The sequence below is a fragment of the Paenibacillus sp. 1_12 genome, from assembly GCF_900114475.1.
Taxonomy (GTDB): Bacteria; Bacillota; Bacilli; order Paenibacillales; family NBRC-103111; genus Paenibacillus_S.
Genome location: NZ_FOTE01000017.1, coordinates 57,672 through 115,342, shown reverse-complemented (window position 1 = coordinate 115,342; position 57,671 = coordinate 57,672). Strand labels below are relative to the sequence as shown.

Sequence of the window (57,671 nt, the reverse complement as noted above, 5' to 3'; positions counted from 1 at the left end):
GAAATGCCTGCAACGCATGCGTACCAGCTAACTGCCTTACATTTGCGTTTGCATAAAGAATTAGAAAAGCTGACGGCAGCGAATATACCTTCCTTACCCAAAGTGATCGCCGAATGTGATGCCCTGGATTTGGTAAGCACCGGCTACACGCTTCATCATGGATTGGCCTATATCAACCAGCTTGAGCTAACCTTTGCCGCTATCAACGAGCAGGCTTATCCGCTCATTTCCTTATTAACCGAGATCCGTGCCCTTCAGGCGCAGCTTGAGCAGTGGTATGAGGATGAAGAAGAACTGACTCATTAGGACCTGCACCCACACGCCCACACTGCCATATCCTAAACCATCCAGAAAAAGTTAAAGGTTGCTTACACGGGCCTTAATAACTTGCTAACGGCAGGTCGGGAAGGGGGCTGGTTCTTTTGCCACTATGGCTGTGCAATCAATTAATGAAAGCCTATTACAACAAAAACCGCAGACAAATCCGTCTGTTGAACGATTGCTGGTATTTTTACCGGACACGCGTCGAGGAATCGTCTACATCCCAGCTTTAGAAGTGCGGTGAATAAGTGCCGCTGCAGGGCTGAAATGTTCTTCCGATCGCTGTTGTTCAAGGATTTCTTCATTATATAAAGGATTTAGTGGTGGAAATTCTTGAACAAAGGCGTACGCTCCGCTACTACAGAACAATTTCGTCCCCTCCGCTCTTTATTCACCGCATTTTTAGAAGTCCAGTGAATAAGGCTCGCTGCGCAAGTTCTTCACCGGACTCTATGAGCATCCATACCTACTTCAAGTACGCACCAAAACAAATAGAGCACAGACCAGCGAGTCTTCACTCACCGGGCTATGCTCTATTTCAATTCGTCTGTTCAGGTCGTTCAAGAAGGATCTTTCATCGTCAAACTTACGCGCCCTTTTTTCAAGTCAACACTCAGTACCCAAACGGATACGGTATCTCCGACAGATACAACATCCTTTGGATGCTTAACGAACGTGTTGCTCAGCTGTGAAATATGGACCAGCCCATCGTTTTTGATCCCAATATCGACAAAGGCACCAAAATCGATTACATTGCGAACCGTGCCCTGCAGCTCCATACCCGCAGTTAAATCCTCGATCTTCAGTACGTCCGTGCGAAAAATCGGTGCCGGCAGCTCATCACGCGGATCTCGACCAGGACGCTGCAAGCTATCCAATATATCTCGAAGCGTCGGAACACCGACTCCAAGCTTGGTAGCCAGCTCGACAGGCTCAACGGCTTGCAGCAGCTCCTTCAGCTTCTGAGAGCCAACTTCTTTCAGTTCCAGCTTCAATTCACGGAACAGCTTATCTACTGCGTCATAGGATTCTGGATGGATAGGTGTGTTGTCCAGCGGATTTTTGCCTTCGCTAATCCTCATAAAACCGGCACACTGCTCATAAGCCTTGGCACCCAGACGCGGTACCTTTTGCAGCTGGGATCTGTTCGTGAATTTGCCGTTATCCTCACGGTATTTAACAATATTTTTGGCCAGCGTACTATTAATGCCTGAGACATAAGACAATAGCGATGGCGATGCCGTATTCACATCCACCCCGACATGATTTACTGCCGATTCCACGACAAAGGTAAGACTTTCATCTAATCTTTTTTGCGTCACATCATGCTGGTACTGCCCTACTCCGATCGCCTTCGGTTCGATTTTCACCAGCTCGGCGAGCGGGTCCTGTATACGTCTGGCTATAGAGATGGCACTTCGCTCAGCTACATCCAGGTCTGGAAATTCGCCTTGAGCCAGCTTGGAGGCTGAATACACACTCGCTCCAGCTTCATTGACGATCAAATATTGCAAGCTGCGGGTTTTGATCTCTGCGATCAGCTCGGCAACGAACTGCTCCGTCTCCCGTGAAGCCGTACCGTTGCCAATCACAATCAGCTCGACACTGTAAGCTTCAATCAGCTTATGGAACTTGGCCTTGGCCTCCGTAATTTTGTTATTCGGTGGTGTTGGATATGTAACCGCAATCTCCAGCATTTTGCCTGTATCGTCAACCACAGCGAGCTTGCAGCCAGTCCGGAATGCCGGATCGACACCGAGCACTACCTTGCCTTTGACCGGAGCTTGCAGCAGCAAATTACGCAAATTCTCGGCAAATACATCGATCGCCTGTTCTTCTGCTTTTTCCGTCATTTCATTGCGTACTTCCCGATCAACCGATGGTGCCAGCAGCCGTTTGTAAGCATCCTCCACAACAGCAGTCAGTGTATCTCTGACAACCGAAGGACCCTTGACCAACTGCTTAATCATATAGTCGTGAATTCGATCCGTTGGAACCTCAAGCGTTACCCGTAGCACATCCTCGCGTTCCCCGCGATTCACCGCCAAAATCCGATGCGGAGGCAGCTTACGAACCGGCTCCTGATAGCTGTAGTACATCTCGTACACCGACTCTACAGCCGCATCCTTAGCTTCCGTACGCACAATGCCTTGGTCAAAAGTAAAACTCCGCACCCAGGCACGCACCTTGGCATCATCGGCGATCTGCTCAGCAATAATGTCCTTTGCCCCTTGAACGGCCTCCTCGGCTGTCTTGACGTTCTTCTCTTCGTTCACATACTTACCTGCTTCAACCAACAGATCTCCCTGTCGCTGTTGGGACAAGATCCACTCGGCAAGCGGCTCCAAGCCTTTTTCTTTGGCAACGCTGGCTCTTGTTTTCCGCTTCTGACGATAAGGTCGGTACAAATCCTCCAGTTCCTGCAGCTTGACCGACTTCTCTATCGATATCTTCAATTCATCTGTCAGCTTGTCCTGCTCGTCAATAAGCCGGATAACCTCAAGCTTGCGTGCTTCCAAATTACGCAAATAAGCCAAACGCTCTTCAATATCCCGCAGCTGATTCTCATCCAGCTCACCGGTCATCTCTTTACGGTAACGTGCGATAAAAGGAATCGTATTCCCCTCATCCAACAAACCTACTGTCGTCCGAACCTTACCTTCAGGCAGCTGCAGCTCAGCTGCAATCTGCTTCTGGATACGCCCTAGTATCGCAGCCTTCATCGCACTATCCAGCTCTATATTCGTCTTGCCTTCTTCCATTTGGAGCACTTCTTCCTTTGCCATTCGCTTCCTTGCCTCCTTAGCCAATTAAAAAACGAGCGGCCCACAAAGCGGACCCCTCGCCTTCATCCCTGCATGCATTAAAACTCAATTAGTCCCACGCTAATTTGCAGTGAATCGTCCACCTTACGCATCGTCTCTTCGTCCAGATGTGTGATTTTATCTGTAAGACGCTGCTTATCAATCGTACGAATTTGCTCCAACAAAATAACAGAATCCCTGTCAAAGCCATGAGCTTCCGCTTCAATCTCTACATGCGTAGGCAGCTTTGCTTTTTGAATCTGTGCTGTAATCGCCGCCACAATCACGGTAGGACTAAAGCGATTACCAATATCGTTCTGAATAATCAGAACGGGTCGAATTCCGCCTTGCTCCGATCCTACGACCGGAGAAAGATCTGCAAAAAATACATCTCCACGTTTAACAATCAATAGTTACACCCCGCTTACTAAACGGTCCAGTGTGTTATCCGCTTCTTCCTCCGCCTGAAACGCTTCCGAAGCCATGTTCAAATTAATCTTTGCCATCTCCATGTAACCACGCTGCATCGATTCTCTCAGGTGACGTTTCTTTCGCTCCACCAAGTACAGCTTCATCGCTTGACGAATAAACTCGCTTCGATTGGAGTTTTCTTTTTCCACGATACCATCCACTTCCTGAAGCAGATAGTCAGGCAAGCTAATCATGATGCGTTTCGTGTTATGCACATTGGACACCAAGCATACACCCCCAAAAACATACAAACGTTAGTACCATTATGGCGAATATACAGACAATTTATTCAAATCAGTATATGCGCTTCGTATAGCTAATATGTTATACCGCTATAACTCCAAAAAATGTGTAAGCAGCATTCCCAGAAGTATGTGTTATACATATTCGCGATACTTCGGCAAAATCCTTTCCAGCACCTACAAAAAATTCATTGGAAAAGATAGCCATAATTTTCAGATCCAAGTGTTTTATCCTTGCCGCATCAACGGATTAACCGTAGAAACCACAACTCCATTTCGAATGTAAACACGGGGCACCCGATGGGAAATCATACAAGTTATCTCATAATTATTGGTACCCAGCCATCCTGCATGCTCTTCCGCCGTAATTCGCTGATCACCCTGTTTACCAAGGATCACAACTTCCTCATCATTAAGAATATTATCCATTCCTGTCACATTTACCATACATTGATCCATACATATTCTGCCGACAATAGACACTCTCTGACCTCTCACTAAAGCTTCGGCCTTTCCCGTCATCATCCTTGAGAATCCATCTGCATACCCGATCGGAAGCGTTGCTATCGTTTCCTCACCCTTTGTCCGATAGATCGTTCCATAACTGACTCCTGAATCGTGAGGTAAATTTTTGACCATGACTACACCCGTTTTAATGCTGAGCACAGGCTCCAAATCAATAATCTGATGGTTTACCTCCTCGGAAGGATATAAGCCGTACATTGCAATCCCCAGTCTGACCATATTGTACGATAAATCTGGACAATCAATGGCTGCTGCACTGTTACTGGCATGAACATACGTAAACTCAATTCCACGATCACGAAAACCTTTCACAATTCGATCAAATCGACGATACTGCTCCATCGTATACGTTTTATCTGCATCATCAGCTGAAGCGTAATGGGTAAAAATCCCCTCAACCAAAAGTCCAGGGATACGGAGTGCTCGCTCTATTAGCTCAACAGCCTCTTGTTCAGTAGCCAAGCCCAGTCGGTTCATACCCGAATCTACCTTAATATGAATAGACAATGGCTTCTCTCTTGGCTCCAGGCGTTCAAAAGCATCCAATACCTCATGGCTGTATACATTTACCGTAATATCGTGCTTCCAGGCCCATTCCAGACCCTCTGGAGGCGTATATCCGAGTACAAGTATCGGAGCTGTAATCCCAGCCTGCCTTAACTCCAAGCCTTCATCTAAGAAAGCTACTGCAATATACGTCGCTCCACAACGGAGCGCTTCCTTACTCACTTCCACAGCGCCATGCCCATAAGCATCGGCTTTCACCACAGCCATCATATTGACGTGCTCAGGCAAAACCCGTCGAAATCCCTGCAAATTAGCCCGCAGCGCATCCAAAGATATTTCCACCCGTGTCGGACGAAAATACGAATCCATACATCCACCTTCTCCGTGACAATCAAGAGAAGTTCCTTAAATTAAGGAACCTCCCCCGCATTGCAGCTATTCAAAATAATCAATGTAACTAATGGTAATCCGTTCTTCAACGGGTGTCAATGACAATATGATGAACAGCAAGGCGTTGGTAAACATTGGTTCCAATCTGTAATTTCATGACGAAGCGGTTCCTATTTCCCCATCTCACCCTGTACAGCCTGAGCCACTTTAATCATCTCATTCATCGGAAGGTCTGCTGTAGAGAGCCTGAACTCGACACCGTCGTAAGTCCATGTCAGCATCTTCTTTTCTCCACCTGTAATCACCGCCAACGTATAGCCAAGATCAACAATATCTCCTGGAAGTGCCGATACCGTCTGAGACTGTGGACGCGACTCCACCAGCGTGTAGTTAAACTTGCCTGAGTAGCGCAGCATCATCGCCTTCTCTTCACCGAGCTTAATCTCGTTCATATCCTGTCGCTTTACGCCACTTGGTGTATAGTAAGGTTCAATCACGCCAAATTGAGCTTGGGCCGCTTGCTGCTTCGCTGCATCAGTTTTGCTTCCCGCACCCGCGGCGGTACTTGTGCTGCTTCCTACACCCGTAGGATTAGTGCTGGTGCTGGCTGCTGCGCCTGCTGGCTGATTGTTATTTCCTGTACTATTGGTATTTGTACTGTTGCTCTTGCTTTGGGTTCCTGCACTAACAGCTGCTGATGTGCCTTGCTCTTGGGCTTTCGCACTGCCTGTCGCCGCGACTGTCGGCAGCGACTTCAGGTTCCAGCTTGTCATATTCCGCTGCATATCAAAGGAGTCCTTTTCAAACTTCTTGCCGAACTCGAATTGGTTGAAATCTACAATGACCATCACATTTGCATTCGCATCGGATACCTCAACATGCTTCGGTGAAAGATTCTTTTTGTCCAGCCAAATCTTTTGCCTCGCCAACGAGCCATTCTGGTAATTAGCCATCACATCGAAAACATACGCGTTTGGATCTGTTATAAACTGACGTTCCTTATCCATCAGAATGCTTTGCACCAATGACTGGTACAAATACACCTGACCCTGATTCTCCGGCCAATCGCTTTGGAAGCGGAAGCTCTTGTTCAAATGCGGTGTCAGTACAAATACTCCATCATCATTACGCAGCACGATTTGTGTGATATCCTTCTTATCGTTCTTTAGCGATATCCGGTAATAGTGCGGGTTCTTATACCACACCTCCACCTGATACTCCTGCGGCTCCTGCCCTGTATGCAGCACCATCCGTCCAATGCCCTGATAGCTGTCCAGCTTATTGATTACACCGTCCAAATCCTTCACAACTGCCCCTGCATCCTTCTTGCCGCATCCTGCCAGCACCAAGCTTAAAGACACCACCAAGGCAATCACCCACGTGAACCGCCGCATTCCAATCCCCTCCAGACAAAAGTAAAAGCAACTGATAACATGTCTATGTGGGGACTTGGACGATTATGCAGACAAGGATGACGAGCTGTGAACTTTTGAGCTGGTTGGCGAAGGGCAGCACCCAGCAGAGCTGTCTCGGAGGTGGACTCTGTACACGGGAACCTGGCTAACCGTGATATCTATTGAAAATGATTGCGAGATGGCTTGGCAAACAAGCTTACTAACAGAGAACTGCTGAAAGTGGTTGCAATGCTAGGCGAGTACAAATGAGCGTTTGTAGCCTCAAGCCGTGTGGACTACACGACGACAACGTTTGCCTACAGTCCCCACTACTTGGACGGTATATCTTTTTTTGCAGGTTACGATTTCAAGCAACCCAGTCTTTGGGTTTACCTGTAGTGTATAACGTTGAGGGACAACAAGGCGTGGGAAAGGAAAGCCTTCCAGTGTATCGGAAATGTATCTTGAAGAAGTGTCAAGCTTCCGGCACTCAAAGATCAAGCGTATGATGTCTGACTCACAAAAAGGGAGAAGCGCTCAGCCTCTCCCTTTTGTCTTTCCATTATATAACCGCTTGTACGCTCCGCAAGGCTTGTCCTCAGTAAAATTTCCTAGAAAAATGTCTTGAACTCAGCTTAACACATAACCACCATCAGGGAAGAGCGTGCTTCCCGTCGTATATCGATTCGTCATTAAGTAAATAACGGAATGTGCAATCTCCTCAACATTCCCTACTCGCTTTAGCAAGCACATGCCTTTATAGGCTTCATAAGCTTCTGTCCGTTCTTTTTCAGTTCTGATTGTACCAGGAGAAACCACGTTGACCCGAACAGGAGCAAGCTCAACAGCCAACGCTTTTCCCAGACTCTCGATAGCTCCATTACAAGCCGCATAAGATGCTGCACCAGGGATTGGTCTTTGACTCGCCGCGCCCGACATTAGCACAATAGAGCCATTCTGTGAAATATGTTGAACCGCATATTTGGCAGCAAAATATTGCGGCCAAAATTTTGCTTGAAAACAGCTTTCGGCAATATCCGTAGTCGCTGTTATTGGACCAAGCACGTATGAGGCACCAGGCGTAAACAAATGATCAAAATGTCCAACATCGTAAAAAATGCCTTAATTGAATCTTCATTCTTGTTATCCAACTGCTGGATCTCAAGTAATTCGCTATCTAGCGCAGCTTTGGCACTCTCCAGTTTCTCTAATGAACGCCCAGCAATTACGACACGGGCTCCCTGTAGAATTGCCTCTTTAGCTGTGGCTAAGCCAATACCCGAACTCCCGCCTATGATTACTACGCGTTGATTTTTAAGATTCATCCCAGCATCTCCTTCTTTTCCCATCATCTAATTGCTATGGACATAACAAAAACAAATTATTCGGGAATATATAAATTAAAATACAGGAGGACCTTGCCGAAGCAATTTCCTCCTTGTGACAGACATGACTATTCGCTTGTTGGCTGCACAACATCATTCTTGCGACACGGACCCATATTTAGTATATAGAGAATGTGCATCCCCAGGATACGAAAAGCCAGGAAGTACTCCTACTCCTGTGAACTGAACGTATGCAAGTGTCAAATTTTGCAAGGCAATGTGGGTGATTGGTCACAGCTTAAATTTATCCACCAAAGTCTGCAATTGTGCTGCCATATGCGTAAGCTCCCTGGAAGAAGAGGTAACCTCCTGCATGGAAGCCAGTTGCTCCTGAGCGGCAGCCGACACATTCCGAGTGCCTTCTGCAGCTGTCTGCGCTACGGCTGCAATTTCTGTGATGGATCGCACAATCTGCTCCGTTCCCGCGGAAATTTGTCCAGTAGCCTCCGAAACATCGCGTACCTTACCGTTAGCTTCATGAACAAAACGTTCAATTTCGGAGAACAAGCTGCCCGCGGTACCGACTACCTCCAACCCAATATTCACTTCCCCGGTTGCCGACTGCATGGATTGCTGCGCCTTACTGATCTCATCGCGAATGTAATCGATCAGACCAGCAATTTGCTGGGAGGCTCGGGAGGACTGCTCAGCAAGCTTCTTGACTTCCCCTGCCACTACGGCAAATCCACGACCATGCTCGCCTGCTCTCGCCGCTTCGATCGCGGCATTTAACGACAGCAGATTTGTCTGCTGCGATAAATCCGTGATTACTCTAGTGATTTGGCTAATTTCCTGTGACTTGCCAGCTAATTCGGTGATCACATGAGCAAGGCCTTCTACGGATATACTGATTGTCTTCATTTGCCTGGTGGCGGTCTGAACCGTACTCCCGCCCACCGACGAGCTCTCGTAAGCTGCTATTGTTGTCTCGGCTGCCGAACGCGCATTTGCAGCAATCTGGTAGATTTGCGCCGATACGCTATCGATCGTCTGTGCGCTTCCCTCCACGGTATAGGCTTGCTGGTCGGCACCAACCGCTAGCTGCTCGGCGATTTCAGCGATATGCTCAGTCGCCTGGGAGGTTTGTTTGGCGTTTATTGACATCTGCTCCGCCGAGGCAGCCAATTGACCAGAGGCTTCGCTTACCTCAATCAGGACACCTCGGAACGATTCACCGATATGGTTGAAGCTGTCCGCAACGACCTGTAGCTCGTCCTTCGTTCTGACGTGAAGACGTGCCGCCAAGTCGCCTGCGGCCAGTCGGGCCGCAGCCAGCTTCAAATCGGCTACCACTGATGCGATAGAACGATATAGCGCCAAAAACAAATAAACAACCATCACAACAGCTACAACAGATAACAGCTGAATCAGAAGAATATTTTTCCTTGCATTAATCGCATTTTCCTTCAGCTTCACATCGATCCAGTCATTCCGCTTGCTCCATAGCTTGTAAAAGCCTTCTGAAGTGGCATTAGCCTGCTTACTCCACTCCTCTTGCTCCATAATAATTTTGATCGGCCATACAATCTTCGTCTGAAACTCCTCAATCAATTGCACGACCGTTTGCTGTACCTGTGCGTCATCCGCTTTTAATCCCTGGTACAAGACTGCATGGTCGGAGTCCGAGGAAACTTTGTAAATAATTTCCCAGCTGTTGCTGACCGCCTCCGCTTCCGAGGCAATTTTGTTTTTATCGTTTGCAGAAATCGTTTTCAGAGTAGACGCATTGGTATAAGCATCCAGCGTTTCAATCTGCAAAAACATCATTTGCGAGATGAGGACAGGAAATTTGCGGACGGCCTCATCCTTGATTTGAAACAATTCAGGCTGCAGATCGAAGAGAATGCCGGATTCCAGCCCGATCTGCTCAATCAGCTGTGTAAGCTCCCTATTCAGACCCATATGTAGTTTCTCGCGTTCAAGCCGCCTCAGCTCCACGCCTTTTCCACTTAATTGTTCCCATTGCTTGATGATTGAGCTCCAGCTCGCCTGAATCGATTTATTATGTCCCTCCTTCGCAGCATACGATCCAAGCGTTCGAACGGCCTGTGCCAGCTCGGCCTCAACAGGCTTTAGCTGCTCCGTTCCCACAGAGCCTGTTTGGACGTTCTCCCACAAACGCCAGTGCCCCTCCAGCGTATACATCAGCTTACCGGACGTCTTAATCGCCGCCAGACCATCGATTTGCCGTTGGATTGCGGACACCGAAGCACTGGAATCCCGAATGGAAAGTCCGGCCAACAGTAGCAGCGGAGCGAGCACCACGATACCGATTAACGCAAACTTCCCCATAAACTGCAGCCTGTTCAACAACGTAATTCCAGGTTTTAAAACAACATCCCAGACCTTCCGCCACCACCGTACCCATAAATTGAATTGCCCCATTTCTCCACTCCCTCTATATAATGAGATGATGCAGGCCACAGCAGCCAACAAACTTGTGTTACTCTGAGATATGGTGGATAGAGACAATCAATCAATACGGTCACCTTCTTTCAAAAAAAATGGATACAATAATTACTATAGGTTTACTTGGTTTTGTGAATTGTAGCATGGCTCCCGATTACGAGTCAACCATTTGAAATTTAGAAATTGATAAATATTCTTGAAGCAGATTAAAGAACCAAAACATGAAATGTAAACGGGCGAACACTGGCACTGAACGATATATCAGGAAGACCGCAATCCTGAATCAGGATGGCAGTCTTCCCAGTATTAGGGGCGCTAGCAATTTTTGGCCGTGAGCAGACGGTTCATCGTCTGCTCACTGACTTTCGGTTCCACCGATCCGGGACCGGTGGCCGGTTGTGCCGCGGCAGCGAAGTATAACGAGATATTTTACGGAGGACAAGTCTAGCAGTATACACATGTAGGTAATCATATAATAGCAGCAAACCAAAGGGTAGAATCTTCATTTTCGTTGTGGCAGCGCTTTAGGTCTGAATAGAAAATCGACGGCCTTGAGTTTGGACATATTGACTGATGTGGTATCCTTAAAAAGTAAGGACTCAGAATATAACTGCGCGTGGTAGCAAACTGTTGAAGTAAAATAAATATAAAAATATCAAAGGGCTTTATGTTTTGTAAACGTTAAATAGTACATACCTTGTCATCAAGACGAAGGCTCATTAAAGCTGTCATCCAGATTTGAACATGCTGCAAGTTCGTCATAGTGACCAAGGCATAGACCGGCAAGTATTTTTGAATCTTTTGAATTGGGAAGCTGCAGGAACTGCTCGAACAGGTACATCAAGCACTTGAACGGGTTCAATTGTTCCTTCATTCTCTGATGCGTACTATGTTCTTATAAGTTTAATACTACAATTTAATTGAAATAATGGGGGATCTACTTGCTGTTAGAGAAAGAAAGAAGACTCGAGTTTTTAGATATGTTAAGAGGAATAGCAGCTTTAGCTGTAATGGTTGAACATATGGGAGAGAGATTATTTCCTGGATTTGTTTATTTTATCAGCAATTATTTTCAAATGGGGCAATTCGGAGTAACTCTCTTTTTCTTAAGTAGTGGTTTTATCATTCCGCATTCACTAGAGCGATCAAATAGATTGAAAACCTTTTGGATAAGACGTTTCTTTCGGTTATATCCTTTGTATTGGGTTAATTTGGGCATGGCTGTTTTGCTATATTATTTTTATATTCATTCAGTGGAGAAACCTTCCATTCCAACGATTTTGGCAAATGTAACAATGGTTCAAAAGTTTCTTGGAAAGCCTGACATCATTGGGCTGTATTGGACATTAGGTATAGAAATGCTCTTTTATTTTATTTGTTCTCTTTTATTCATTGTAGGCTTGTTTAGGCGTTCTATTACAATAGTATTTGTCTTTTTTGTGCTTGCCCTTGTTACTTCTGCTTCTCCTATTTTGGGTATAAAGATTCCAGGGTGGGGCATGTTTTTCAGCTTGTATACAATGTTTGTGGGAGCTGTCATGTACCGTTACTATCAGAAACAAATCAGCGGCAAGGTTTTTTCCATCGTATACGGCTGTTCATTCTTACTAATTTTAGTTATTTGTAATAATGTTTTTTGGGAAGATAATGATCCTATGTATTTGGGTACCCATTCATTTGTGCCAATGCTGAGTGCTTGGACATTTGCGTATCTTCTGTTTTTGTTGAGTTTTAAAACTGAAAATTTGAAGAGTCCCAAAATCCTACTATTTCTCGGAGTGATCAGCTATTCTATATATTTAATGCACGCTCTGGTTATTGAAGCTCTGCCCAGATTAGAAAGTGGAATATGGACGTTTATTTTGTGGGTGGTTATCACCATTTGCGTTGCAACACTGACTTATTTGGTAATAGAAAAACCATTTATAGCTATAGGAAGAAAATTATCATCCAACAATAAAAAGGCATATAATCAAACCCGTCCTGCAACCACCCGGTTATAGGAGTTTTTATTTCCTCCCCAAACCTTATCTGCATAGCTGCTAAATGTATGGATCAGCATATACATTACTGGACTTCGGCAGTTACAATAAAGCCCCCAATTATAGTCATATAGAAAAAGGAGAGGCGCCGAGCCTCTCCCTTTTGTCTTTCTGCTATTTAAAACTATCATTTTTCTACTTCAAGTCTACCCTTAGTGAATATTAATTAATGAATTCTACATGTTGCAGCAAGCGTTTCAACATGACGGCCGCTTCCGCCCGAGTTGCATTGGCGTTGGGAACAAACGTCTTATCAGTAATTCCATTGATGATACCTGCGTTATAGGACTGTGTAACAGCGTCCTTGGCCCATGTGCTGATTGATGCGCTATCAGTGAAGGTTGCAGTTCCTTTCACATCAGCCGCCGCTTTCTTGCCTGAGATGGTGATTGCACGACTGATCATTACCGCCATTTGCTCACGAGTAATGGTTGCTCCGGGTTTGAAAGTAACTTCGTCAAAGCCATCAACTAAACCAGCCTTCGAAGCTGCCCCAACCGCACCAGCATACCACTCTGACGCCAACACATCGGTGAATTTAGCCGAACTCGCTTCATTAAGCCCGATTGAACGTACTAGAAGTGCTGCGAATTCCGCACGTGTGATCTGGTTCTGTGGAGCAAAGCTCGTATCCGTTGCCCCTTTTACTACCAGCTTCGATGCAAGGAGCTCGACATCCGACTTGGCCCAATGTCCATTCAAATCGGCAAACGACTTCGTTGATTGAACAACTGTGTAAATGCTGTTGCCCGGTCGCTTGATTGTCACTTGGGTAATACCATCCACTACTTGGAATGTTGCTGGAACAAAGCTCATTTCACCCAGTTCCGGGTTATAGAGCAAAGCAGTTGTTGTGTTAAAATCTATCGTTTGTGCAATTGCTAACGTCCTTTGCACATACGTTTGCCCAAAATCATGGACCGAAACGATTTTTCCATTCGCTTCCGCTGTTACATTGAAGTCCACGGCTGCAGTTAGTAGCTTCAGTTCGGATTGCTTAGCTTTCGCTTCTACCGCTCCTGTGGTTTCTTTATTCACCTTTTCAATTGTGATGTTAATCTTTAAATCCTTAACTTCTGCTCCGAGCGCTTTGGATAAAGCCGCCACGTCAAGAGCTTGGATGGGTAATCCGTAAGTCATGTTGTCAAATTGTACAAATAATAAGGTTGCAGGTACATTCGTCTGTGCTTTTGCAATAATATCCAGCGGGAGTTGAATTTTTGCCTGCGCCCCGCTGCCCTTCACATTGATAATAATTTGGGGTTCAATTGAACCATTGGATGCTTTTAGGTCGTCAAATGCTTTTTGTAACGATGCTGCATCCACATTTACTTTTAATGTTATTTTCCCATCTGCAGACTGCTCTTTAATTGGCTCCACATTAGGAAGCGTTACTCCCCTTTTGTCAGTGGAGGCCGCTGCCGCTTGGCTGCCCGTGGAAGAAGCGCCGCCAGAATTGCTGCCGCTAGTATTTGCAGTGGTACTCGTGCTGTTTGGAATAAATGATCTTGCGCTAATTTCAGTCGAGTCCATCCCTTCTAAACTTTCAATGACAGCAGATACTACATAGTAGTATGTTACATAATTGGCAAGCGGTGTATCCTCATATCCGGTTCCAGTTACATTAGAAGCTAACGTCGTGTACGGTCCGCCGCTCGTCGTGCTGCGTTTTACATTGTACCCGGTTGCCCCGTTGACAGCGTTCCAAGACAAACTAACGCTAGCAGTCCTTGCGGTAGCAACAACTCCGCTTGGAGCTGCCGGCGGTGTTAAGGCTGCCACTGGTGTTGCATTTACTACGGTTGAGTCTGCACTTTCTCCGGCAGCATTGACCGCACTTACCACGTAGTAGTAGCTGTTGCCGTTCGTTACATTCATATCGGTATAACTCTGCGGATTAGTCACATTCGTTGCTATTACTGTAAATGTGCCGTTACTGCTGGTGCTGCGTTTCACGCTGTAGTAAGTAGCTCCGGTTACACTATTCCACTTTACATTTACCTGTGAATTGCCACCTGTCGCAACAACTCCGCTTGGAGCTGCCGGCGGTGTTAAGGCTGCTACTGGTGTTGCATTTACTACGGTTGAGTCTGCACTTTCTCCTGCAGCATTGACCGCAGTTACCACATAGTAGTAGCTGTTGCCATTCGTTACATTCACATCGGTATAACTCTGCGGATTAGTCACATTCGTTGCTATTACTGTAAATGTGCCATTACTGCTGGTGCTCCGTTTCACGCTGTAATAAGTAGCTCCCGTTACACTGTTCCACTTTACAGTTACCTGTGAATTGCCCCCTGTCGCAACAACTTCGCTTGGAGCTGCCGGTGGTGTTAAGGCTGCCACTGGTGTTGCTTTTACTACCGTTGAGTCTGCACTTTCTCCGGCAGCATTGACCGCACTTACCACGTAGTAGTAGCTGTTGCCATTCGTTACATTCACATCGGTATAACTCTGCGGATTGGTCACATTCGTTGCTATTACTGTAAATGTTCCGTTACTGCTGGTGCTCCGTTTCACGCTGTAATAAGTAGCTCCGGTTACACTGTTCCACTTTACAGTTATCTGTGAATTGACCGCTGTCGCAACAACTCCGCTTGGAGCCGACAACAATCTCTGTAAAGTGTTTTCTGCACCCGCTTTTGACACAACCATTTTTGGCACATCCGTTGTCGCGTCTATTGTGGTGAACAGCGTAGGTGTCCAATTTACAGGATTCAAACCACCTTTGCTTTGCGCGATATTAACTGCAGTCCCATTCAGTACAGATCCAGTGTCAGTAAATGTAGTACCTCCAGCAAAAATACCTATCAAATCTGAGGCTGACGTTCCTGCATCTTCTACAAAATAGTTGTTTTGAGCGTAAATTTGCGATGCATAACCGACTCCAATCGCATAAAGGTACGGATAGCTGGGATTGTTAAATGTCCCTTCATAAAAGTTATTGTAAAGATGAACTTGCCCGTAACGTACACGCGGAGCACGTTGAGTTATATCTTTGTAATAATTATGGTGAAATGTAATTCTTTCTTTTCCGATATCACCAGCAAATCCGTCACTCCCACCAACAAGGGTCGTTTTGTCATGATCGTGGAAATAGTTGTAGGAAACAGTGACCAAATCGGATGCATTTGTTATATCTAATAATCCGTCATGCTGCTGGTACTGACGACCAAAATATGTATTGCTGTAGTTATCCGGATTACTTCCGTCACTAAACGTATTGCGGTCGATCCAAATGTGCGTAGCGCCTTTAAGCGTAATATTGTCAAAAGCAGAGTTCCAGTTGCCCGTATCTCCGTCAGTCGGATCCCACTGAGGGAAATAATCAAATGCGTTTTGGAACTCAATATTTCGGACAATGACATTATCCACGTTTTGAATCATCAGGTTACCACCCAGAATTTTTGCGTTAGAACCAGGTAACCCAACAATCGTCGTATTTGAACCCACATTAATTTTTATTTTGTTACCCTGATTGGTCTCCGAGGCAGCACGCGCCGTCTCTAAAGCACCAGATGGAACAGATGATTTTCCCCAAACTGCCGGATCGTATGCTGCTAAGTAGGCATTAAAGTCATATCCAGGAGCTTTATAATAATCGAAACCTACCGGATTATTGTTATCATCCACATTCATGTCGATAGTACCTTTAATATAGATTATCTTAGATATGGCATTCGTAGCATTCGAGCTGTTAGTTCCGCCCAACGCTTGAATCAGCTCACTACGATTGGTCACTGTGAAAATATGCGCCGAATCGGCGTCAGCCCCTCCTTTAGTTCCTGTTGAATAGGAAGCCCAGCCATCATTGACAGCTAGAATCTGTTTTCCAATATCCGCTCTGTCTGAATTGACGACGTTGACAGTGAAAGGTACTGGTATCGTGATGGAGCCGGAGCTGAAGTTAAAGCTCAGTGTAATTGTACCTTCCGACAGCCCAGCGAGGTAAGCTTTTTTAAGCGTAACCACATTTCCCGAAGCCGTATAGTCTGACGAGCCAAGAACAGCAATACCGTTTGTAATATTCGTCAACGCGTAACCGTTGTATTGTACCTCCACATTAAGATCCGCTTGCTTAGCAGCGTATTTATCAAAACTGGATGATGTAACGGATACCGTTGGCAAATAATTGGTTTTTGGCATCATGACCGGAATGGAAGGATCCCATGTTCGATCCGCCACTACTGTATTGGTAGGGTCATTGAAAATCTGCGGAATCGTCAAGCTTGCTTCTGAGCCTGTTAGCTGTGTAGCAATTTGCCTAGCTGATGGGCTCGCTCCTGGTCCGTAGCTGTTATACTCTCCAAACGAGTATGTGGTGCAGGCACCTGCGCAAGAAGAAATCCATCCGCTGGCAAGGAATTTCTTGGAGTCGATCAAAGTATTTATAAAACGAATCTTAGCATTATCTTTCCACGGACGCCCCAAGTCATAAGTACCAAGCGCAGAAGTATCGTCAATGATTTGAGAATTCAGGAATATATATCCCATGTCGGTTAGATTTTTTTGTGCACCTGCCGTGATATGTCCGCCACCGCCAGAATTGCTGACTAGAACCATCTTCACATTATCAAAGACAACTGCCGGAGCTTCTCCGAAAATGAAGTCAACATCACCTTGAATAATGCTGTTATGGAAATAATGACGACCTTTGCTAGTAGAATTCAAACCCGTATACAGAGTATCCTGATAGCCTACTAATTTAACCGATTCAAATACAGCCTTATCGCTTTTGAGTGACAGAGCAACCGCCTGTGCAACAGCAGAACGTGGAGCAGAGCTATTCGCGATCGTCAAATTAGAAGCAGTAAAATAATCTGCAGTGACATCAACCGTTTGGCTTAGAAACGTGCTGCCCGTGTGGCCTGGCTGTCCGGTTGTTGCTGTTGTTCCGGCATAATTACCATAAACAATGGTTGTCTTATCGATTCCCTCCCCAACAAGACTTACGTATGGACTATTAATGACAAGCTTTTCCGTATACGTACCCGCTTTGATATAAATAACAGTTCTCGTTGTATTGGTAGTTGGAATCGCATTAACAGCGCTTTGAATGGTGTTAAATACGGTTGCACTTGCAATCGCAGTCTTATCAACAGTAAGCACTTTAGCCGGAAGTACAATAATTTCATCCGTAACCGGACTTTCCCCATTCGTGTTCACAGCAGAGACTACATAATAATACGTTGTTCCGTTGATTACAGCATTATCTTCATACGATGCTTGAGTGGATGAAGCTACCGTCGAGTAAGGGCCACCGCTAACCGTCCCTCTTTTTACGTTATAAGAGGTTACGCCGGATATGGCATTCCATGATAGCTTTACGCTCCCATCGTCCGCAATCGCCACGAAGCCAGTTGGCTTATTAGGTGCCCCCAATACTGGAGCATAAGGCGTAGCTTTCAACTGATTGGAAATCATACTTTCCAACCATGTATTAGCAGCAGTAACTACATAATAATAAGTCGTGCTATTAGCTGCAGTTGAATCCAAATAACTCGTTCCATTCACATTGGCAGCTATCGTTGTGTAAGGTCCGCCGTTTACCGTGCTTCTTTTTACGTTGTAATAGGTGGCCTGCTTAACGGAAGACCAACTCAAGTCAACCTTATTATTTGTGGGCATCGCATTCAATAATACGGGTGTATCGAGTGGTGCAGTAGGCGTTACAGTAGTCTGACTATTAGAAAACCCTGCAAAGGGGCTCAACCCACCAATGTTTCCCGCGGCAATTTGATAATAATAAGGAGTTCCGTCTGTCAAGTTGGTGTCAAGATAAGTTGTGCCCGTGAGCTTCTGCGACCCATTGAGCAGCAATTGTGTAAAAGGACCGTTCGGTGTCGTGCTTCTTTGAAGCGTGTAATAAGTAGCATTCGTCGAAGAGTTCCAGTTTAAGGTGATTTGACTATCTCGTACCACCGCTGATAGCCCCGTTGGCGCTTCTGGAGGAGCCACACTGTTTGGAGTTGCGAACGTTTCATTGGAATATTCACTCTCTCCGCTCGCACTCACCGCTGTAACCTTGTAGTAATAATTAATATCATTTGCCAAGCCTGTATCCGTATAACTGTTTGACGGCACATTGCTAGCAACCAAAATGTAAGTGCCACCAGAAGCAGAGCTTCGATATACATTATAAGCATCTACCCCGCTTGCTGCGTTCCAATTTAACTCCGAGATGTTGTTTCCGCCGCCGGCTGTCAATTTTTGTGGTATCGTCACGGCTTGCTGGTATACCTTAATATTATCAAGGTACAGACTGCCTAAGGAAGAACCGGCCGTTCTTGCTTGTAGTTTGGCGATGTTCGTGTCCTGTGTAGTAAAAGTATAGTTACCCTTATACACTCCGTTCATATAAAAATCCGCAGTATTCGTACCTGTATCGGTTACGAACTTCAAATTATACCAAATCCCCTTGCTCACAGTTGTAAGCGCACCCAGATTTGTGACACTTAAGGAAAGTACCGTTTTGCCTGAGCTATCGAGTAATTCTAACGGGTAGGAGTCACCAATCAATGTCGGTTCCATAAAATCAAGTTGGGCGGTGAGACCCTTTTTGCCGGATATCGTAGTAAAGGTATTCGTAAAGCCTCCTCTACGACTAGCATTGGCATTATCATTAATCCAGAATACATTGGTTGAATTCCCCGGAATGTTGACTGACTTATTATTTGCAGGTAAAGCCTCTGTTGGCGAGTAATATTTATTCGTCAGATTATTATTATTAATAACTGAGATATTATTAATGGCAACATCAGCTGCATTGGCAATCGAAATATATCCGTTCGGCTCAGCGCCGAGCGTGCTGTTCTCAAAATCATCATTGATCAGGAAAGCACCGGGTCTACCTGACACCTCATTGGAATTTACACCTTCACCAATCACGTTTACAGCGCTCACCACATAATAGTAAGCTGTTCCATTAGTTAATCCCGTGTTGTTGAAGCTGGTCCCTGTCACATTAGTGGCAATCGTAGTGTATGGGCCTCCTGCTGTCACACTTCGTTTCACGTTGTATGAAGCTGCCCCCGACACACTACCCCAAGAAAGGCTCATTTGAGCATCCCCGGCCCACGTAACCAAATTAGACGGAGAAGTCGGTAGGGATTGAGCTACTGGTGTTGCTGCTGCTTGATTCGAATTTGCGCTTTCAACCGCCGCTTTCAAGGCACTAACAACATAATAATACGTTGTACCATTGACTACTGAACTGTCCGTATAGGAATAAGTCGTTCCGGTAACCGTAGTTAAATCTGTATACGGACCGCCGCTGGCGCTGCCTCGCTTGATTTTATAATTGGTCGCCTCACTTACGCTACTCCATGCAAGAACAACACTCGCATTACCCGCAGTTGCAGTAAATGTTGTCGGTGCAGCAATAGCCGCTGGTATAGCTGGTCTTGCCGAAACCTCATCTGAGGAGACGCTTTCTTGAAGTGAATTCGCCGACTTAACGATATAGAAATAGTTTTGTCCGTTCGTTACTGCAGTATCTATATAACTGGTACTTGATATCTGACTAGTGTTAATTTTCGTGTACGTGCCACCGCTGCTGGTGCTGCGATACACATTATAGTAGGTTGCGTTCGTTACGTTGTTCCAACTGAGTGCAACTTGGCCGTCAGCTGGCACAGCCGTCGGAGTTGGAGCAACCAGTGTCAGGCTGGCTACAAGCGTTGGATTTGTATTGCCAATATACGAATTGATTACCGTCACACTGTCAAACGATGCGCTAATAGGAGCTTTACCTACAGCAAAACCTACGTACATCGTTTGGTTTTGCAACACGTTAGCATCGGTAATTGATTTGCCGTTGATATTGGTCCAGGTTATCGTTGTCCCATCTGAAGTTCCAAGATCATAATATACATCCGTTTTAGAGGAATTCTGCCACTGCTTACGAACCCGCATGTATTGCGGCAGGTCAGATGTGGTATAAGTCTTGTCCACTGACGAGACCTTATAACCCGAATTAGATGCCGCCGCAGTACCCATGGTTGTTTTAGTCGAAACATAAGGCTGGTAGTTAGTCCCTCCACCGTATAAGTATCCATACACAAATGAGCTTTGTTGACTTAAGTTGCTGCGCACCAATATGCCAGTCTGAGCGCTACTAAGATAATCATAGGTAGCAAGTCTGGCAATCATAGTGAAGTCGCCGCTTATAGGCGTATAGGCATATTGAAACTGCTCTGTTGTTGAATTACTGTTGGTAACACCGTTCGATGTCGTATTCGCAACCGTATAGGTTCCTGTAGTTTTGTCATAAGTGCTGGTTCCTATGTTACCGTTGAAGCTCAAACCATTCCATCCGCTAGCCCCTCCTGTTGGAAGTACCGCAGCGGCAGCTTCAGCGACAGGCATGCTCCATAAAGGGATGCAAGAGGCCACTAGTAATAAACACAACATAATACGCAAATTTTTGAACATCCAGCTAATCAACCTCCTGATTAATCTTCAAAAAAGCCCGTTAATGATTGCGAAAATCATACAAGTTCATATAATGGTTTGTATATTGGTTTGTATATTTCCTCTTTACGAGATCCCTCTCTTTCTTAAATAGCTACTCCGAGCTAGTCCATCAGGTTCTAACCTGAAGTGATGTCATATGGTAAGCAACACCACTGTCCGATCAATCGCTGTAAATCCATCATATCCACCTTGTAGTAACAAGCAATAATCATTATTTAACTTTTGGAAAAAAATTCATATTTATACTGGCACTAAGTTCTCTATACATATAAAGAGAGAGAGTACTTGAGGCCCATTGTGGTTGTTAGTACGTATTTGGCGATGGAGGTGGAAAGGGTTATGAAATGCAGCGATTTAGATACGGACTTCTTTATCAGTTGTAATTCCTTGGTTTAATCTTTATCTGATGGCTTTAGAAGCTCAAGACCTATATAAAGATGAAAGCTTAATACCCAAACCTGATTTTTCTGCATACAATAGTGCACACCAACGATTTCAAACAAGTTTAGTAAAAAGATACTTAGGCATTAAAAAATAATAGGTAGGTGCTATATGAAACTAATTAACACAAAAATGAATGATGTGTTTGTTATCGAACCTGCTGTATTTGGAGATAACCGCGGCTTTTTTATGGAGAGCTATAACGATATGAAGTTTAAAGAATTGAATATAGATTGTTCGTTTGTCCAAGACAATCAATCGCTATCGACAGAAAGCGGGGTTTTGAGAGGGCTTCATTATCAGCTTACGCCAAAGGCACAAACCAAGTTAGTTCGTGTGTTGTCTGGAGCTATTTATGATGTTGTTGTGGATATTCGTAAAAGCTCTCCAACATTCGGTCAGTGGATGGGGTTCATTTTGAGTGCTGCTAATAAGAGACAGCTTCTTGTTCCGAAGGGTTTTGCTCATGGATTTGTTACACTAGTTCCTAGTACGGAGGTATTGTATAAAGTTGATGAGTACTATTCATATGAGCATGAACGAGGAATTGCCTGGAATGACCCTTCATTAGCAATTGAATGGCCGATATCAATTCCTATACTTTCTGACAAAGATGCCAAGCTGCCGTTTCTGAAAGATGCGGAAATAGATTTTGAATGAATGATGATTAATTGACAATGGAGTATGACAAGAATTTTCGTATATATGAGGTTAGTGAGTGGATGACCTTTTTTATTGAAATGTTGTAGGATGAAGGTAGCTCGGTGTAGGAACATGTTTATGAGCTGGTTGAGACCTAGAAATTGGCGGTGGTAGCTTTCAATCATATTGGTCGTATAGATCAGTTCTCGCAGCTCCATTGGATATTTAATAAACGTAGCAAGTTGATCCCAGTAAGAGCGGACCATCAGCGGCGGGTATTTCTCGCCCCAAGCTTCTTCAAACCGTTCCAACTGTATTATTGCTATTGCTTGGGTGAAGCCCATGAGATTGTCTACACATATGATTAAAATATCTTGTTCGCCGCGGTTCTTCAGTTCATTTAAAACAATTACCAGAACTTGGATGATTTTTTAACCAATCAAAATTCTGAGCACATCTTTATTTCTATCCAGATCAATCCCGATCACCATGTAAGCAACTTTGTTGACAAAAATACCCGCCTGCTTCACTTTACATCCAGAAATACCGCCGCATAGATACCAAGCCAAGCAACGGACGGTCCGGTACTTACGCCTTTGGCGTATAAAGCGATAATCTGCTCTTCAATTCCGGTAACGTTGGTTTGGCTTATCTTCACCGCCACAACAGGCTGATACGACCAAATCGATCCCGTGGAACCTTGATATCCACAAAACGAAAGAAAGTTGTGCTCTTTAACAAATTGGCGGATTTGATATTTATTTAGCAATTATTGGTGATCATAGGTCTCTACCCTATATGCCTTCCATTTGGTGAATTATTCTAGTTTAGAACTTGAAGTTCATTTTAATCGCTGAAAGGAACTCCTTAACTTGAGGAAGTTGACTCCTAAACTCCATGTAAGTTCATACAAAGTTATAGTTCCAGGCCCTTTTAGACCAATTATTTCCTGAATACGTTGGGATATTCAAAGATACGTATGCAGGAGTGTTCTTGAGCCTTCTACAGCAGTACCCGGCTCCTCAATATGTAAAGGTAACCGGTGATGAAAAGCTTTTGGAGACGATTGAATCGTTAGTGACCTATTAAGCGATCAGCAGCTTGGTCCCAAGACAAAGCAAGCAAACTTGTAAGAGCAGCGCAAGCATTCCCCATGTCCTAAACGAACTATAAGGCTAACACATCAGTTTGAGTGACAGAGAGGCTAGATTCGGTAGAGTTGCTCCAAGTAACCCCGAATATCCAGGGTGCTTAGGCCTTTAGCATATAAAGCGATGATTTGTTTCTTCATTTTCGGTTGTAGATCAGTGTAAACTCCCATATCAATTAAAATAGAATCATAGGAAAGGTTGGGGAGCACACATGGGATTATGAACTAAACAACAGCTGCGTGCATTTATCAAAGAGAACAAGACTAGTCACCGCACAAGATGCACAAAATGCCTTAATAGATCTATTTGCCAATCCATTTTACAGACTCTCAAAGAACACAATTTCCGTTCGGATGAGGACATTGAGACCATGCTCATATAGCCGTTTAAGGTGATCATAATGATATCATCCTTGGTTCCAACTCTTCCATCTATTATGCCCTTGTTTCAGTTGTTTTAAATTACAGATCCCATTGAATCGAAATTAATTTATGCATCCATCCAACCCGTTACTCTCTTTAAATGTATTGAAATTTCTTTTAACCTAAATTAATTTTTTAATATTGATTTATGTATAACCTTGCATCTGGAAAACTTGCAATCAGTTTAAAGTTTCCTTTAGTACTTATTTTATTATAAACTTCATCATTAACAAGAATATATTTTGAAAGAATTTTTTCGCCAAGTGAGGTGTGGTTTATGATAAATGATATTCCAATTCCATGAGGAACGTACAGTAGGTTACTATTAATATGATTTGTATCAATTAACAAAGTATTTCCCCATGGGCCAGCATTGTTATCGTAATGAATTAGCTCATCTAAAACTGACCATGGACTTGATGATTCTTGCTTAGCAAAATGGACTTTGTGCAATGATTGATAAACATTACTAAATGCTGATAAGAAAGTAATATTACTGCAAATAAGAAGAATAGGTACTAATTTCTTTCTAAAGCAAACTTCTAGCAATACAGACAATAATAAATGAGGAGCTATAACCCTGAAATCCCTCCAATCACCTATATCATAGACTAGAAGAGTTAATAAAATAACCATTCCTAAATTTGCTAAGTGGAAATAAAATAATTTAAAGGAAATATTTGTTGACTCGAAAGAACTAACACCAAAATCTATTTTCTTAATACGGAATATATAAAGTAATGCACTCGATCCATATATAAACAATATTAAAATGCACACTAATCGTTGAATCCATTCCAAAGTTGAGCCTTGACCGGAAAAGAAACCTTGGATGTTGAGAACAAAATGTTGAATCAAAAGGTTTAAATGAAACCCTCCTTGTATCCACTGTGAAACCCAATTTGGATATGGAGCCGATAAATAATTTGAAAGCATAAATAAAGAAAAAATATATATAATTGAAATAATTGTTTTAAAACAAAAGTCTTTATATTTTTTTAATTCTAATGGCATAAAAAAGAAAGGTATTAGAAAAGACCACGTTGGTCTTATGACAGAAGCGATGGTTATAATTAAAAGTAACCACATTTTAATCTTTTTATTTTCTGGATTTTTAAATAATTTATATAAAAAAACTGACATTGTGATAGCTATGGAATAGTGTAAACATTCCTGCATTGCAGTAGGTATATATAGGTACATCGGCCAAAATAAGCACAAGACGCCTAATAAAGATACTGTATCAAATAGATTCGGCTTTATAACAAATAAGAATAATATAGTAGCAAGAAAAATAAATACCAAATTGTAAAATACTCCTGAGTTAATTCCGTAACCAAAAACCTTTGAAAACATGCCGAGCAGTATTGGATAGAATGGCCCATGAGCACCATAGTGTGAAAAAGTTGGTTTAACCTGTTCATCTATAGAAAAGTGGCCATTTTCAAAAAAAACTTTTACAAAGGAGTTTATTTCAGACCAATAAACTATCTCGTCACTCCAAGCTGGTGAAAAACCCCATATGTTATTTTGAAAATAATTATAAACATATAGAGATGTAATCAATAACGGGGCTACTAAACATAATACATAAAGTATATATAATTTTTTATCAGCCATAGTTTCTCCTGTTCCTTAATTGCAACTTATAAAAATTAAAATGCAATAATTGCTAAACTAACAATCATCTTATAATAGCAAATCCACCAAGCATCAGTTTGTTGGGGATTTCCTGAGTCTGTAAAATAGAATGAGTAAACTCCAAAACCTATTAAAATAATAGAATAGGAAAGGTTGTGGAGCACCATTGGAATTTTAAACCAAACAATAGCTTCATCAGTTTATTAAAAAAAGACTTTAAGGATCTATTGGCATATACGCTTAAGGCAATGATGGAAGGGTAATTGGATACAGAATTAGGCTACGACAAGCTTGTCATAAAAACAAGCAGACCTCGAACAGTCGTAAAGTAGGAATAAAAAGAAGCTTTGTTCAAGATGCTCTATCTAGCTAACATGGATATCACTAGTAAATAGCCAGTCCACGTGCAAAAATGGAGCAAGATGCTGCTCCAGCTATAAGTGTTCTTTCCAGATCACATCCACATTCACACCTGAAATTTCTTATCCCCTCGTTGAGAAGAGTTGAATAGAGAGTATACACAAAATATTTGATAGACCCCATTGTGTCGCTAATCAATAAAGATACACATGCCACCCAATGTAGGTTTATAGGCCAAGTGACGTGAATGGTGGGAATTGAAATGTCACCCATAATAATGCCCGAGCCAGAGCACGATGTGGAATCTGGAGTAAAAGATCACTACCTAAGTCCATGATTCAACTGCAGCAGGTGAACCTTCCACTCCCCCTTAAATCCATCCACTGTTTTATCCGAACTGGGTTTCACCAGATATCATATATGTCGCTGCAGTTATCGCCTCAAGCGGCATGTGGCTTTCGACAGCCTTCATTAGCTCCCCCTACAAATCTACTATGAACTAGTGGCATGACTCAAAAAAGGCAAGAATGACGGAATATAATATCGGCAAGCTGGACAGCGAAAGTGGAAGTTCCAGACCTTCACTTGTCGAGACATTGTGATAGCTTCTCTTATGTAATGACTGTAGTTTTGTGCATACGGTCACTCTTCTGTGGGCGAAGCTTCACAAGAAGGCTACGCGCATTGCAGCAGCAAAAACGTCCACTCCGCATACGGATTGACTCCGTCTCGTAACAATCCGCCATGTGGTGAAACTGACTTGCCATCAAACCACATGTGATGTGAATAGGGAGAATGCTAACGCCTCTTGTTCCGATACTCTTGGATAACATCCCTTTATTTATATCATTTACCAATTATGTAAATGAAATGCAGAAAAGGAAGGCGGCTTGCCATCCTTATCATCTTCCTTTTATTTGGTGTGCTCTCCAATTATTGTTCTACATCAACGCCCCATTTTTTGGTAATAAAACCCACCCTCTTGCCAACAAAGTAGTATCTAAATAATAGCTCTTGAAAATAGAAAATTAGTGAACCTGAATTCGACTTTAAGAATTCATTACCAGTAGTCCCAATCGTTTACTTTTTCGCTGATCGTATGAAGTTATGCAACACGATTAAACTCTTAGCCGCTTGCCCTCCCACTTGAGCCGCTCTTCCTTCTCTTTGCAGTAGCGCAGATTGCTGCGGCTGCATGTGCCAAATTATGATAGAATTCAGTGTCAACAGGGAGGCAGTCAAGTAAGGAATTTTCAAAATGAGCAAATAAAAAAATCTCATATATCGCTGGACTGTTCATTTTTGTGCAATTAAAACAATTCCGTAATCGTAAGGGATAAGTGGTTCATTGGCAAAAATAAGGGCTATTAATTGTAATCATGAATAGTTATTACTTTTAAAAAATAGTAAATTCCTGAACATAAATGTAATGCGAACAACAAAGAAAGTATATTTATTTTCCAACTATTTTTTTTTCTATCCCACATTTTCAAAAATTCAATTGTTGAGAATAAAAATAGTATGGGTAAAATAGTCATCATTCCCCATGCCCAATTACCACTTCTAAATTCAATTGCTTCTGCCAGAAAAGAAAATTGTAAAACGGAAATAATATAGGCAATCCAGCTAACGTTCAAATAATGATTTTTCATACATTCATTATATTTTAACATATAGAGGGCTAAAGGAAAGGCAGTGACCAGAATTATGGAGAAAAAAATATTTGGGGAATACAATCTCCAAACACCAAAAAAAGTGAAAATCATATGATCATTTTTTTGTGTATTAGCATATCCCCAATACTGAAATATCAAAACGATAATTATAGGTACACAGAGCATAACAAAAACTCGTAACCAAGATAAATTCTTATATTTCTTAATGAATAGATAAATGAATAAGGCTGGTAAAAATGCAATTAGGAAATTTGGTTTCATAATTAAACTTACAACTAATGCTATACTAAGTAATAGAAACCTTTTATTTATTTTTGTTTCGGAATAAAAAAAATAATTAACGCCTAAAAAAAAGGAGATATAAGCAAAAGGTTTTAATGCGATTAAAGTTGGATTATGCCAAACGTTAGGACTCCATTGGCCTAAATATACAGATGTGTTAAAAAAAGGAAGATAGATGGCAGAAACTAAAATAAGACCAGTAGTAATAAATATTTTCCATGACAATGAAAGGGTAGGCACAAAATGTTCAATGATCCTATAAATTATATAAGAAATAAAAACAAGACAAAGAGATAATATAATCGTGGCTGAATAAGTTAAATCAATAAACATTATCATATGTAATATGTAAACGAGAGTGTGAAATCCTGGGTGCGGTATATACAAGTGATTCTGGAAAAAATCATTAGTAAGCCTAATATGTAAGTATAAGTCTGAATTAACTATTCTAGCCTCGTTATAAAATAAATAAAATCCTACTGAAAAAACAAATGTATAATACAATATATTAATGAATCTTTCTGAGTTGTTGCTAATCACTAATAGGGATCTCCTTTTGTTTGGTATAAATCTACTCAAACACTCACTGAATTTGTTAACATTCCTGTATGTTAGCGAGTCATTTAAAGAAATGCACTATATGATCTGAAATTACCTCAACATCTTCACTAGATAGACCATAGTATAACGGTAATCTAAGTAATCTTTCACTTTCAGCTGTTGTGTATTTATCTTCCCCATGAAAAACACCGAATTTTTTGCCTGCATCACTAGTATGCAAAGGAACATAATGAAAAGATGTAATAATATCATATTTCTTTAGAAATTCAATTAACTGAGAACGTATCTCTAAATTTTTCAATTTAATATAAAACATATGTGCGTTTTGTTCACAATCCAATGGAATTACAGGCAGTTCAAGAAAACCTTCTTTTTCCAAATGGCTCAACAGTTTATAGTATAAATTCCATGTCATAATTCTTGCTGTATTTATTTTATCTGCGCTCTCCAATTGTGCATAAAGAAATGCAGCATTGATTTCACTTGGTAAATAGGACGAACCCACGTCAATCCATGTGTATTTATCAACTTGCCCTCTAAAGAATCTCGATCTATTGGTCCCCTTTTCTCTTATAATTTCAGCTCTTTCGATGTACTGGTTATCATTAATAAGTAAAGCTCCACCTTCACCACAATTATAGTTTTTGGTTTCGTGGAAACTGTAGCTGCCCAAATTCCCGATAGTACCGAGTGATTTCCCTTTGTATTTACTCATTACGCCCTGGGCTGCATCTTCAATAACTACCAGATTATATTTCTTTGCAATACTAAGTATTTTATCCATTTCACATGACACTCCTGCGTAATGTACAGGAACAATAGCTTTTGTTTTTGAAGTAATAGCATCTTCAATTAAAGATTCATCTATGTTCATTGTATCCGGACGAATATCAATGAAGACTACTTTCGCTCCTCTTAAGACAAAAGCATTTGCTGTTGAAACAAACGTATATGAAGGCATAATAACTTCATCACCTTCTTTAATACCTGCTAGAATAGCTGCCATTTCTAAAGCATGCGTACACGAAGTAGTTAATAAAGCTTTAGGTGTATAAAAGTTAGTTTCAAACCAATTATTGCATTTCTTAGTAAAGGGACCATCACCAGATAACTTTTTTGAAAGCAAAGCTTCGTTTATATATTTTGTTTCATTCCCTACTATTAATGGCATGTTGAAAGGTATCATACGATATTCATCCCTTTTAGATTATTGTACTCTTTTGAAAATCAAACAGACTTACTAGTGATAAATATCCCAATTACTATAAATCCCAGACCTACTAGTTTATAAGAAGAAACTGGTTCCTTAAACAGAAAGACAGAAAAAATAAACACAAGTACAAATGAAAAACTCATAAAAGGATACGCATAACTGATATCGAATTTAGTCATTGCTGCCATCCAAAAGAATGAAGCTACAAATGCAGAAATGAGTCCTGATAAAATATAAGGATCAAATAATAAACCGAACAAAAACATTACCTTTTCCTTTGGTGCATCGGGTAAAGCACCAAAACTACTAATTCTCCATTTCAAAATGAGTTGTCCATATACTGTGAAAAGTATAGTTCCCAGAATATATATATATCCCATAACATTACTTCCTTTCCAACCAATAATACCAACTTTCAAGCTCCTTCAATCTAAATCCATTCTTAATATAAAAATTTTGCGCTTTAATATTTTTACCTTGAGTAGTAACCTCAATAAATTCAATATCACTTTTAGCTAGGTACCCCATTAATGAATTCATTAATTGTGTTCCCACTCCATTTCCTTGATATTTCTCATCGATAGCTATGATACCAATTGTTGCAATTTGAGCTCTTATTCTAAGAGTCAAAAAACCCGCTATTTTACTATTTACTGTAATTTTCAAGCAACAATCATCAAACAAACCTTTCACTGATTTTTCGACCCATGTCTCATACAATTCATCAATTTTTCCCCTAAGAAAAATATGCTCATAACCATAATAACGGCTATCTGTGAATGAGTTCGCGGCAATTTTCTTTAATGTATTTATATCCTCATTATTTGCGAGTTCATATATATGGTATGGCATTCCTTCCTTGAATTGAATTTGAAATGTCACTCTAAGATCCGCATAATGAAATGAGTTTTCTTCTAGTAGACGAATCCCTTCAGTATTGCTAATATTACACCGAGCCTGAATAAATTTTATATTATTCTCAACTATAAAGGGTTCTATGTCAAACTTATTGGAAATTTGCATTATATTTAACTCTGCGATATTAAATCCAAAAAAAGACGAGTCCCACTCCAACTTTTTTATCATTATATCAAATACCTCTTTAACATAAATTATAGTTCTTTATTTATTGATAAATCTTGCACTATATAAATCGGCCTCTTCTTGACTTCATCAAAGATTTTATTGATATATATACCGACTATTCCAAGAATGAATATGATAAGTCCTGACAGAAACCAAATTGATACTATTAAACTTGACCATCCTTCCAAACTTTTTATCCCTAAAACTGCACGAATTATAATATACAATGCATAAAAAAAGGAAAAAAATGAGATAAAAAAACCTGTTTTGACTGTAAGTCTCAATGGTTTGTCTGAAAAAGATATTATAACATCAAATGCTAAATTAACTAATTTTTTTAAGGAATAACCCGATTTACCATATTCTCTATTAGCATGTTCAATATTAATAGTTGTTACTTTATACCCCACCCACTTTATCATAGTAGGAAAAAAACGAAGGTTTTCTCTCATTTTTGTTATAGTATCTATAACTTTACCATTATAAATTCCGAAATTAGCTATAGTACCATCTTGATTTGTTTCTGTCATATAACTAAATAATTTATAAAACAAATTCGATCCTATTTTTTTCAAGAATGAATCTTGCCTAGCATATCTTCTCCCTAATACAATATCAAATCCTTCATTCGTCTTGTCATACATCATTTGGATTTGCTCTGGTTGATCTTGAAGGTCGCAGTCCATAACTACAACCCATTCACTATCTGTGTGATCTAACCCAGCAGTAATTGCATAATGTTGACCAAAATTCCTAGATAAATTTATTCCAACTACCTTAGAATCCTTACTAACTAATTGTTCTATATAGACCCAGCTATTATCTGGACTAGCATCATTAACTAAAATAATCTCATAACAAGGTGTTATTTTATCTAATACATTTACTAATCTTTCATATAATTCAAATAGACATTCTGCACAACCATACACGGGAATAACTACTGATAAATGTGTCTTATATTTTTTCATTTTCAATATACCACTCCACAGTCTTTATGATACCACTTTCAAAATCTTCAATGGCCTTCCAACCCAGTTGAGAAGTGATTTTTGTAGCATCGATCGCATACCTCTTATCATGACCAGGTCTATCAGGAACAAATTTAATAAGTTCCTTGTAACTTTGTATAGAACTATTACTTCTGTTAGGGACAAGGTCGTCCAATATACTACAAATTAAATGGGCAATATATAAATTATTTCTTTCGTTCTTTCCGCCAATATTATAAGTTTCGCCTGGTAACCCATCATGATATACTAAGTCAATTCCTCTACAATGATCCATCACATACAGCCAATCACGAATATTGTTCCCAGTACCATAAATGGGTATTTCCGACAAAGATAAAGCGTTTTTTATAATTTTAGGAATCAGTTTTTCGCTGTGCTGTTTGGGTCCATAGTTATTAGAGCAATTAGTGGTGACTACGTTTAAACCATAAGTATGGAAATAACTTCTGGCTACCAAATCTGAACTTGCTTTGCTTGCACTATAAGGGCTATTTGGAGCATAAGGTGTTTGTTCTGTAAATAATCCTACATCGCCTAATGTGCCGTACACTTCATCTGTAGAAATATGGTGAAATCTGCAAAACTCATAACCCTTTTTATACTCAAATGGACTATTCATCCAATAGCTTTTCGCAACATCAAGTAATGTGTAAGTTCCAATTATATTGGTTTTAAAAAATGCTTCAGGGGAATGTATTGAATTATCAACATGAGATTCTGCTGCAAAGTGAATAACTCCTTTAATATCATAATTACTAAACAGAAATTCAAGTAACTCTCTATTCCTTATATCACCTTGGACAAATTTATATCTCTTATTTGTAGCAATTTCCGATAGATTATTCTCGTTACCAGCATAAGTTAACAAATCATAATTAACAATAAAATAATTTTCGTTATTTTCCAAAAAAAATGGAATGAAATTCGAACCTATAAATCCTGCCCCACCTGTTACAAGTATTGTTCTCATATTAATCATTTGCCACCAATTCTAAATTATACTTTAATTTCTCTACTTTATTTTGCATAGCAAGTTGTACAAGATACTGTCCATAATCACTTTTCTTTAAAGGTTGAGCGAGTTCTAATAATTCATCTTTAGTTATATATCCGTATCTATATGATATCTCTTCAAGGCATGCAACTTTGAGTCCTTGTCTTTGTTCAATAGTTTCAATGAATTGAGAAGCTTCTAATAACGACTTATGAGTGCCTGTATCGAGCCACGCGAACCCCCTCCCTAACAATTGTACATCAAGCATTCCCTTTTCAAGATATATATTATTTAAATCTGTTATTTCAAGTTCCCCTCTCAATGAAGGTTTAACCATTTTAGAGTATTCCACAACATTATTGTCGTAAAAATATAATCCTGTAACAGCATAATTAGATTGCGGATTGACAGGCTTTTCTTCTAAAGAAAGCACCTTAAATTTATTATCAAAGTTCACAATACCAAACCGCTCTGGATCTTTAACAGGATATCCAAAAATTGTTGCTCCCGTTTTCTTTTTTACAATTGTTTTTAGCATCGGAGTAAATCCTTGACCATAAAAAATATTATCACCTAATATCAGAGCGACATTATCATTACCTATAAATTTTTCTCCAATAATAAATGCTTGGGCTAAACCATCAGGTGTAGGTTGCACTTCATAAACCAAATTGATCCCCAGAGATTTCCCATCACCTAATAATTGTTCGAACCTAGAAATATCCTCAGGAGTTGATATTATCAAAATATCTCTTATTCCAGCTAACATAAGTACGGAAAGAGGATAATAAATCATTGGTTTATCATAAACTGGCAATAGCTGCTTGGATATACTCTTTGTTAGTGGATATAGTCTGGTACCACTTCCGCCTGCTAATATTATTCCCTTCAAAGCACATACCTCCTTGGTTTATTATTCGATTTTTTCGACTTCTATTGAGATAATTGTAATGTTACCTTTACCTTCGTAGAAAGTCCTAAATTCAAATGTAGCATTATCAGACTTCACTTCAATTTCTCTACTTATCTGTCCTAATGAGTCAGTTGTAGAATCTATGACGCCTTGATCTATAACCTCCCATTTACCAGGAGCTGTAAAACCAAGATCCCACTTAGATAATGATTTATCATCGCTCATATAATTGGCAGTATAGTTTAATTTCAAAATATATTTACCCTGTGAAAGATTAGTATAAGGCCCAAATGTAAGAACTCCCGGTTTATCAAAACCTTCAGTTGCAATACGAGTATTCTCTTGAAGAGTACCAGTTAAAGATGGTAAATCTCGGGCTTTTATAATCTGTTTTGTTCCTCTCACCATAGGCCATCCCGGTAGTTTTAATGAAATATTAAAATTATATACTAAAACATCAAAATTATTTTCTTTATATACCTTTATTGGTTCGCCTAGATAGCTATTTAATTTATCCCTATTAACATTATTTCTTTCATTATCAAGCAAAAGCAAAAAAGTTTCGCCTGTATGATAATCATTTTGATACCATCGTTGGGATGTTAACCATTTGAACGGAGTAAGAGATTCAAAGTCAATAGCAGGAACTTCTAATTTATAGTTAGATAAAAGCGTTAAAGCACCAGCGTTCCAATAAGTTGCATATCCAAAATGTAAATTTTTATTTTGTAAAAAATTCTTGACAGCCTCTAATCTATGATCTTTTTTTACAATTTGATTGGTTGCTCGGTCCAAGCTATAAAAGGATTTAATATTTATTATATAAGAAGATATCAACAATGGCACTATGCATATAATAAAAATACTTCTAATAATAATTGGCTTGTTTTGAATAAAACTATCATAATATGCACCAAAAATAATTAGTGACACAAAAAAGATGATGAGAAAATATCTTGAAGAGGCGTCACCACTTCCAAACGAACCAAAGATGAATACATAAGAAGTCATTACAAAAGATATTACATAAAATAGAATAGTTATTTTTAAATACTTATTCGATAAAGATTTGTAGTTTGACAACATAAATACTGGTATGCAAAAAACAATTATAAACAAACTTATTATTCTGTAAAATGAAAATATGCCCTCTAAAGTAAGAAAACTGGTTCCTGCTCTTGGCAGTGCAGAAAAAAGTTCTAAGAATCCTAGTATATATAGTTTAACACTATTAAATAAATTTTGTGAATCTGTGTATGTTAAATTTGTAACACCTTTTACAAAACCAGTATGTTTCATAATAATCGAATTAATAAAAAAACCTATAACAATAGCTAAAAAAATAAATGTTAACGAAAATATATAACCCCTTATATTTTTCTTGAATTTAGGTAGTGAAACGTATTCATAAAGCAAATATATCAATAGAGAAATGGTCAGCGGAATAAAGCAATAGAAGATATACCTTAATCCCATCATATTCATTAGAATAGAAAAAACTATCATTACACAACTATAAACTAATTGTTTTTTAAAGGATAATTTGCTTTCAATAACATTAAATACTAACAGTACAGCTAATAAAATACATAATACTACGTTTGAATATGCCGCTTGTCCGTAAAACATATCTAAAAACAAATCTGATATACCAGAACAAATTAATATTAAAGCAATTAATACTCCATTTTTAGTCCTGAATTTATTAAAAATTTTATATACCACTATTATCAGGAAAATATTCTGCAATAAAACAGATATAGCCCGCGACAACAAATTATCACTAGTTATGCTATTCATTATAAGCACTAAATTATTTATACTCAAAACCCAAATATCTTGTGCATAAAACCAATATTGGGGAAAGTATTTACCTTCGTAGATTTGTTCTCTTGCAAGAAGATTAGCTGTCGCCCCATCAGAATCGATAATCGTTTTATAACTAAAAATGTACATTAATGTAAATAAAATACTTATGACTAGAAAACATTTTAATACAATTCTTTCGTTTTTCATAGTACCCAAAAATTTATTTAACATCTGATCAGTACGTCTCCTTTAAATATTTCACTTTAGGTCAGTACATTAAAAGCAAAATAAACGCTAACGATTTATAATAAGCGATATATAATAAGTCTTAAAAATATTTTAAATATGAAATTTGTGGTATGACAATGTCTTTGCTAATTCATTTAGCTCTTCAAGATCGATGACATTATTTTGTCTAATATACTTATCAATATTCTTAAGTACATCTTCAGTAAGACTAGAACACTGAGTTTCGGTAATAAAATCAGCATATTCTTTAGCTATCTTTTTTATATCAAGCTTATCTTCTGCATATCTTCTTGCATTGGCCCCAATTGTAGTAATTAATTGTGGATTAGAAACCAATTCTTCAAGTTTATTATAAATCGTTTCTACCTCTTCGGAATCTGCCATATATTCAGGAGATTTTATTTTGACACAGCATTGGTCTGGAACCTCAGAAAAGCTTCCAAGATCATTAATAACTGAACACTTTCCTTTCGATAAGATTCTCATAAGACTCGCTGAACTTTCACCATTATATGGATAACGCAAATTTAGACAAATATCCGAGGCATCAATATATTTTTCAAATACATTTAATTCTGTGTACCCAGTAATTATTACTCTATCACTAAGATTATTGGTTTTTATATATTGTTTTAATTCTTTCTCAATACTGATACTTGGCTCACCAACTAAATATAATACAACTTGATCATATTTGTTACTTAAAGTAAGGAAAGCTTTCATTAAAGGCATAATTCTTTTAGTTTCATGAATATGCCCAAAAGCCGACAATACAATTTTGTTAGAATTAATATTTAAACAACTGCGTATTTCTTTAGAATTAATAATTTCTTTAATATCGGCATAAAGAAAAATTTTCTTCACATTTCTCTTTATGTCTTTCTCTAACAAAAGTTTTTTTGCATAATCGCTATGAACAATAATTTTGTTAGCATAATTTGCAACGACACCGTTACAAGACATCTCATAAATCATCGGATGAATTCTACTAGAACTTAAATCATCAATATATTTATTTATTTTTTCCTTATCATAATCCTCATATAAGTACTTCTTGTATTTCTCCATATTACTATTCTTTAAGGCTAAGTGATACAATAAACCATGTAAGTTATAATCATGTAATACCAACGTTCCAGGATAATCTTTTATATAATCTATCATATAAGAGTGATATTCACTATTACCCATTTGATAAATCACATCAGTATATTCATTTCTTTTAATGTCAAATTGGCCACAACCATAAACAGTTACATTATCTGCAAGCTTACACTCAGGTTTATAATTTTCATCTATAAAGACGTCAATGATAAAATAATTTGAGAGTTCATTTAATATATCCACACTGTAATCTGAGATTCCAGATTTTAATGGAGGTAATGGGGTGAAAAATGCAATACGAGGCACATGTTTTTCACTCTCAATTTTAATCCTCACGGAATTAAACGCATTCAAAGTAGTTTGAGCAACATTTCTCCAATCAAATTGCTTAACACGTTCTTTTCCTTTTACTTTCAAAAAGTTCAAATCGGTGTTTTCTAGAATCTCAACTAATCCTCGAGTTATATCATTGATATCAAAAGGATCAACTAATACTGCAGCTCCAGAAGCTATTTCACCCAAGCTTGAATTATTAGAAGTTAGGATTGGCGTACCACATGCCATAGCTTCTACTATTGGCAAGCCGAACCCTTCATATTGAGAAGGAAATGCCACAATATGAGCGAGATTATATAACTTGATAAGATGATCTAATGGCACAAAATTAGTAAGTATTACTCTATCTCTTATGTTATGTTTATTTGCAATACTATAATAACGCTCCTCTGACTCTTTGCCCAATTTACATGCAACGACCAGTTGATATTTTTCAATTAAATGTCTTGGCATTTTTGAATATGCTATAATTAAGCTTGCTATATTTTTTCGGTCATCATCGCCACCAGTACACATTATATACTGATTTTGTATATTATAAATACTCTTCAATTTATTTTCGTCTTCATATGTGATGTCAATGTCTTTAAACCACTCATCCGTTCCAGCGTAAATAACATCAACATGTTCAGGATCAATTTTGAACTGTTGAACAACATCATCCTTCGCACTTTGTGAAATTGCCAATACTTTATTAATGCTCAACAAATTGTCAATATGACCCATATATTGATTCCGCGTAATTTTATCGCCGAGATATCTTTCTTTAAATAAATAAGGAATAATGTCGTATAACGTTGCTAGTGTATAAACTTCCTCAAACCATTTCATATTATATGAAACCCGACTATCGAATGGAGAGGTGAAGTAAAAAACATCAATATTGTGTGTCTTAATAATTTTTTTTACTAGATCCCCTAAAACTTCATTAAAAGCTTTCTCTCTTCCTAAAAATCCATCTTTTCCTAAATAAAAATAATGTTCACTAACATTGTCAGAATAATCTAATATGTCTTTTAGACTTATATCTTCATAAAAATTTATCAGAAAATATTTATTTTCTTTGTCAAGCTCAAACATTTTCTTCAACTGACTTGTACAATAATTACCTATTCCTCTATTTTTAGAATCAGGACCCAGTATTGCTAACACATCAATTGCTATGTTCATCATTATTTGTTTTCCTTTCGTACCTTGCATCTAAAAATATTGAATTGATTCCTGTAAAAGCATATTCATTATAATCTCTATTTTTTAAAAATTCAGAAACTTCCGTATTCTTTGTTGTGTAGTTTAATTTTATATCATAGCTAATCATTTCTGTTATAATAATAAGAGGTCGATGATTTTCAAAATCGATCGACTGCAATATATCCATATCTTTTCCTTCGATATCAATCGATAAGATAGTAGGTGATTTACCGAGGTAATCTTCTACTATCCTGTTATACGAAATAGTTTCTACAACATTTTTACGAATAATTTCAAGGCTAGGATTTATCTCGCAAAATCTTTGAGCTTCTTCGTAATCACTTGTGCTCAATCCATCTCCATTCAATACGTAGAAATCAATTTTATTACCCGTCACTACATCAACACATTTATTTAATATAGTATCTCTATGACGATAAAATTGAAGTTCTGGGATGAGAGCTGAATTTGCTTCTACCAGTACTCCTTTTGCACCTTTACTATAAAAGAAGTACGTATTACTAAGTTCTCTTGCATGGTTTGCACCAAGATCTACATAAACGATTTCCTCATAAGGAATTCCTAATACGTGTAAAATATAAGCTGCAATACTATCTTCCCCTGATTGAGCATAAGTATTTTTTTCAAAGAAAGTTTCAGTATCACCTTTAAAAACATCCAGTTTTTCCATCTTATCTATAATCAAGCTGCTTCTATTAAAGTATTCCTCTTGTAAGGTAATTTTATTTTCTAATGAAAATATTGTTTCTTCAAATTTACTTTCTAAAGTTTTCAAATTATAATTATATTGTTCTTCAATAAGACTAATTTGTGTGACTAAATCTTTGTACTGTTCTTTATTGTGAGAAATCTGCGTGATCAGTTCATCTTGCTTTTTTTGGTAATTTTCAATCTTTGATTCTTGACCGTACACTAGCTCTGTTAATTTGCCAAATGTTGAAGTAGCAGCATTATTAAATTGAGTTTGTTGTATCATTACAGGATCGATATACCATTTTAATAGCTTCCTAATGACTTTCTTTCCAAAAACAATGAATGGTCCTATTACTTTACGATGGGAATGTAAAAACCTCCTAGCATGGTTTTCTCTTGTTTTTAGTAACGTATCTAGTAAACGATCAATCTCTAACGAATACTGATTCGAATTAAGAGGATCATCGTTTTGTAATATTGAAAAACGCTCATCATCCTGCAAACCTTTCACTAATTTATTGAAAATTACTTCGTGTTCTATACTTTGAAATTGTTCATTCAATTCTCCACACCTACTTTCCTTGTATCCGAAAAAACCAATTTATTATTCAATTTTCCAACTATGTTCAACTGAAAAAACACCTACTGCTTTGTCGCTTGAAACAACTGTGAAGTCCATATAAAACTTTATGAAATCTAATGCCCTGTGATCACCATCAACAATTGCAACATTTAGTTTGTAATTTCCTGATAGAATATTACATTTATCGACCTTGAAACTAACAGTTCCATTTTGATTTATTGTCTCTAACTTTATTTTGTCAATCTGTGTATTACAACCATATATTAGTACTTTATCAGTAGTAAATATTCCAACACCAAATATATATTCCTTTTGAGGTTTTATTAATTTATAATCTATTTCAATTAACATAGGTTCACCTGCAGAAATAATATTGGTAGATTCCCCCTTAGCATTGATGATTCTAGCTTCAGTTATTAGAACTTCTTTCGAACCCCACCTTAAATCTTCATTGAATTGTATTTTTTCTTGCGAGACCTCTGGTCTGTCTTCAAATTGGACCTCTGATTCTACAATTTGAGTTTTATCTTTCTCTTCATTATCAACAGCACTGCTATATTCTTGCTGTTTTTGGTCAACAAATTTTCTGTGCATATGTTGTGTATATAAGTTTACTACTCTGTCAGCATCGCCTTGTTCTACAATTCTACCTTCATTTAACCAAACAACTCTATCGCAGATTTTTTCTATCGTTCCCAAATCATGGGCAACAATTACTATAGTAGCTCCATTTAATTTAAAACCTTCAATTTTGTCAAAACATTTTTTTTGAAAACTTGCATCTCCTACCGACAAAATTTCATCTATTAAAAGAATTTCAGGATTAACATTAATCGCAACTGAAAAAGCTAATCGCATATACATCCCAGAAGAATAAGTTCTGACCGGATTCTCAATAAAATTTCCTAGCTCAGAAAATTGAATAATCTCGTCAATCTTTCCATTAATCTCTTTTCTAGAAAGCCCAAATATAGATGCGTTAATATAAATATTTTCCCTTCCTGTAAAATCAGGATGGAAGCCTGCCCCTAATTCTATGAGACTTGATATTCTACCATTCACATTAATTTGACCACTGTCTGGGTATAAAATTTTGGTAATCAATTTTAACAATGTACTTTTTCCACAGCCATTGTGGCCAATTAATCCAATCGTTTCACCCTTTTTGATATTTAAACTTACATCCTGTAGAGCAAAAAAATCGTCGTATTCATTGCTTCGTAATTTCAATAATTTTTCTTTCAACGAATATGCTTTATCACGATAAATTTTAAATGATTTACTAATATTTTGTATTGATATTGCAGTTTGATCATCCATTATTATAGATCCTCCGCAAATGTCTTCTCACTTTTTTTAAACACTAACAATCCGATTATCAATAATACCACTCCTACTATTAATGCATATCCTAATGAACTCCAATCAGGCTGCTTCCCAAAAAGTAAAACATTTCTAAATGAATCAATTATAGGAACCATAGGATTGTATCGTATAATTTCAATTAGTTTTCCAGAAAACACTTCTATAGGAAATACAATAGGAGTTAAGTAGAACCAAACAAACGTAACAACTCCCACAATATGCTCTAAATCTCTGAACTTTACATATAACGCAGATAAAATCAATGATAATCCTAATATAAATATAAACTCTATTAATAACACTATTGGAAACCAAAAAACGTTGAAAGTTAAATGAACACCAGTCAATAATAAAGCAGCAAAAACGATAATTAAACAATATACATAATTCATTAAATTAGTACATACAACAGAAAGAGGAAGAATTATTCGAGGGAAATATATTTTTTTTACAAGATTTGCTCCAACCACTATACTCGTAGTAGCCCCTTGAACAGAAGAAGTAAAGAAAATCCATGGTAACAAGGCAATAAATAAAAACATCGGATAATTATCTTGCTGAACTTTTAATAAGTAAGGAAATACAATTGAATAAACCATTAATTGCAATAATGGATTAATAAATGTCCATAAAAACCCTAGAAAAGACCCTTTATATCGAGAACGTAAATCTCTTCGAACAATACTAATCAGCATCTGTCTATAATGGATTGTCTCTTTAATGTTATTCAACATTTATTTCTTTACCACCAATCTATTCTGCTTCCAAAACTGAAATATATCTTTTAAGCTTGTTTCTAACGATATGGAAGGTTTCCACTCAGTTGCTTGATATAGTTTTTCGTTTGAACCATAATATTCAATAACATTATTAGGCCTTAACTTTGCTTCATCTATAATAACTTCAATCGATTTTGATGAAAAAGATACTAATATATTTAGAATCTTTTCGATCGAAATTGAGACGTTGGAGCAAACATTGTATACTTGCCCCGAAGCACCCTTTTCACACAATAAACGATATGCTTCCACTATATCTCGTACATCAGTAAAATCACGTTTACTACTCAAATCCCCGACATACAAAACAGGCTCAGCTTTACCTAATTCAATATCTACTACTTGTTTAGCAAAATCACTAGTAACAAAACCCAGCATTTGTCCAGGCCCTATATGATTAAAAGCTCTTGCATGAATAATATTCAATCCGTGAAGATTGTAATACATCGGAGCCAATTTACTTACAGAAAGTTTTGAGACTCCATAAGGATTTAAAGGATTAGCAATAGCTTCTTCGATGATTGGTAATTCGTGTATCAATCCATATTCTTCTGATGATCCCGCAGATATAATTTTTACATTTTCTTTTAAGGATGAACACTTTATGGCTTCTAACAATCCAATGCTATCCATAACATTAGATTGAAAGGTCTCATCAATATGATCCCAAGAATATTTGACAGAGCTTTGACCAGATAAATGAAAAATGACATCCGGCTTTATATTTTCTAAAATATTTACAATCATATTTTTATTAGAAAAATCAAAGTGTACATTGTTAATACTTGTACTATGTTTGGGGGGGCTTTGACGTGTACTCCCCCAAACCTCGTAACCATTATTTATTAGATTAGTAGTCAAATGTTGACCTACAAATCCATTAATCCCTGTGATTAAAGCTCTCATGAAACAAACCGCCTTTTATTAAACTGTTTTATCGTTGCAGTTTCTTCAAATCACTTTCAACCATCATTGTGATTAATTGCTCGAATCCTACTTCCAATTCCCAGCCAAGCTTACTCTTAGCTTTCGTACAATCACCTAACAAAAGATCGACCTCTGCCGGTCTTACGAATTTCGGATCGACTACGACATAATCTCTCCAATTTAATCCTACATGCCCAAATGCAATCTCAACCAATTCCTCTACCGTATGAAGTTCCCCAGTTGATATAACATAATCATCAGGTTGATTCTGTTGCAGCATCAAATACATTGCTTTCACATAATCTCCAGCAAATCCCCAGTCTCGCTTTGCATCCAAATTCCCCATACGCAATTCTTTTTGCAGTCCCAATTTAATCCGAGCTGCAGCATCCGTAACCTTGCGAGTTACAAACTCAACGCCGCGGCGTGGTGATTCATGGTTAAACAAAATACCGGAACAAGCAAACATATCGAAGCTCTCACGATAATTAACCGTAATCCAGTGACCATACACTTTGGCGACACCATAGGGACTTCTCGGGTAAAAAGGTGTTGTTTCCTTTTGAGGAGTTTCTACAACCTTACCAAACATTTCACTGCTTGATGCCTGATAGAACTTGGCTTCCGGTTTAATTAGTCTCACAGCTTCTAGTACATTGGTAACACCAATTCCTGTTGATTGCCCCGTAAGCACAGGTTGAAGCCATGAGGTCCCCACAAACGACTGGGCAGCAAGGTTATATACTTCATCAGGATTGGAAACACGTGTCGCTTGAATTAATGACCCTTGATCCAATAGATCTCCTTCAATAAATTCAATTTCATTTTTGATATGTTCAATATTTTCCATAATAGGTACACTAGTTCTTCTACGTAACCCATATACTTTGTATCCCTTGGAGAGTAATAATTCAGCTAAATATGAACCATCTTGACCTGTAATTCCAGTAATTAGCGCCGACTTTGTCATGTAATAATATCCCCTTTAATATATTCGTAGATTAAGAATTGAGTTCGTTATAAATATTTATCCAACTTTTGCATTCTTAGCTCTTTCAATAATAGTTTAACTTCTTGCGCTTTCTCTTTGGTGCAAATTAACGTTACATCTTCAGTATCTACTATAATCAAATCTTCTATTCCTAGCGTAGCTATCAATTTGCCATTACTCTCAATAATACAACGTTTTGTATCCAAATTAAGTATATTTCCTTTAATGACATTCCCATTCTCATCGCGTTCGTTGATTCGATCAAGAGCTGTCCAACTACCAACATCATCCCATCCAAATATACATGGAATCACATAAATATTGTCAACCTTTTCCATAATACCATAGTCAATCGACTGATCAGGCATTTTGGGAAACTCGGCTCGAATCACATCATTACGATTAGATGTTGTGAAAGCCTTTTTCATGGTTTCCAAGATATCATGCATGTCTGGCATAAGCTCTTGAATATATTTACGTATAACTGACGTCTTCCAAATGAAGATTCCGCTGTTCCAAAAAAAACTTTCCGTAGCTAGGTAACTTTGGGCAGTGCTCAAGTCTGGCTTTTCCACAAATTTATTCACCTTATATACTTCTAGGTCATTAATCATTTCCATTTCACTGGTGCTCTCAATATATCCATAGCCTGTTTCTGGATAAGTCGGTTTGATACCGAGCGTTACCATACTGCTATCATCCTGAGAAACCTCAACTGCTGTTTGTAGAATTTTAATAAATCCTTCCTCATTCTCAATAATATGATCAGAAGGAAGCACCACCATCGTGCTATTTGGAAACTTTTCTTCTATGATCAAGGAAGCTAATCCTACACATGGAGCTGTGTTTCTACCTATAGGCTCGATTATAATATTTTCCAATGGTAAAGTAGGTAACTGCACATGCATTAATTCCGCGTAGAGTTCATTGGTCACAATAAAAATTTGAGAAATATCTATCAGTTTCTCAAGTCTAGAAATTGTTTGCTGAATCATAGATTTGTTACCTGAAATATTCAAGAATTGCTTTGGCAAATTCGTTCGGCTTTTGGGCCAGAATCGTTCACCCTTCCCCCCAGCCATAATCACTGCGGTGATGGTCATATCTTCCCCTCCAGTTATCGACATAAAGCGGGTCGTATTTCTATAACTACAATATTATAACGTACCAATTTACGACAAAGCAATGTTTATGGAATTATTTGTTTCCATAAAGGTTCATGGCTAGTATATAATAGTTACGTATATGTTACCAAGCTAATAGGAAATTGGCTAGTTTATATAATTGGTAATAACATTTGTTGCATTCCCTAATCTATTAATAATAAAATTAACATTTAGAACGTCGAATTTCCGGAGGTTATTTATAGTGAATTACCAGTATGCGACATCAAAATCCAAAAAAGAGCATTTTAAGCCAACGTTAGAAATGAATAAACAACTTGCCATAAAAAAAAATTATTCAAGCATTTTAGCAGCATTTTTCTTGTTGCTTGAAGTTATTGCGATCATATTAGTATTCTTTTATCTCTACGAGTACAGAATTTCTCAAGAATTTGAAAGTAACATTACTCTATGGGATATACACTCACCCCGATTCGTAAAGTATATGGTCTTTTTCCTTATCTCTTCAATGACTTATATCGTCTTCATTTATCGTTACAAACTATACAACTTTAGATCTAGCTCAGGCCTTGCAGATGAATTATACAAGATGATCAAGGCTTATTCATTTGCTATCCTTATCACAATTGGGGTAAGTTTTTTACTGAAATTAACGGACTTTTCGAGATTAGTTATTGTATTATATTGGCTAATGGCCATTGTATCTTCAGGAATTGTTAGGGGATTGAAACGTGTTGCATACATCCGTTTAGCAAAACAAGGCGTTGTGAGCAAAAATGTTGTCATTGTTGGAGCTGGGAAATTCGGCAAATCTTTAATGCAGGAATTGACCAATTATCAATATCTCGGCTATAAAATCATTGGTTTTGTTGATGATCACGAAGTTGAAGACTTTGAGGATCATAAATACTTAGGTCCTATAGCTCAATTAAATGATCTATTAAAGAAACACCTTGTTGAAGAAATCATAATTACGATTCCATCTGAAAGGGATTTAGTTAATAAACTCATTACGGATCTTAGAAAACTGGATATCAATATTAAAATTGTACCTGATTTATATAACTTGGTCATGAGCACAGTTCAAATTGGAAATATTAATTCATTACCAGTTGTTACATTAGTTAAAACGCCTATGAGAGGTGTGGGACTCGCATTTAAGAGAATCATTGATATCATCGCTTCTTCTCTGTTAATACTCATTATACTCCCTGTGTTTGTGATTACTGCAATTGCCATTAAGATCGATTCCAAAGGAAGCATCATTTATAAACAGCAAAGAATCGGAAAAAATGGAAAACGGTTCTATATGCTTAAATTTAGATCCATGGTAACGAATGCGGACTCCTTACTAAAACAGATTCAAAACCAAAACGAAGTAGATGGCATTGCTTTCAAAATGAAAGAAGATCCTCGAATCACTAAAGTAGGACGTTTTATACGTAAATACTCCATTGATGAGCTCCCACAGTTGTTTAATGTTCTATTAGGAAATATGAGTTTGGTCGGTCCGAGACCTCCATTACCATATGAAGTTGAACGATATGGCGATTGGGAATGGAGAAGGCTGGAAGTACTCCCTGGTATCACAGGATTATGGCAAGTAAGCGGACGAAGCGATTTATCCTTTCAACAATGGATGAATCTTGATATTTATTATATTGAAAACTGGAGTATCGCCTTTGATATCAAAATATTATTAAAAACACTCCCTGTTGTATTGAAGGGTGAAGGAGCTTATTAATATTGAATGTATATATAGACGGTCAGCCTCTACTTGGACCACGGTCTGGAATTCCTCGATATGTCGAATGCTTGGTTAAGCAGCTGTCAATTGAATCAGATGTCAATCTGTACTTAGCTTTTAACCGAATAGCAAAAAGTATTCGCGAAAATCACGTTTTGTCTTTCGAACGTGATTTTCATCTTGATTTGGTCAATAATATATATCCTTATAAAGTAATACGCAGGCTATGTAGACCTAATTTCCTTTATAATATGCCTTATGATATGATGAAAAAATCGAAAGCAGATATTTTTCATGGTACTAACTTTACACATATGCCTACGCTAAAGGGCAAAAGTATAATCACGATTCATGATTTGTCGTATATGCACTATCCGGACTTTACTACCAAAAAAATCTTGAACCATCATAGCCAGTGGGTCCCATACAGCGCTGAAAAATGTGACCACATTATAACCGATTCCTGGCAAAGTAAACTTGATATTATTAATTTACTAAACATAGCTGAAGAGAAAATTGATGTGGTTCATCTTGCCGCTGATGAGAACTTCAGATTTGTTTCGAACTCAGCACCTGTTCTAAGCAAATACCAAATTCCTGATAAGTACATTCTATTCGTGGGAACTTTGGAACCAAGGAAAAACTTACTGGGTTTGCTTCAATCTTACTTGCTACTGAAAAGGAAATATGACTGTCCGGAAAAATTGGTAATTGTCGGAGCTAAAGGCTGGAAGTTCAATCCTATATTTGATTGGGTACGAGAAAACAAACTAGAAGATGAAGTGGTTTTCACTGGATTTATTGAAGATGAGGATTTGCCCGCTATATACAGTGCAGCTACGGTATTTGTTATGCCATCTGTGTATGAAGGATTTGGCCTTCCTCTCCTTGAGGCCATGCAATGCGGTACGCCTGTTATTGCATCGAATATTTCATCGCTTCCTGAAATTGTCGGAGAAGCAGGTTTACTTATCGACCCACATGATCACTCCGCATGGGCTGAAGAAATTCACCAAATAGTCTCAAATTCCGCAAAGAGAGAATTATATTCAAAACTGGGTCTGGAACGCTCTAAGCAATTTACCTGGAAACAGACTGCGATAGAAACCAAACAAATATATCAAAAGGTATTAGGTGGCTCAAAATGAAAATCGCCATTGTACATGATTATCTGAACCAATATGGAGGCGCAGAACGGGTCCTTGAATGCTTCCTGGATTTATTCCCTAATGCTCCTGTTTATACGATGCTTACCGATTTATCCAAAATGCCAGCACGATTTGCTCAGGTTGATATTCGTAATTCGTATATCCATTCGATACCCTTTTCCAAAAAACACTATAAGAAAATGCTGTCCCTATTTCCGACTGCTGTCGAACAATTTGATTTAAGGGAATACGATGTTATATTGAGCAGCTCAAGTGCCTTCGCTAAGGGAGTAATTACAAACCCTAATCAAATTCATATCTGTTATTGCTATACACCAATGAGATATGTTTGGGATCTGTACCACCAATATATCCAAGAAGACGTGACGAACCCGATATTTCGTACACTGCTTCCTTTTGTCCTTCACAAAATTCGGATGTGGGATTTAATAACTGCTCAGCGTGTTGACCATTTTATCGCTGATTCTAAAAGTATTTCCAGAAGGATTGCCAAGTATTATGGACGTGAATCTGATGTTATTTATCCGCCTGTCAGCTATGATAATTTTAAACAAGCAGAGAACACTGAAGAATTCTTCTTAATTGTATCCAGAATGATTCCCTACAAAAGAATAGATATTGCCATTGAGGCTTTTAATAAACTAAAAAAACCATTAGTTATTATTGGAGATGGTTATGACCGAAAACGATTGGAATCCTTAGCCGGAGATACCATTACATTTATGGGAAGACAGCCCGATGAAGTCATCGTAGAATATTACTCCAAGTGCAAAGGATTCATTTTAGCTGGTGAAGAAGATTTTGGCATCACCCCTTTAGAAGCACAATCGAGTGGAAGACCTGTTATTGCCTTTGGTAAAGGCGGCGCTTTGGAAACTGTAGTTGAAAATGAGACTGGAGTATTTTTCTATGAATCAACAGCTGACAGTATTATAGAGGCTGTACGTAAGTTTGAATCCATAGCTTTTGACTCTTCAGTTATTCGGAAGCATGCCCATGGATTTAATGAGACCCGTTTTAAAGAAGAAATCCTGAAATATATCCAAATGGCTATTCATCAAAAGGAGCACTCTAATGAATAAAAAGGCTATAGAGATTGAGGAAAAAAAATCGATCCTGTTTTGGCTGCTTTCTGCTTTTGTTGTATTTTTTTTATTTTGGGCACCTTTTCAAAAAGCATTGTTTAACGGCAATACCTTTGATTTTGAACGTTCTATTTATACTTCCTTAGTGTGGGGTTTCATTGTACTGCTCATTGCATCCTTGTATTTATTCTACAACTGGAAGCTGAAAGATCATCGGGATATTCTTACTTTATTGGTTTGGCTGCTTCCATTCACATACTTACTTGCGAAAGTTTCCGAGGCATCACATTACTACGCGACTAACATGCTGTATATTCAGATGTTATATGCAATCTTCTTTATACTCGGTGTTTACTTGTGCAGAAGTAAATTAGGCAGTCAAATCATAACTTGTAGCTTAATGGGTTCCGGTTATGCAGTCGTATGGTTTGGAATGATCAATTGGTTGGGTTATAAGGAATGGGCTGCAAGAATGGTAAGTTGGTTTGTAGACCTCCCTAACAAAATGGAATATCGCGACGCTGTAATGTCAGCAGAAAACCAATTGCGACTTACCTCTACTTTTCAATATGCCAACTCTTACGCTGCTTTTCTCATTGCTTTGTTATTAAGCGCTGTTTATTTAATGGTTTCCAGCAAAAAGCCAGCTGTTATTATGATTAATGCCTTTATGTGCGTACCTATCATCATTTCTTTTTTCCTAACACTATCACGCGGCGGCCTTGTCATTTTACCTATCGTCTTGCTGCTAATATTACCTTTTATGAAAATATCCAAACAAATCTTCATGTTTATATATCTTGGCGTGTCTTTCTTGATATCACTTCTAATCCTAAGCAAGATTACGGAAGTCGGGGAACAATTTTACTTGCATCAAAACCTTACCACGGCGGCGGGCGGGTTATGGACCTTAATAGGCGTTTCAGCAGGATTTGCAATTGTTATATGGCTGTTGCAAAAATATGTATTTCCTATACTGGAAAGTTTCACTGAGTCCAAGATAAAAATGAAGTTTGCAACCATTTTATTACCAGCAGCTGCATTAATTATAGGGGCCTTAGGCGTATTTTTACTTTTTGGCAATACAGGGGCCACTAATCTTTTACCAGACTACATTAAACAACGTATCGAAAATATTAATTTTGCTCAGCACAGTGTTTTGGAAAGAAATTCTTTTAACAAGGATGCCCTAAAACTTTTTGAGGACTACCCAATTCTAGGTGCAGGTGGCGGTGCTTGGGCGGCTCTTTACGAGAAGTATCAAAGTTATCCGTACGTTAGCAGACAAGCCCACAACTTTTTTATGCAATATTTAGTGGAGACGGGAACTGTAGGTATTCTAGTGCTTATTGGTTTTCTTGCTTATGTCTTTGGGCTATATATTCGTTATCATATCAAGTCCTCGGACCAAGGTCAGGATCGTCACATTTTCTATATTGTCACAATATCTCTACTTATTCACAGCATAATCGACTTTGATCTTAGCTATGTATTCATAGGAGTACTTGTTTTCTTGAGCTTGGGAGCGATGATTTCTCATATCTCTTTAATACCTAAATCGAGTTTGATAAAGAAACCTGCACTCACTTACATTAATAAAATTTATCCAGCTTCTCTTTTCGTTTTATCGATCATCATGTTTTTCATATCTGCTCAAAACCTTAGTGCAAATAGTTCATTCCAGAATGCATTGGCTACGGCTAACAGCAATAAATCGATTAATGAAATATTCATTCCACTCGATAAAGCATTAAGTATTCATAAGAATCAGCCGGATTATAGCTTGTATAAAATTGATATATTATTTCAAGCATACCAACAGACAAAAGATGAAAATTTTTATAATCAAATGCTTACTCTTATCAACCAATTAAAGACAGATGAATCAAACAATCGTTATTTAATCGAGCAGGAAATGAAGGCTTATCTAGTAAAAGAGCAGTATGTTAAAGCACAAGAAATAGCAAATGCCCAAACTAATAATTTCTCTTGGGACATTACCTTGTACGAAAAAACGATTTCCCTTGATCTGACTCTATCTGAAAAAGCCAGAATGGAACGAAATGATGCTTTAAAAGTCCAATACTGGAACCATTCGTTTGAAGTCTATGCTAAAGTCCTAAGCAAAATGAAGGAACTGGAGAGTCTCCCTAAAGAGCAAGTTCAGGGGCGTGCTTTTAATGTGACTCGCAATATGGCATTCAACCTTGGTCAAATCGAATTTATTCGCGGGCAATATGCATCATCTGACAGCTTCTTAAAAACGTATATTACTGATCAATTTGAAGATGCAGCTAATCGTGAACTAGCCAGATGGTATCTAGCCGCCTTGCAAAAGCAAAATAAAACCGATCAACCGCTTTATGACAAACTGATCGCCAAGGATCCAAAAGAACGTGATGAGATAAATAAGTTGGTCAACGCAACTTTCTAGCGTAACTTACGTCCTATTATTTGGAAGTAACTTTTTTACCAATTTGCTACCATAGACTGTCTATCCATGATAAGATATAGATTGTATTTTAAAATTTTATTTAAGTATATTTAATATCGATTTAACAAAGGCATAAGCCTTGTTATAATACAATCTTCGCTGGAAGGGAGGTGAATCGAGAATGGCGAATTTAAATATGAAAAACAACTTAAACAGAGAAACAAATAGGAGGAATACTGTGTTAAATCGTACATTTATCAAGAAAATATCTGCAATGCTTTCATTGACGCTTATTATTGCAATCATGGTTCCAGTATTGGCCTTTGCTGCAACTGCAGGATTCAGTAGTCTTACATACAAGGATGGGACTGTTACTGGAACTGTTTATTCAGATGTTTATGCTGATGGAGTAAGTAATGCTGTGTATGTTAGAATCAAAGGCGGCGATGTATTACTCACTACAACTAAAGCGACTTATTCTGGTGGCAACTATATCTACAATTTCTCACAAACGATATCAAACGCGTACAATCTTGTAAGTGTAAACACTGCAGTTTACCAAGGTAACGTATCCGTGTTTGAATCTGCTTACCAAACCTTGTATAACACTTCATCTACATACACTGGTGGATCATCTAGCAGTAACGGTAGTGGCGGTGGTGGAGGGTCATTCAACAACGGGACAATTTCCGTGTCAAGTGACGGTTCCGTTGACTCCTATACTTTAACTAACGCATTGACAGCTGGCGATGTTACGTTAAAACTTTCCGGTACAATTGCATTGCTTCCTGCTTCTTCTCTGGTAAGTAATGGATCCAAAACAATTACAATTACTAATGATTTCGGTACTTATGTATTGCCGGTTTCCGTTTTGAAATTGGATGATCTGGCTAAATCTTTGGGTATTGAAGTTAAAGATTTGAAAATTAAAGTTACTATTGCAAAAGTAGATTCCACTACATCTGACGCTGTTAAAGCAGCTGCTGCAGCTGTTGGCGGTACGCAATTGGCTGATGCTGTTGACTTTAATGTAACGGCTGTTGGCAAAGATGGCAAAACAACTTCGGTTGACTTTGGTAAAACGTATGTTTCCCGTTCAGTTAATACTTCCAAGGCTGTTGATGCTTCCAAAACAACAGGTGTTTTGTACAACGAAACAACGAAAAAAGTAAGCTTTGTTCCTGCAACATTCTCTACAGTTGATGGTAAAAATGTTGCTACTATTAAACGTAATGGTAACAGTATTTACACTGTTGTTGAAAACAACAAAAGTTTTGCTGACGTTGCTTCCCACTGGTCCAAAGCTGATGTTGAGCTTCTTGCTAACAAGCTTGTTGTAGAAGGCTCCACAGATACAACTTTCGAACCAGAACGTAACATCACTCGTGCTGAATTTGCAGCATTAGCTGTTCGTTCCCTTGGTTTGACACCTGCTGCACCTGCTAGCACATTTACAGATGTGAAATCGGATGCTTGGTATGCAAGCACGGTAGCAACAGCTACTTATGCAGGCATTATTAATGGATACGAAGACAACACATTCCGTCCTGATGCTCAAATTACTCGTGAAGAGTTAGCAGCTATGGTTATTCGCGCGATGGACTATGCTAGCATCAGCACTAATGTATCTGATCCACAATCCGTTTTGAGCAAGTTCAAAGATTCCAACAAAATTGTATGGGCTCAAAAGGAAATCGCTGCTGCAGTTAACGCTGGTATTATCAATGGCTTGACTGATGATACAATCGGTTCTGCAAGCAAAGCAACTCGTGCACAATCTGCAACGATGTTGAAACGTTTCTTGAGTACTGCTAACTTCATCAACTAGTTTTAAACAACTGGGACTCGATACTTCGGTATCGGGTCTTTTTTGCATGCTTAAAAAAGCTGCCAGAACCTGAACCTAATTTAAACCTGAAGTAAGATACTTATTACAAAGTATCGGCTGATCAGGTCACATTTCATATATGTATCGAAGCAGCTTTTTTTATAACTGCACCCTAGCTTTCAAAACATTACTTTATCCTTGGATCGCTTTCGACACTGCCGCATACAAACGCTATGATCCTCCTGAGTACCCTATCTTTATCTTTCTTACTTTTTAAAAACCTATATATTTAATAGTAATAAAGTATTTTACTTCCAATAATATGCTATCATAAAGATAGACTTTTTTTGAGGAGGATTCTGATGCTTGAACAATCCAATGTCAAAAATAAGGCTATAAAAAGCCCCTCAACGAATCAAGCTTTACCTATTCAACAGCAACCATTCATGAATGCCACGATGCAGGGTAGTGCCATTCATTCTCGAGCTCATGGTTTGTCCAAGGAAAACATTATACATATGCAGCGCACTGTAGGGAATCAGGCTATACAACGTATGTTTTCAGCTTCACCCCGTACAGGTAACGTGATGACCATTCAACGTGCAGCTGCAGCGGAAGCACCTGAAATAGCCGCCGAGGCTGCAGCTAGTTATCCAATAGCTGCTCCGGCAGCTGATGTCCCTGCGGTTGTAGATTCTGCAGCAGGAGCACCGGTTGGGGCAGCTCATGCTGCTCCTGCTGCTGGCGCACCTATCTTAGCCGCTCCTGCTTCTGTCCCTGCTGCTGGTGCACCAACTGAAGCTGCTATGGCTCCTGCTTCTGTACCCGCTCCTAGCACACAGATTGAAGCTGCTCCTGCTCTTGCCCCAGCTGCCGGTGCAGCCGCTCCAACAACTGCTGGACCTACGGCTGCACCTTCTGCAGCAGTCATTCCCCCAGCAGCCCGTCCTGCTCCCACCAAGGATTTGACCTCATATCAAAACTATAATGTGGTATATAAGTGGCTGAAGGAACGTGCAGTGAAGGAAAAGAAGGCTGGATTATTCGGATATTTCGATGATCTGACTGCAGGAGAAAAAATGTCCGCTATCAAAGTCATGTGCGGTAATGAGCGATCCCCCAGTATAGATAAAGTTAAAAGCACGATGCTCACCGGTATTTTTACCAAAACCATAGACTGGGACCGTTTCTCAGAAATTAGCCGTGAAGCCAAGGCCAAGAACATTACCAATTACAATGCAGATCAGGCACGTGACTATGCGGCCTATACAGCCATCGGTACTTCAGGGGCTACGAGCGGGGTATCCGGTACGGCCGCGCTCAGCAATACACTAGGTGCCGGAGGCGCTCTTTCGGTGGCGAATGCAGTAGCACCGGCAGCTGGCGTACTGAGCGGAGTTGCATCCGTATCGCAAATTTATAATGCTTCTGAAAACTATGATTCAAGCTTGTCAGCAGCTGGAAAAGCAGAAGTATTGGGCTCCGAGGCTTCAGGCGGCGCTGCTGATTTGACTCGTTTTACCGCGGGTACCGTTAATGGTGTCAGAACGTTAGGAGGCATGGCTGCTAGCGGTACGGCTACCGCTGCTGCAGGTGCGGCTGGCGTTGTAGGAGGTGCAGCCTACCTGGCTGGAGGAGTTGCCGGTTACGTAGAAAGCAGCAGAAACCAGAAGAAACTCGCAGAGCTTGAAAAAGGTTTTGGAGCTCAAGGTAGTATGAATGAGAACGATCAAACTAAACCACATCAGGGGGATCTAGGTCTTGCTGCCAATCTGGGCGGATCCACCCAAGCTATTAACAAGACCAAAAGCGCCATAACGGCCGCCAAAGGAGCGCTAATGATCGCAGGAGGCGCTGTTATGATCGCAGCTGCTTTGTCTCCAGTCGGTCCAATTCTGCTCGCAGCCGCTGCTATTCTCGGTGGGATCGGGGCTATCGTCAAATTTTACAAAAAATCAAAACGGAAGGAAACCTTCGTCGACAAAGCTCTGAACATTGATAAAGAGATGGCCAAACCAGAAAATGCAGGACTTAGCCGCGAAAAGGTACGACAAGGTGTTCTGGAAGCATATGGCTTCAACAATGTAGGACAATGCTATAATCAGCTTGTAACCGATCTCGCGTCAATGCTCTATGAAGGTGGCGTCGCCGGTCAGGATGATGAGGCTAAGTCAGTTATTGAAGGTATTGGACTTGAGGTCAACCGACTTAAGAAAAAACCAGGCAAAGATTTGATCGCCAAAAAGCTGCATACTTGATTTCGTTAACCTTTTCGTGATAATCGCTTGCCTGTTTTCGCAAAGATCAGCCTATGTAAGGAGGTATAACCTATGGCATCTGCTTTCGAATTTACGGATTCATTTCTCCGCCAATTTCAACAATATTACCTGAAGCTCGACATTCTTAACCAATGGGCTGAACCAACAAAGGAATCGCCCTATCCTTCCTTGATTGTACGCTTTGATGAAATCGGCGAACGCCCTTCTCTAATTGACCTGGAATTATGCTTCCTCCCAGGGATGGAATCGTTCACTCAGGAGGGTATTGCCATATTGCAAACATTTGCTGTGCTGAGAAGCAATGTCCCTCCCTCAACCTATACTAAACTGCTGGCAGAAACAGCGAAAATCAATATCCAACTGCCCCTAGGCGGATTTGGTCTGTTTACGGATACGAGAGTGCTTTATTTTAAACACAACACCCTCCTGCACCGAGACTGGCTCGGCAGCCCACAGGCCCTTGAGCACTTGGACCGCCAAAACGCGCTTGTTCTTCATCAGCTTTACTTATTTACAGATCTGCTGCTAAATATGGCAGAGGAACACACAGCCACCTAATAGCTGGCTCACGTGCCCCTCTGCCTTCAATAACCCTATAAACCTTATGTAGCCCGAAACCGCAGTAAATAAGCTTCTAGTCACCCTTACACGATGTGGCGATAGGGTAGTGATGCTTATTTATTGTCATCCTGGTCGTGGTTCAAACTCCGTTCAACATATACCTATGATACCTCATTGCCCCCATCTATTTGAATGATTTGTCCGGTAATCTGGCTGGCATGATCGCTTGCCAGAAATACTGCCACTCCTGCCGAATCTTCACCTGTTTGCAAGCGGCCAAGCGGTAGCATTTTACCTCTCTCAACCAACCACTCATAGGTTTGCCCATCCAAGGCCCGTACCTCAATTTCCCGTTCCGTCGCCACCCAGCCTGGATTAATAGCGTTGACACGGATCCGGTCTCTGGTAAGGGCACCAGCCAAATTTCGGGTTAACGTCGATATGCCTCCTTTGGAAACCGCATAGGCGAATAGCTCGGGTGATCCGATGGCCGCATGGCTTGAGCTCATATTAATAATAGCACCGCCCCCACGTTTCTTCAGCCACGGTACTGCCGCCTGGCACATCAAAAAGACTCCCTTCAAATTGATCGACATGACCCTATCCCACAACTCTTCTGTCGTATCCTGCATCATGCTGCGCGGATAAATACCCGCATTATTAACGAGAATATCCAATCCTCCTAAATGCTCGACTGCCTTGCTTGCAATTCGTTGTGCATCCGCGGATAACGTAATATCTCCCTGAACGAAAGTGACGTTCAATCCTTCCTGAACCAGCGCCTCAGCAGCCTCAGCTCCTTGTTCATTCATATCAGCGATGATAACGCTCGCACCAGCACGCGCCAAGCCTTTAACGATACTATATCCGATGCCGCTAGCACCTCCGGTCACAATGGCTGCTTTATGCTCCAATGGCAAATACATCACGATCATCCCTCCGTATTTTGACTGTTGCATCCGGAGATGCATACTATCATCAGTCTAGCACCAAACAAACAGAATTGGGAACCCTAATAATAAAAATACAATTTCATACAAATAAATCCATAAAAAAGAGACCTTCTACAAGTTCATTGAACTCATAAAAGGTCTCTTTTGAAGTTAGTTGCAGCCTTGAACCTTTCCTAGAAGAGGCCACGGTCGCAATATGAAAGCAGTCGGGTCGCTTCTTAGAAGCCGCCCATTCCGCCCATGCCACCCATTCCGCCCATATCAGGCATAGCTGGTTTGTCTTTTTCTGGTTTGTCAGCGATAACCGCTTCAGTAGTTAAGAAGATAGCTGCAACGGATGCTGCATTTTGCAATGCGGAGCGTGTTACTTTCGCTGGATCTACGATACCAGCGTCGAACATGTTTACCCATTCACCAGTTGCTGCGTTGTACCCAATGCCTACAGCTTCTTTTTTCAGACGCTCAACGATAACGGAACCTTCTTGACCCGCGTTAGCTGCAATCGTACGTACAGGCTCTTCAAGAGCACGCAGAACAATGTTCACGCCAGTTTGCTCATCAACATCGTTGCTTTTTACAGCAGCTACAGCCGCATATACGTTAACAAGGGCAGTACCACCACCGGATACTATACCTTCTTCAACAGCAGCACGAGTTGCGTTCAAAGCATCTTCGATGCGAAGCTTGCGCTCTTTCAATTCTGTTTCAGTAGCCGCGCCAACTTTGATTACCGCTACGCCGCCGGACAATTTAGCCAAACGCTCTTGCAATTTTTCTTTATCGAAATCGGAAGTGGTTTCTTCCAATTGTGCACGGATTTGCGAGATACGAGCGCCAATGTCTTTCTTGTCGCCAGAACCATCAACTACGATAGTGTTTTCTTTAGTTACACGAACTTGACGTGCCGATCCCAATTGATCAGGAGTCGTCGATTTCAGATCAAGACCCAGTTCTTCTGTAATTACTTGTCCGCCTGTCAATGCTGCAAGATCTTGAAGCATCGCTTTACGACGATCGCCAAAGCCTGGAGCTTTAACAGCTACACAAGTGAATGTGCCACGAAGACGGTTAACAACCAAAGTT

General features: G+C 39.3%; 36 protein-coding genes and 2 pseudogenes (2 of these 38 cut by a window edge). 11 read left to right on the top strand and 27 right to left on the bottom strand.

Going from position 1 to position 57,671, the window contains the following annotated elements; all coding sequences use genetic code 11:
• Together BM210_RS27040 and cmpA are read left to right on the top strand one after the other, a co-directional pair.
• Positions 1-306, top strand: partial view of a hydrolase/acyltransferase gene (locus tag BM210_RS27040; protein ID WP_091175354.1) — the 3' portion only. Its footprint begins 54 nt before the window's first position; only the last 306 of its 360 coding nucleotides appear in the window; its start codon lies beyond the left edge, outside the window; its stop codon occupies positions 304-306.
• Positions 307-422: 116 nt separating this feature from the next.
• Positions 423-554 (top strand): cortex morphogenetic protein CmpA, encoded by a 132-nt coding sequence (cmpA, locus tag BM210_RS27035; protein ID WP_091175352.1) that lies wholly within the window; start codon positions 423-425, stop codon positions 552-554.
• A gap of 327 nt (positions 555-881) precedes the next feature.
• On the opposite strand, the gene BM210_RS27030 is transcribed toward cmpA, so the two are convergent.
• The 7 genes and pseudogenes from BM210_RS27030 to BM210_RS27000 form a co-directional block, all read right to left on the bottom strand.
• The gene (locus BM210_RS27030) at positions 882-3,083 is read right to left on the bottom strand and encodes a Tex family protein (RefSeq protein WP_091175379.1); all 2,202 of its coding nucleotides are present in this window, start codon (positions 3,081-3,083) and stop codon (positions 882-884) included.
• 101 nt (positions 3,084-3,184) lie between these two features.
• Complete coding sequence (locus BM210_RS27025) at positions 3,185-3,535, bottom strand: type II toxin-antitoxin system PemK/MazF family toxin (protein ID WP_076235415.1); 351 nt, start codon at positions 3,533-3,535, stop codon at positions 3,185-3,187.
• Between the two features lie 3 nt (positions 3,536-3,538).
• On the bottom strand, positions 3,539-3,820 hold the full coding sequence (locus BM210_RS27020; protein ID WP_091175377.1) for a CopG family ribbon-helix-helix protein: 282 nt from the start codon (positions 3,818-3,820) through the stop codon (positions 3,539-3,541).
• A gap of 246 nt (positions 3,821-4,066) precedes the next feature.
• Positions 4,067-5,239, bottom strand: a complete 1,173-nt coding sequence (gene alr, locus BM210_RS27015) for an alanine racemase (RefSeq protein WP_091175351.1) — start codon at positions 5,237-5,239, stop codon at positions 4,067-4,069.
• 191 nt (positions 5,240-5,430) lie between these two features.
• Complete coding sequence (locus BM210_RS27010; RefSeq protein ID WP_091175349.1) at positions 5,431-6,654, bottom strand: outer membrane lipoprotein-sorting protein; 1,224 nt, start codon at positions 6,652-6,654, stop codon at positions 5,431-5,433.
• Positions 6,655-7,284: 630 nt separating this feature from the next.
• A pseudogene (locus BM210_RS27005) lies at positions 7,285-7,979 on the bottom strand (SDR family oxidoreductase).
• A 291-nt stretch (positions 7,980-8,270) separates the two neighbouring features.
• Entirely contained in the window at positions 8,271-10,424 is a 2,154-nt protein-coding gene (locus BM210_RS27000; RefSeq protein ID WP_091175347.1) for a methyl-accepting chemotaxis protein, read from the bottom strand.
• Between the two features lie 965 nt (positions 10,425-11,389).
• Here BM210_RS27000 and BM210_RS26995 point away from each other — a divergent pair.
• Entirely contained in the window at positions 11,390-12,451 is a 1,062-nt protein-coding gene (locus BM210_RS26995) for an acyltransferase family protein (protein ID WP_091175346.1), read from the top strand.
• A gap of 201 nt (positions 12,452-12,652) precedes the next feature.
• Here BM210_RS26995 and BM210_RS36115 read toward each other — a convergent pair whose 3' ends face one another.
• A complete protein-coding gene (locus BM210_RS36115) occupies positions 12,653-20,923 on the bottom strand; it encodes a pectinesterase family protein (RefSeq protein ID WP_091175344.1) in 8,271 nt (2,756 codons plus the stop codon).
• Positions 20,924-21,517: 594 nt separating this feature from the next.
• Here BM210_RS36115 and rfbC point away from each other — a divergent pair.
• Entirely contained in the window at positions 21,518-22,066 is a 549-nt protein-coding gene (rfbC, locus tag BM210_RS26985) for a dTDP-4-dehydrorhamnose 3,5-epimerase (protein WP_091175343.1), read from the top strand.
• A 143-nt stretch (positions 22,067-22,209) separates the two neighbouring features.
• Here rfbC and BM210_RS35850 read toward each other — a convergent pair.
• The 17 genes and pseudogenes from BM210_RS35850 to BM210_RS26900 all read right to left on the bottom strand — a co-directional run.
• Positions 22,210-22,756 (bottom strand): annotated as a pseudogene (locus tag BM210_RS35850) (transposase); the annotation flags it as partial.
• 1,000 nt (positions 22,757-23,756) lie between these two features.
• Positions 23,757-25,241, bottom strand: a complete 1,485-nt coding sequence (locus BM210_RS26975) for a hypothetical protein (RefSeq protein WP_091175340.1) — start codon at positions 25,239-25,241, stop codon at positions 23,757-23,759.
• Positions 25,242-26,989: 1,748 nt separating this feature from the next.
• Positions 26,990-28,120 carry a hypothetical protein gene (locus BM210_RS26970; protein WP_091175338.1) on the bottom strand — a complete coding sequence of 377 codons (1,131 nt, stop codon included), beginning with the start codon at positions 28,118-28,120 and terminating at the stop codon, positions 26,990-26,992.
• 79 nt (positions 28,121-28,199) lie between these two features.
• Positions 28,200-29,327, bottom strand: coding sequence for a dTDP-4-amino-4,6-dideoxygalactose transaminase (gene rffA / locus BM210_RS26965; protein ID WP_091175337.1), 1,128 nt, complete (start codon positions 29,325-29,327; stop codon positions 28,200-28,202).
• A 41-nt stretch (positions 29,328-29,368) separates the two neighbouring features.
• Positions 29,369-29,734 (bottom strand): EamA family transporter, encoded by a 366-nt coding sequence (locus BM210_RS26960; protein ID WP_091175335.1) that lies wholly within the window; start codon positions 29,732-29,734, stop codon positions 29,369-29,371.
• A gap of 4 nt (positions 29,735-29,738) precedes the next feature.
• A complete protein-coding gene (locus tag BM210_RS26955) occupies positions 29,739-30,440 on the bottom strand; it encodes a GNAT family N-acetyltransferase (protein WP_091175334.1) in 702 nt (233 codons plus the stop codon).
• A 26-nt stretch (positions 30,441-30,466) separates the two neighbouring features.
• A complete protein-coding gene (locus tag BM210_RS26950) occupies positions 30,467-31,411 on the bottom strand; it encodes a glycosyltransferase family 2 protein (protein ID WP_091175332.1) in 945 nt (314 codons plus the stop codon).
• Positions 31,398-32,423 carry a dTDP-glucose 4,6-dehydratase gene (gene rfbB, locus BM210_RS26945; protein WP_091175331.1) on the bottom strand — a complete coding sequence of 342 codons (1,026 nt, stop codon included), beginning with the start codon at positions 32,421-32,423 and terminating at the stop codon, positions 31,398-31,400. The genes BM210_RS26950 and rfbB overlap by 14 nt, the downstream gene beginning before the upstream one ends.
• 1 nt (position 32,424) lies before the next feature.
• The gene (rfbA, locus tag BM210_RS26940; protein WP_091175329.1) at positions 32,425-33,339 is read right to left on the bottom strand and encodes a glucose-1-phosphate thymidylyltransferase RfbA; all 915 of its coding nucleotides are present in this window, start codon (positions 33,337-33,339) and stop codon (positions 32,425-32,427) included.
• 21 nt (positions 33,340-33,360) lie between these two features.
• Positions 33,361-35,400, bottom strand: a complete 2,040-nt coding sequence (locus BM210_RS26935) for a hypothetical protein (protein WP_091175328.1) — start codon at positions 35,398-35,400, stop codon at positions 33,361-33,363.
• 108 nt (positions 35,401-35,508) lie between these two features.
• Positions 35,509-38,031 (bottom strand): glycosyltransferase, encoded by a 2,523-nt coding sequence (locus tag BM210_RS26930; protein WP_177238024.1) that lies wholly within the window; start codon positions 38,029-38,031, stop codon positions 35,509-35,511.
• Positions 38,012-39,325 (bottom strand): FkbM family methyltransferase, encoded by a 1,314-nt coding sequence (locus BM210_RS26925; protein ID WP_091175324.1) that lies wholly within the window; start codon positions 39,323-39,325, stop codon positions 38,012-38,014. Before BM210_RS26925 ends, BM210_RS26930 begins: the two co-directional genes overlap by 20 nt.
• Positions 39,326-39,367: 42 nt before the next feature.
• Positions 39,368-40,666, bottom strand: a complete 1,299-nt coding sequence (locus tag BM210_RS26920; protein ID WP_091175322.1) for an ABC transporter ATP-binding protein — start codon at positions 40,664-40,666, stop codon at positions 39,368-39,370.
• Positions 40,667-40,668: 2 nt separating this feature from the next.
• Positions 40,669-41,445, bottom strand: a complete 777-nt coding sequence (locus tag BM210_RS26915) for an ABC transporter permease (RefSeq protein ID WP_091175321.1) — start codon at positions 41,443-41,445, stop codon at positions 40,669-40,671.
• The gene (locus BM210_RS26910) at positions 41,446-42,396 is read right to left on the bottom strand and encodes a GDP-mannose 4,6-dehydratase (RefSeq protein ID WP_091175319.1); all 951 of its coding nucleotides are present in this window, start codon (positions 42,394-42,396) and stop codon (positions 41,446-41,448) included.
• 28 nt (positions 42,397-42,424) lie between these two features.
• A complete protein-coding gene (gene gmd / locus BM210_RS26905; RefSeq protein ID WP_091175318.1) occupies positions 42,425-43,387 on the bottom strand; it encodes a GDP-mannose 4,6-dehydratase in 963 nt (320 codons plus the stop codon).
• 47 nt (positions 43,388-43,434) lie between these two features.
• Positions 43,435-44,511 (bottom strand): mannose-1-phosphate guanylyltransferase, encoded by a 1,077-nt coding sequence (locus BM210_RS26900; protein ID WP_091175316.1) that lies wholly within the window; start codon positions 44,509-44,511, stop codon positions 43,435-43,437.
• Between the two features lie 265 nt (positions 44,512-44,776).
• On the opposite strand from BM210_RS26900, the gene BM210_RS26895 reads away from it, so the two are divergent.
• The 7 genes from BM210_RS26895 to BM210_RS26865 all read left to right on the top strand — a co-directional run bounded on the left by BM210_RS26895 (position 44,777) and on the right by BM210_RS26865 (position 55,632).
• Positions 44,777-46,276 (top strand): sugar transferase, encoded by a 1,500-nt coding sequence (locus BM210_RS26895; protein WP_256224071.1) that lies wholly within the window; start codon positions 44,777-44,779, stop codon positions 46,274-46,276.
• Between the two features lie 2 nt (positions 46,277-46,278).
• Positions 46,279-47,427, top strand: coding sequence for a glycosyltransferase family 4 protein (locus BM210_RS26890; RefSeq protein ID WP_091175314.1), 1,149 nt, complete (start codon positions 46,279-46,281; stop codon positions 47,425-47,427).
• On the top strand, positions 47,424-48,530 hold the full coding sequence (locus tag BM210_RS26885; RefSeq protein ID WP_091175312.1) for a glycosyltransferase: 1,107 nt from the start codon (positions 47,424-47,426) through the stop codon (positions 48,528-48,530). The genes BM210_RS26890 and BM210_RS26885 overlap by 4 nt, the downstream gene beginning before the upstream one ends.
• Positions 48,523-50,967, top strand: coding sequence for an O-antigen ligase family protein (locus BM210_RS26880; protein ID WP_091175310.1), 2,445 nt, complete (start codon positions 48,523-48,525; stop codon positions 50,965-50,967). Before BM210_RS26885 ends, BM210_RS26880 begins: the two co-directional genes overlap by 8 nt.
• Positions 50,968-51,148: 181 nt before the next feature.
• Positions 51,149-52,795, top strand: coding sequence for an S-layer homology domain-containing protein (locus BM210_RS26875; RefSeq protein ID WP_091175309.1), 1,647 nt, complete (start codon positions 51,149-51,151; stop codon positions 52,793-52,795).
• 362 nt (positions 52,796-53,157) lie between these two features.
• Positions 53,158-55,053, top strand: a complete 1,896-nt coding sequence (locus BM210_RS26870; RefSeq protein WP_091175308.1) for a phage tail family protein — start codon at positions 53,158-53,160, stop codon at positions 55,051-55,053.
• A gap of 72 nt (positions 55,054-55,125) precedes the next feature.
• Entirely contained in the window at positions 55,126-55,632 is a 507-nt protein-coding gene (locus BM210_RS26865) for a hypothetical protein (RefSeq protein ID WP_091175306.1), read from the top strand.
• A gap of 164 nt (positions 55,633-55,796) precedes the next feature.
• Here the strand turns inward: BM210_RS26865 and BM210_RS26860 are convergent, their stop codons facing one another.
• Positions 55,797-56,561 (bottom strand): SDR family NAD(P)-dependent oxidoreductase, encoded by a 765-nt coding sequence (locus BM210_RS26860; RefSeq protein WP_256224075.1) that lies wholly within the window; start codon positions 56,559-56,561, stop codon positions 55,797-55,799.
• A gap of 245 nt (positions 56,562-56,806) precedes the next feature.
• A protein-coding gene (gene groL / locus BM210_RS26855; RefSeq protein ID WP_091175302.1) for a chaperonin GroEL crosses the window boundary here: on the bottom strand, positions 56,807-57,671 show its 3' portion. The gene runs 773 nt beyond the window's last position; 865 of the gene's 1,638 nt are visible here — the last part of the coding sequence; its start codon lies off the right edge, out of view; its stop codon occupies positions 56,807-56,809.

Coding starts and splice junctions, on each gene's coding strand:
- BM210_RS27030 (WP_091175379.1), bottom strand. CDS start 3,083: ATGGAAGAAGGCAAGACGAATATAGAGCTGGATAGTGCGATGAAGGCT.
- alr (WP_091175351.1), bottom strand. CDS start 5,239: ATGGATTCGTATTTTCGTCCGACACGGGTGGAAATATCTTTGGATGCG.
- BM210_RS27010 (WP_091175349.1), bottom strand. CDS start 6,654: ATGCGGCGGTTCACGTGGGTGATTGCCTTGGTGGTGTCTTTAAGCTTG.
- BM210_RS27000 (WP_091175347.1), bottom strand. CDS start 10,424: ATGGGGCAATTCAATTTATGGGTACGGTGGTGGCGGAAGGTCTGGGAT.
- BM210_RS36115 (WP_091175344.1), bottom strand. CDS start 20,923: ATGTTCAAAAATTTGCGTATTATGTTGTGTTTATTACTAGTGGCCTCT.
- rfbC (WP_091175343.1), top strand. CDS start 21,518: ATGAAACTAATTAACACAAAAATGAATGATGTGTTTGTTATCGAACCT.
- BM210_RS26975 (WP_091175340.1), bottom strand. CDS start 25,241: ATGGCTGATAAAAAATTATATATACTTTATGTATTATGTTTAGTAGCC.
- rffA (WP_091175337.1), bottom strand. CDS start 29,327: ATGATACCTTTCAACATGCCATTAATAGTAGGGAATGAAACAAAATAT.
- BM210_RS26960 (WP_091175335.1), bottom strand. CDS start 29,734: ATGGGATATATATATATTCTGGGAACTATACTTTTCACAGTATATGGA.
- BM210_RS26955 (WP_091175334.1), bottom strand. CDS start 30,440: ATGATAAAAAAGTTGGAGTGGGACTCGTCTTTTTTTGGATTTAATATC.
- BM210_RS26950 (WP_091175332.1), bottom strand. CDS start 31,411: ATGAAAAAATATAAGACACATTTATCAGTAGTTATTCCCGTGTATGGT.
- rfbB (WP_091175331.1), bottom strand. CDS start 32,423: ATGAGAACAATACTTGTAACAGGTGGGGCAGGATTTATAGGTTCGAAT.
- BM210_RS26935 (WP_091175328.1), bottom strand. CDS start 35,400: ATGTTAAATAAATTTTTGGGTACTATGAAAAACGAAAGAATTGTATTA.
- BM210_RS26930 (WP_177238024.1), bottom strand. CDS start 38,031: ATGATGAACATAGCAATTGATGTGTTAGCAATACTGGGTCCTGATTCT.
- BM210_RS26920 (WP_091175322.1), bottom strand. CDS start 40,666: ATGGATGATCAAACTGCAATATCAATACAAAATATTAGTAAATCATTT.
- BM210_RS26915 (WP_091175321.1), bottom strand. CDS start 41,445: ATGTTGAATAACATTAAAGAGACAATCCATTATAGACAGATGCTGATT.
- BM210_RS26910 (WP_091175319.1), bottom strand. CDS start 42,396: ATGAGAGCTTTAATCACAGGGATTAATGGATTTGTAGGTCAACATTTG.
- gmd (WP_091175318.1), bottom strand. CDS start 43,387: ATGACAAAGTCGGCGCTAATTACTGGAATTACAGGTCAAGATGGTTCA.
- BM210_RS26900 (WP_091175316.1), bottom strand. CDS start 44,511: ATGACCATCACCGCAGTGATTATGGCTGGGGGGAAGGGTGAACGATTC.
- BM210_RS26885 (WP_091175312.1), top strand. CDS start 47,424: ATGAAAATCGCCATTGTACATGATTATCTGAACCAATATGGAGGCGCA.
- BM210_RS26880 (WP_091175310.1), top strand. CDS start 48,523: ATGAATAAAAAGGCTATAGAGATTGAGGAAAAAAAATCGATCCTGTTT.
- BM210_RS26875 (WP_091175309.1), top strand. CDS start 51,149: ATGGCGAATTTAAATATGAAAAACAACTTAAACAGAGAAACAAATAGG.
- BM210_RS26870 (WP_091175308.1), top strand. CDS start 53,158: ATGCTTGAACAATCCAATGTCAAAAATAAGGCTATAAAAAGCCCCTCA.
- BM210_RS26865 (WP_091175306.1), top strand. CDS start 55,126: ATGGCATCTGCTTTCGAATTTACGGATTCATTTCTCCGCCAATTTCAA.
- BM210_RS26860 (WP_256224075.1), bottom strand. CDS start 56,561: ATGTATTTGCCATTGGAGCATAAAGCAGCCATTGTGACCGGAGGTGCT.